The 57167-nt window shown below is 69.6% G+C and carries 47 protein-coding genes and 1 pseudogene (1 of these 48 running past the window's edge); 19 read left to right on the plus strand and 29 right to left on the minus strand.

The features are described from left to right. Positions 1 to 697, minus strand: a pseudogene (locus QHF84_RS22665) (hypothetical protein); the annotation flags it as partial. Between the two features lie 530 nt (positions 698 to 1227). Here QHF84_RS22665 and QHF84_RS22670 point away from each other — a divergent pair. Then, positions 1228 to 1848, plus strand: a complete 621-nt coding sequence (locus QHF84_RS22670; RefSeq protein ID WP_281315460.1) for a hypothetical protein — start codon at positions 1228 to 1230, stop codon at positions 1846 to 1848. A gap of 45 nt (positions 1849 to 1893) precedes the next feature. Further along, positions 1894 to 2571, plus strand: coding sequence for a VTT domain-containing protein (locus QHF84_RS22675; RefSeq protein ID WP_281315461.1), 678 nt, complete (start codon positions 1894 to 1896; stop codon positions 2569 to 2571). Position 2572: 1 nt separating this feature from the next. Here QHF84_RS22675 and QHF84_RS22680 read toward each other — a convergent pair whose 3' ends face one another. Continuing rightward, positions 2573 to 3970: a cytochrome P450 gene (locus tag QHF84_RS22680; protein WP_281315462.1), complete on the minus strand. Its 1398-nt coding sequence runs from the start codon at positions 3968 to 3970 to the stop codon at positions 2573 to 2575. A 56-nt stretch (positions 3971 to 4026) separates the two neighbouring features. On the opposite strand from QHF84_RS22680, the gene QHF84_RS22685 reads away from it, so the two are divergent. Further along, positions 4027 to 4800 carry a hypothetical protein gene (locus tag QHF84_RS22685; RefSeq protein WP_281315463.1) on the plus strand — a complete coding sequence of 258 codons (774 nt, stop codon included), beginning with the start codon at positions 4027 to 4029 and terminating at the stop codon, positions 4798 to 4800. 39 nt (positions 4801 to 4839) lie between these two features. On the opposite strand, the gene QHF84_RS22690 is transcribed toward QHF84_RS22685, so the two are convergent. Next, positions 4840 to 5697 carry an OmpA family protein gene (locus QHF84_RS22690; RefSeq protein ID WP_281315464.1) on the minus strand — a complete coding sequence of 286 codons (858 nt, stop codon included), beginning with the start codon at positions 5695 to 5697 and terminating at the stop codon, positions 4840 to 4842. 557 nt (positions 5698 to 6254) lie between these two features. Between QHF84_RS22690 and QHF84_RS22695 the strand changes: the two genes are divergently transcribed. From QHF84_RS22695 to QHF84_RS22705, 3 genes are read left to right on the plus strand one after another with little or no spacing between them, the layout of a single operon-like run. Then, complete coding sequence (locus QHF84_RS22695) at positions 6255 to 7097, plus strand: hypothetical protein (RefSeq protein WP_281315465.1); 843 nt, start codon at positions 6255 to 6257, stop codon at positions 7095 to 7097. Next, positions 7094 to 8185, plus strand: a complete 1092-nt coding sequence (locus QHF84_RS22700) for a hypothetical protein (protein ID WP_281315466.1) — start codon at positions 7094 to 7096, stop codon at positions 8183 to 8185. The genes QHF84_RS22695 and QHF84_RS22700 overlap by 4 nt, the downstream gene beginning before the upstream one ends. Positions 8186 to 8202: 17 nt before the next feature. Next, the gene (locus QHF84_RS22705; RefSeq protein WP_281315467.1) at positions 8203 to 8823 is read left to right on the plus strand and encodes a hypothetical protein; all 621 of its coding nucleotides are present in this window, start codon (positions 8203 to 8205) and stop codon (positions 8821 to 8823) included. Here QHF84_RS22705 and QHF84_RS22710 read toward each other — a convergent pair. The 12 genes from QHF84_RS22710 to QHF84_RS22765 all read right to left on the minus strand — a co-directional run bounded on the left by QHF84_RS22710 (position 8820) and on the right by QHF84_RS22765 (position 21170). Next, entirely contained in the window at positions 8820 to 9494 is a 675-nt protein-coding gene (locus QHF84_RS22710) for a hypothetical protein (protein ID WP_281315468.1), read from the minus strand. The genes QHF84_RS22705 and QHF84_RS22710 overlap by 4 nt on opposite strands. Beyond that, positions 9476 to 10396: a branched-chain amino acid transaminase gene (locus QHF84_RS22715; protein ID WP_281315469.1), complete on the minus strand. Its 921-nt coding sequence runs from the start codon at positions 10394 to 10396 to the stop codon at positions 9476 to 9478. Before QHF84_RS22715 ends, QHF84_RS22710 begins: the two co-directional genes overlap by 19 nt. Before the next feature lie 109 nt (positions 10397 to 10505). Continuing rightward, positions 10506 to 11327, minus strand: coding sequence for a Smr/MutS family protein (locus QHF84_RS22720; RefSeq protein ID WP_281315470.1), 822 nt, complete (start codon positions 11325 to 11327; stop codon positions 10506 to 10508). Continuing rightward, positions 11254 to 11580, minus strand: coding sequence for a hypothetical protein (locus tag QHF84_RS22725; protein ID WP_281315471.1), 327 nt, complete (start codon positions 11578 to 11580; stop codon positions 11254 to 11256). The genes QHF84_RS22720 and QHF84_RS22725 overlap by 74 nt, the downstream gene beginning before the upstream one ends. Before the next feature lie 54 nt (positions 11581 to 11634). Then, positions 11635 to 12729, minus strand: coding sequence for a response regulator (locus tag QHF84_RS22730; RefSeq protein WP_281315472.1), 1095 nt, complete (start codon positions 12727 to 12729; stop codon positions 11635 to 11637). Between the two features lie 30 nt (positions 12730 to 12759). After that, on the minus strand, positions 12760 to 13917 hold the full coding sequence (cheB, locus tag QHF84_RS22735) for a chemotaxis-specific protein-glutamate methyltransferase CheB (protein ID WP_281315473.1): 1158 nt from the start codon (positions 13915 to 13917) through the stop codon (positions 12760 to 12762). Then, positions 13914 to 15998, minus strand: a complete 2085-nt coding sequence (locus QHF84_RS22740; RefSeq protein WP_281315474.1) for a response regulator — start codon at positions 15996 to 15998, stop codon at positions 13914 to 13916. Before QHF84_RS22740 ends, cheB begins: the two co-directional genes overlap by 4 nt. Before the next feature lie 22 nt (positions 15999 to 16020). Continuing rightward, positions 16021 to 16557 carry a chemotaxis protein CheW gene (locus tag QHF84_RS22745; RefSeq protein WP_281315475.1) on the minus strand — a complete coding sequence of 179 codons (537 nt, stop codon included), beginning with the start codon at positions 16555 to 16557 and terminating at the stop codon, positions 16021 to 16023. 250 nt (positions 16558 to 16807) lie between these two features. Then, on the minus strand, positions 16808 to 18283 hold the full coding sequence (locus QHF84_RS22750; protein WP_281315476.1) for a CHASE3 domain-containing protein: 1476 nt from the start codon (positions 18281 to 18283) through the stop codon (positions 16808 to 16810). A gap of 18 nt (positions 18284 to 18301) precedes the next feature. Then, positions 18302 to 19804 (minus strand): CheR family methyltransferase, encoded by a 1503-nt coding sequence (locus QHF84_RS22755; RefSeq protein WP_281315477.1) that lies wholly within the window; start codon positions 19802 to 19804, stop codon positions 18302 to 18304. Next, positions 19801 to 20283 carry a CheW domain-containing protein gene (locus tag QHF84_RS22760; RefSeq protein ID WP_281315478.1) on the minus strand — a complete coding sequence of 161 codons (483 nt, stop codon included), beginning with the start codon at positions 20281 to 20283 and terminating at the stop codon, positions 19801 to 19803. Before QHF84_RS22760 ends, QHF84_RS22755 begins: the two co-directional genes overlap by 4 nt. Before the next feature lie 128 nt (positions 20284 to 20411). Continuing rightward, positions 20412 to 21170, minus strand: coding sequence for a class I SAM-dependent methyltransferase (locus tag QHF84_RS22765; protein ID WP_281315479.1), 759 nt, complete (start codon positions 21168 to 21170; stop codon positions 20412 to 20414). 131 nt (positions 21171 to 21301) lie between these two features. Here QHF84_RS22765 and QHF84_RS22770 point away from each other — a divergent pair, with 131 nt between their 5' ends. Beyond that, on the plus strand, positions 21302 to 21841 hold the full coding sequence (locus QHF84_RS22770) for a hypothetical protein (RefSeq protein ID WP_281315480.1): 540 nt from the start codon (positions 21302 to 21304) through the stop codon (positions 21839 to 21841). Here QHF84_RS22770 and ftsH read toward each other — a convergent pair. The 6 genes from ftsH to QHF84_RS22800 form a co-directional block, all read right to left on the minus strand. Next, complete coding sequence (gene ftsH / locus QHF84_RS22775) at positions 21736 to 23637, minus strand: ATP-dependent zinc metalloprotease FtsH (RefSeq protein WP_281315481.1); 1902 nt, start codon at positions 23635 to 23637, stop codon at positions 21736 to 21738. The two genes, QHF84_RS22770 and ftsH, sit on opposite strands and share 106 nt — an antisense overlap. A 108-nt stretch (positions 23638 to 23745) precedes the next feature. Next, complete coding sequence (locus QHF84_RS22780) at positions 23746 to 24060, minus strand: hypothetical protein (RefSeq protein WP_281315482.1); 315 nt, start codon at positions 24058 to 24060, stop codon at positions 23746 to 23748. A gap of 49 nt (positions 24061 to 24109) precedes the next feature. Further along, entirely contained in the window at positions 24110 to 25963 is a 1854-nt protein-coding gene (locus QHF84_RS22785; protein ID WP_281315483.1) for a VCBS repeat-containing protein, read from the minus strand. A 46-nt stretch (positions 25964 to 26009) separates the two neighbouring features. Continuing rightward, a complete protein-coding gene (locus QHF84_RS22790; RefSeq protein WP_281315484.1) occupies positions 26010 to 26552 on the minus strand; it encodes an AgmX/PglI C-terminal domain-containing protein in 543 nt (180 codons plus the stop codon). Positions 26553 to 26753: 201 nt separating this feature from the next. Then, positions 26754 to 28148, minus strand: coding sequence for a sigma 54-interacting transcriptional regulator (locus QHF84_RS22795; RefSeq protein ID WP_281315485.1), 1395 nt, complete (start codon positions 28146 to 28148; stop codon positions 26754 to 26756). A gap of 12 nt (positions 28149 to 28160) precedes the next feature. Then, positions 28161 to 30881 carry a serine/threonine protein kinase gene (locus QHF84_RS22800; protein ID WP_281315486.1) on the minus strand — a complete coding sequence of 907 codons (2721 nt, stop codon included), beginning with the start codon at positions 30879 to 30881 and terminating at the stop codon, positions 28161 to 28163. A gap of 110 nt (positions 30882 to 30991) precedes the next feature. On the opposite strand from QHF84_RS22800, the gene QHF84_RS22805 reads away from it, so the two are divergent. Together QHF84_RS22805 and QHF84_RS22810 are read left to right on the plus strand one after the other, a co-directional pair. Next, positions 30992 to 31375, plus strand: a complete 384-nt coding sequence (locus QHF84_RS22805; RefSeq protein ID WP_281315487.1) for a hypothetical protein — start codon at positions 30992 to 30994, stop codon at positions 31373 to 31375. Positions 31376 to 31408: 33 nt separating this feature from the next. Next, positions 31409 to 31807, plus strand: coding sequence for a hypothetical protein (locus QHF84_RS22810; protein WP_348652873.1), 399 nt, complete (start codon positions 31409 to 31411; stop codon positions 31805 to 31807). Positions 31808 to 31817: 10 nt separating this feature from the next. Here the strand turns inward: QHF84_RS22810 and QHF84_RS22815 are convergent, their stop codons facing one another. The 3 genes from QHF84_RS22815 to QHF84_RS22825 are packed head-to-tail and all read right to left on the minus strand — an operon-like array spanning position 31818 to position 36922. Then, positions 31818 to 32264, minus strand: coding sequence for a CoA-binding protein (locus QHF84_RS22815; RefSeq protein ID WP_281315488.1), 447 nt, complete (start codon positions 32262 to 32264; stop codon positions 31818 to 31820). Positions 32265 to 32301: 37 nt separating this feature from the next. Continuing rightward, on the minus strand, positions 32302 to 34389 hold the full coding sequence (locus QHF84_RS22820; RefSeq protein ID WP_281315489.1) for a caspase family protein: 2088 nt from the start codon (positions 34387 to 34389) through the stop codon (positions 32302 to 32304). Between the two features lie 19 nt (positions 34390 to 34408). After that, positions 34409 to 36922, minus strand: coding sequence for a serine protease (locus QHF84_RS22825; RefSeq protein WP_281315490.1), 2514 nt, complete (start codon positions 36920 to 36922; stop codon positions 34409 to 34411). Between the two features lie 243 nt (positions 36923 to 37165). Here QHF84_RS22825 and QHF84_RS22830 point away from each other — a divergent pair, with 243 nt between their 5' ends. Then, entirely contained in the window at positions 37166 to 38503 is a 1338-nt protein-coding gene (locus QHF84_RS22830) for a hypothetical protein (RefSeq protein WP_281315491.1), read from the plus strand. Positions 38504 to 38519: 16 nt separating this feature from the next. After that, complete coding sequence (locus QHF84_RS22835; protein WP_281315492.1) at positions 38520 to 39533, plus strand: hypothetical protein; 1014 nt, start codon at positions 38520 to 38522, stop codon at positions 39531 to 39533. On the opposite strand, the gene QHF84_RS22840 is transcribed toward QHF84_RS22835, so the two are convergent. Next, positions 39534 to 41054 carry a GMC family oxidoreductase gene (locus QHF84_RS22840; protein ID WP_281315493.1) on the minus strand — a complete coding sequence of 507 codons (1521 nt, stop codon included), beginning with the start codon at positions 41052 to 41054 and terminating at the stop codon, positions 39534 to 39536. 71 nt (positions 41055 to 41125) lie between these two features. Then, positions 41126 to 44161 carry a VIT domain-containing protein gene (locus QHF84_RS22845; protein WP_281315494.1) on the minus strand — a complete coding sequence of 1012 codons (3036 nt, stop codon included), beginning with the start codon at positions 44159 to 44161 and terminating at the stop codon, positions 41126 to 41128. A gap of 86 nt (positions 44162 to 44247) precedes the next feature. Between QHF84_RS22845 and QHF84_RS22850 the strand changes: the two genes are divergently transcribed. Then, positions 44248 to 45774: a leucine-rich repeat domain-containing protein gene (locus QHF84_RS22850; RefSeq protein ID WP_281315495.1), complete on the plus strand. Its 1527-nt coding sequence runs from the start codon at positions 44248 to 44250 to the stop codon at positions 45772 to 45774. Further along, positions 45771 to 47345, plus strand: a complete 1575-nt coding sequence (locus QHF84_RS22855; RefSeq protein ID WP_281315496.1) for a PAS domain S-box protein — start codon at positions 45771 to 45773, stop codon at positions 47343 to 47345. The genes QHF84_RS22850 and QHF84_RS22855 overlap by 4 nt, the downstream gene beginning before the upstream one ends. On the opposite strand, the gene QHF84_RS22860 is transcribed toward QHF84_RS22855, so the two are convergent. Next, on the minus strand, positions 47335 to 47766 hold the full coding sequence (locus QHF84_RS22860) for a thioesterase family protein (RefSeq protein ID WP_281315497.1): 432 nt from the start codon (positions 47764 to 47766) through the stop codon (positions 47335 to 47337). The genes QHF84_RS22855 and QHF84_RS22860 overlap by 11 nt on opposite strands. Before the next feature lie 18 nt (positions 47767 to 47784). Continuing rightward, on the minus strand, positions 47785 to 48111 hold the full coding sequence (locus QHF84_RS22865) for a hypothetical protein (RefSeq protein WP_281315498.1): 327 nt from the start codon (positions 48109 to 48111) through the stop codon (positions 47785 to 47787). 209 nt (positions 48112 to 48320) lie between these two features. Between QHF84_RS22865 and QHF84_RS22870 the strand changes: the two genes are divergently transcribed. Beyond that, a complete protein-coding gene (locus tag QHF84_RS22870) occupies positions 48321 to 53300 on the plus strand; it encodes an AAA family ATPase (protein ID WP_281315499.1) in 4980 nt (1659 codons plus the stop codon). Positions 53301 to 53321: 21 nt separating this feature from the next. Here QHF84_RS22870 and QHF84_RS22875 read toward each other — a convergent pair whose 3' ends face one another. After that, on the minus strand, positions 53322 to 54014 hold the full coding sequence (locus QHF84_RS22875) for a hypothetical protein (RefSeq protein WP_281315500.1): 693 nt from the start codon (positions 54012 to 54014) through the stop codon (positions 53322 to 53324). A gap of 282 nt (positions 54015 to 54296) precedes the next feature. Here QHF84_RS22875 and QHF84_RS22880 point away from each other — a divergent pair, with 282 nt between their 5' ends. The 5 genes from QHF84_RS22880 to QHF84_RS22900 all read left to right on the plus strand — a co-directional run. After that, entirely contained in the window at positions 54297 to 54746 is a 450-nt protein-coding gene (locus tag QHF84_RS22880; RefSeq protein WP_281315501.1) for a transcriptional repressor, read from the plus strand. A gap of 118 nt (positions 54747 to 54864) precedes the next feature. Next, positions 54865 to 55404 (plus strand): peroxiredoxin, encoded by a 540-nt coding sequence (locus tag QHF84_RS22885; protein WP_281315502.1) that lies wholly within the window; start codon positions 54865 to 54867, stop codon positions 55402 to 55404. Positions 55405 to 55408: 4 nt separating this feature from the next. After that, complete coding sequence (locus QHF84_RS22890; RefSeq protein ID WP_281315503.1) at positions 55409 to 55951, plus strand: carboxymuconolactone decarboxylase family protein; 543 nt, start codon at positions 55409 to 55411, stop codon at positions 55949 to 55951. A 105-nt stretch (positions 55952 to 56056) separates the two neighbouring features. Further along, positions 56057 to 56533, plus strand: a complete 477-nt coding sequence (gene dps / locus QHF84_RS22895; protein WP_281315504.1) for a DNA starvation/stationary phase protection protein Dps — start codon at positions 56057 to 56059, stop codon at positions 56531 to 56533. A gap of 141 nt (positions 56534 to 56674) precedes the next feature. Then, positions 56675 to 57167 carry the 5' portion of a hypothetical protein gene (locus tag QHF84_RS22900; RefSeq protein ID WP_281315505.1) on the plus strand. 371 nt of this gene lie beyond the right edge of the window, so the window shows 493 of its 864 coding nt (coding positions 1-493); it begins with the start codon at positions 56675 to 56677; its stop codon lies beyond the right edge, outside the window.

The raw sequence follows: 57167 nt of genomic DNA on the forward strand, positions 1-57167 counted from the left end.
CGATCCCCACCTGCCCGCCCGGCTGCGCCGGCTGCACGCCGCCCGGCTGCGCGCCGCCCGGCTGCGCCGGCTGCGCGCCGCCCGGCTGCGCGCCACCCGGCTGCGCCTTGCCGCCGCTCTGGGACGGAGCCACGGGCGGCGACGGGGCCTTCGGGGGCTCGTTCACGAGCGCGGGCGCCGCGCACATGTCGTACACGCGACCCGTCGCGGTGCGCGTGGCGAGCTGCTGGTTGCCCTTGACCGCCGTGTCGAGGCGCGCCTTGCAGAAGTCGTTCATGTTGCCCTGGAAGTTCTGGATCTCCTGGCACGAGAGCGAGAAGCTCTGCGTATAGGAGACCTGGACCTCCTTGAAGCGCGGGCACATCGTCTGCGAGACGGGCACCGACACCGCTTGGTCCTGCCGGATGATGTAATACTTGTCCGAGCTCAGCGACGCCGTGATCTGCCGCGAGTTATCCATTTCCACGCGGTCGGTCTGCTCGGCCTCCCACACGAGCTGGGTATCCTCGCAGGTCAGCCGAATCGCGTTCGGCTGGCGCTGGCTCTGGAACGCCGCGGGGTTCTGACAGGCCGACTGGAGCTGCTGCCACGAGAGCTGCTTGAGCCCCGCGTTCTGGCCAGCCCCCGTCTCCGCGAAAGCCGTGGCGCCGAGAGCGAAGGTCGAGACGAGAGCGGCGGCTGCGATGTGCTTGAGCATGGGATCCTCCTCCACTTCGTTTCGCGTTCCGAGACCGGGCGAGCGCGCCTCGGCCGGCTTCGTTCACGCACCGAGACCCAATTGCAAGGCGCTTGCCGTACCCGTTTCCGAGCGCATTTCCGCGCGAATTCGTGGTGCCGCAGCTCCGGAGGCGGATCCCGTCCGATCAGGACGGATACAGGGAGCGGGCGTCTTCCCGCACATGACCGGCACGGACCGTCACGCCCGACCGATACGGATTCGCCCGGCGTCCGTCCATGCAGGGAAGCATCGACCGTCCCTGCACACCAAACCCATTCGTCAGTAACGGAAGCCCATGGAGGCCATTTGCCGCTTCATCGAGGAAATTCGCGGCGTTTTCGCGGGCGTGGGCACCTCGTGTGCAGGCAGGAGGCGGGTCGGGACGGACGCGGCGGTGTCCTACGAGACGAGGGGCAGGCGCGCCGTCGATTCTGTCCATCTTGCCGATCCTCCGTGATCGGGTGCATGATGAGCGCTCGGGCCGTGCACGCGGGAGAGAGGTGGAGTCCATGTTCTCGATGGATGGCATTCCTTTCGCGCCGGGAACCTCGCCGTTTCGCTGCAAAGGCGTGCTTTACGTGGACACGCTCGATTTCCTCGACGAAAACGTGCGCGGCGGGCGCGCCGCGGTCCTCGATCGGGTGACGAATGCCGCGCTGCGTGAATTTCTCGGATGCGCGTTCGTGGTCGGCGGCTGGTACGACGTCTTTCCGCTGCTCGCGATGCACGGGTCGGCGTCCGTGGTGATGGCGCAGCCGTTCCTGGAGGTCATTCGAATGGTCTCGCGGGCGCGAATCCCGCGGCAGTTCACGGGGCTCTACCGGTTCCTGCTCAAGATGGCGTCGCCCGAAATGACGATGCGAAACCTGTCTCGCATCGGCGGCGCGTATTACGATTTCGTGCGCGTGGACGTGGCGGAGGTCCGGCCGAAGACGTTCGCGTCGAGCGCCTCCGGTGTCCCTTCGATCGCGGCGCCGGCATACATGGCGGCGACGGAGATCGGGGTGGTGCACGCGCTCGAGCTCGCGGGCGCGCGGCGGGTGCGGCATCGGTGGCTTTCCCAGGTGCCGGAGGGGCGCGTGCACGGGATGGACGTGGTGCGTGTGCGGCGCGAGGTGAGCTGGGAGTAGCGCAGAACGTCGACAAAAACCCGAAGGTGCGCTAGTCGGTCGGCCGTGGACCTTCTACGCGAGTTCTTCTCCAAGCTGCGCCACCTCGAGGAGCTGCTCACCTGGGGCGGCTACCCGGTGCTCATGGCCATCATCTTCGCCGAGACCGGGCTGCTCGTGGGTTTTTTCCTCCCGGGCGACTCCCTGCTCGTGACGGCGGGCGTGCTCGTCAACGCGAATCTGATCAACCCGCTCCAGCTCTCCACCTTCTCGAACCTCCTGCTCTTGAACGCGGTGCTCTGCGTCATGGCGATCGTGGGCGATACGGTGGGCTACTCGATCGGGTACAAGGCGGGCCCGAAGCTCTTCAACCGGGAGCAAAGCCTGTTTTTCCGGCGCGACTACCTGATCGCCACGCAGAAGTTCTACGAGAAGCACGGCGGCAAGACGATCGTGCTCGCCCGCTTCATGCCGTTCGCCCGCACGTTCGCGCCCGTCGTCGCCGGCATCGGCCAGATGAGTTATCGCCGCTTCATCACGTTCAACGTGTTCGGCGGCATCGGCTGGGTCGTGTCGATGACGTTCCTCGGCTACTTCCTCGGCAAGGTGCTCGGCGCGAAGGAGATCGAGAAGGTCGTTTACCTGATCATCGTGATTTCGGTTTTGCCGCCCATCGTCGGCGCGGTCCGGACGCACCTCGCCTCGAAGAAGGCGGCGGCCGCGGAGAAGGCGAAGTCGTCGTAATTCAGGCGGGGAGCGGCTCGGGGACGACACGCATGTAGATGCTGTCCTGTGGCCGCAGCGTGATTCCCGGTTCAGGCACGATGGTCTGTCCGGGAACGAGGTCGAGGCGGACGCGGCGCAGGATCGTGGCGAGCACGAGCGTCCCCTCGACCATGGCGAAGCTCGATCCGATGCACTGGCGCGCGCCGCCGCCGAACGGAAAATAAGCAAAACGAGGCATCCGCGCGAGCGCGCCGCCGGCGAAACGGTCGGGATCGAATCCTTCCGGGTTCTCCCAGTACGCGCCGTGGCGGTGCGTGACGTAGGGACTCATGAGGACGAGTGATTCCTTGGGGATTGCATATCCCCCGACGACGTCGTCCTCGGCCACGCGCCGGGTGAGCATCCACGCGGGCGGATAGAGGCGCATCGATTCCTGAAAAATACGGCCGACGAGGTCGAGGGCGCCGACGTCGGCGAAATCCGGGAGGCGGTCGCCGAGGACACGGAACACCTCGGCGCGGGCGCGGCGCCGGACGTCGGGGTGCGTGGAGAGCAGGTAAAAGGTCCAGGCGAGCGCGTTCGCCGTGGTCTCGTGCCCCGCGGCGAACATGGTCATGACCTCGTCGCGGAGCTGGCGGTCGGTCATTCCTTCGCCCGTCTCGGGGTCGCGCGCGGTCATGAGCATGGAGACGAGGTCGGTGCCGCGCTCGGGCGCCTTGCGGCGGTGCTCGATGATGCGGAAGACCTCGCGGTCGAGGACGGCGATGGCCTCCTGAAATCGCCGATTGTCGGGGGTGGGCACGCTCCGGGGGATCTTGAGGAGCCGCGTGAGGCTCTTGCGGCTGTGGTCGAGGATGAAGTCGAGGGCCGAGGCGGTCGCGGCGGCGTCGATGGGCACGTCGGTGCCGAGGAGCGTCTCGGTGACGATGCGCAGGGCGACGCGCATCATCTCGCCGGCGACGTCGACGGGCGCGTCGGGGCGGGGCCTTCGCATCCAGCCGTCGACGAGCTCGTCGGCGGCGCGGACCATGACGCCGGCGAACGCGGCGATGTGTTGCTTGTGAAAGGCCGGCTGTGCAATGCGGCGCTGCCGGCGCCAGAAGGCCCCCTCGCTCGTGAGCAAGCCGTTGCCGAGGACCGGGCGGATCGCGTCGAGGCCGGGGGTTTGTTTGGTAAAACGATCGGCCGCGTCGACGATGACGTGCTTGATGTGGTCGGGGTGGCGGAGGAGGTGGGCGACGTGCCGCGGGCCGGGGCCGAATTGAAAGCGGACGACGTCGCCGTAGGTATCGGCGGCGTCGAGGAAGATGCGGATGCGATCGCGGCGAAGCGCGGGGAGGTTGCCGAGGAACGGTATCCCCCGAGGTCCCGGCGCGAAGGGGGCGGAGGGCGAGCGCGAGGCGGAGACGGTCGTCACGGGGGCAGCCTAGCAGCGAGGCGTCGTCGCGGGGAGATCCGGTGTAAGATGTCGATATGCGAGCGCAATCGATCCTGATTTCGGTGATTTTTGCGGCCGGCCTGTCCGCGGTCGTCGCGGCCTGCAGTGACGAGGGCGATGGGACCACGGGGAGCGGGGCGTCCGGCGCGGGGACGGGTGCGTCCGGGGGCGGAGGCGGAATCGGGGGCGGGAGCGGCGGCGGCGGCGGAATCGGGGGCGGGAGCGGCGGCGGGAGCGCGAGCGGCGGCGGTAGCGCAAGCGGCGGCGGGAGCGCAAGCGGAAGCGGTAGCGGCGGCGGAGGCGGGAGCGCGAGCGGCAGCGGTGGCGGCGGTGGCGCGGGGGGCGGCAATGGCGTGGGCGCGCCATGCAACGGGGGCGTCGGCGGTTGTGATCCGGGTCTTTATTGCAATGCGCCGGGGTGCGGGGCGGGCGTTTGCGCGCCGAAGCCGCCGCCGGGGCTGCAATCACAGGACGAGGACGTCGTGTGCGGCTGCGACGGCGTCACGTACTGGAATGCTTCGATCGCCGAGGTGTTCGGGTCGAGCGTGAAATCGGCGGGGGCCTGCCCCGCGGCCGAGGCCGTGACCTGTGATCCGCAGACGCCTTGCCCCGCGGGTCGCCAATGCAATCGCAAGGTCGCGGCGGCGAACGCCTGTTCGCCCATGGCCACGGGCGTTTGCTGGGGCATGCCCATTTCGTGTTCCGTGACCGGGGCGAAGGCGAAAGGCTGCGCCGGCGGGACGTGCTTCGATCAGTGCAGCCTGATCCAGAGCCAGAATCCCTGGTACGACGACGGCGGCTGTCCCTGAGGCAGGGGGCGGGGGAACGGGGGGCGGGGAGCTTCGTGGTTACTGCGTCGTGATCGCCTTGAGGTCGAGCATCTCCTCGACGCTCGGCACCACGATGACGTCGCAGCGGCGGTTCTTCTGCCGGCCCTCGTCCGTGTCGTTCGAGGCGATCGGGTCCGTGTCGCCGAAGCCGGCCGCGCTCCACTTCGCGGTCGGCATGTTGCCGCCCTTCTCGCTCACCAAGAAGAGCAGCACCTCACGCGCGCGCATGAGCGACAGGCCCCAGTTGTCACGGAAGACGCCGCCCGCGAGGGGCTTGTTGTCCGTGTGCCCCGCGACCTGGTAGTCGCGGCCGAGCAGCGAGGCGTCGTTCTTGATGATGCCCGCGACCTTCGTGAGGATCTCCTGACCCTCTTTCTTCAGCGTCTCGCGGCCCGAGTCGAAGAGCACGTCGCCGGGGAGCGAGATGACCATGCGGTTCTTGCGGATGTTCACCGCGAGGCCGAGCTTCGTGAGCTCGTCGAGCTTCTTGCGCAGCATCTCGAAGCGCGCCTTGATCTGCTCGAGCTGCTTGGCGCGCGCCTTGTACTCGGCGAGCGCCTTCTCGCGCTCTTCGAGCGTCGAGCTCAGCGCCGACACCTTCGTCGCCGACGCCTGCAGGCTCTCGTTCAGCTTGCTGATGTCGACGCCGGCGTCCGCCAGCTTCTTCGTCAGGTCCGAGACCTTCGCCTGCTCCCCCGCGAGCTCCTCCGCGAGCTTCTTCTGCGCGGCCGCCGCGGCCTGGTCGTTCGAGTTCTTCTCGGCCAGGAGCTTGTTGTACTTGTCGAGCTGCGCCTGCCACTCTTCCTCGGAATAACCGCAGCCGCTCACAGCAAGCGCCGCGGCGAGCGTGGAGGCAGCAAGGATGCGCACGTTCATGACGTTCTCCCCGGTGCATCCCAGGGGAAAAATACGTCCCTGGGACGAGCAATTCCTGAACGGTAGCGAGGTCGTCCGTCCCGCGAAAGTCCATTCCACCGAAAGCCCCGGGCGGATCCCGCGCTCTCGGTCCTTCATGTAGGGATTCTTGCTTCGAAGGACCGGGGAACCCCCTGCCCGACGGCTCCGGTCCCCTCCCGAGTTGTGATCCTGCTCGCTTGCCGCACCCGCGAAGGACAAACCAGCGGCATCGCGACGGACAAACCAGGCTCCAGGGAGACAAACCGGGCGGACCCGAGATCCTCCGCTGGATCGCGCCGATCTCGGTCGCATACATCCCTTCCCTGACGGAGACGGGAAAACCCTCGGAGCAACGGCCTTGACTGCCCGATGGCCCGCTTATTCCCGATGCGCCAGATCGTTCGCGTTCGCCGGGACCGAGTTCGTCCCGGTCCGGTCGCGCCGCCGCGCAGGCAGGAGAAGGGCGCGGTGGCGACGCCGCGCGACTCCGGCCGCGCCGCCGCGTCGAAAAAGACCCAACCGCCGGAGGAGGTCCGATGCGATCCGTCCGTCCGAGTTTCATCGCTTCCGTGATCGTCTGCGCCTCGCTCGGGGCGACCGCGGCCCACGCCGCCCCGCTGCCCTCGCCCGCGGACACGCTCGCCGACGTGCTGCGACAAACCGCCGCCGTGATCGAAGGCGACATCGAGGACGTGAGCTTCCGTTTCGACGAGGTCGAGGGGCCGCGGACGGTCGCGACCGTGAAGAACGTGTTCGTTCACCTGGGAACCCTGGGCAAGTCGCCGCCGAGCTCGCTCGAGATCCGATCGTTCGGCGGATATCTGCCCGACGGTCGGGAGATCGTGGCGACACACGTGCCCGAGCTCGCCCAGGGCAAACGGTACTTCCTGTTCCTGCGCAACACCGAGTGGACGCTGTCGCCGATCGCGTTCGGGCACGTGTTCCGCCTGGACACCGTGGGGAAAAAGCGCGCGCTCGTGGACGCCTACGGGCGGCTCGTGGCAGGCGTGGGCGCGACGGAGATCCTCACCGGGCCACCGCTCTGGGTGCAGCCGAGCGGCGCGGTGGATGCTTCGACGCCGCCAAGGCTCTCGACGTGGATCACGGAGGCCGACGTGGATCGGGCCCTCGACGTGGTGGAGCTCGCCGAGGCGCTGCGCGTCTTCGCCCGCGCGACGGGCGCGTGGCCGCATGGATCGTTCTCACCGGCGCCGATGTCGGCCGGGCCGTGGCGTCGCGTGACGACGTGGCACGCGCCCACGCCCACGGAGAGCCCCGCGAGCACCGAGGGATTACTCGCGTGTTTCGACCCACCCGTGGGCCTGTCCGACACGTCCTCGAAGGAGCTCGCCGTGTGTGAAGACGGAGGTGCGCCGTGATGCGTGTGCATCTGTCGATCGTCGCCGCGTGTCTGGTCCTCGCGTGCCTCTTGCTCACGAGCCGCGCCGAGGCGTTCCGCTTCCTCACGTGCAACGGCAAGAACGTCCGCTGGCCGTCGTCGTTCGGGCTCGTGCAGAACCTCTGCAGCATCCCTTCGGGCTCGAGCCAGGCGAAGGCTTACGCCGCGGCGATCGGGCAGTGGCGCGGCGTCGGCGGCATGCAGGACGTCGTCTACCACTACGGATCTTGGTCCTCGAACCACTGCTGGGTGGATCTCGACGACGGCTGGAACGACGTGGCGCTCGTCGAGTCGTCGAGCATCGACGGCTCGCTCGGGACGACGGTGGTCGTGCGGAGCTGCGATCGGATCGACGAGGTGAACGTGCTGCTCGCGAACCTGTCGACGCAGAGCTTCGACAACCCCGACGAGGCGTTCGCCTCGGGCGCCTGCCCGTACAGCCCGACGCGGACGGGAAGGTCCACGTTCCTCCACGAGCTCGGTCACGCGCACGGTTTGTCGATCACGTCCCCGGGCGGTCCGGACAACCACACGCTCGACTTCACGATCATGCGGCCCTCGCCGCCCGTGCCGCTCGGCGGCGGGCCGAGCGCGATGTTCGCGCAGCCCATGCCGGACGACGCGGCCGGCGGGCGCTTCCTGTATCCGTCGACGCTCGGCGAGACGAACCTGATGGCCTCCGCGCAGCGCCTCACGAACGGAAAGATCCAGAGCACGGCCTCGTGGCAGACGATCCAGCGCTGCCGCGGCGACACGTTCTCGTTTCACTTCACCACGGCCAACACCGGGACGAAGAGCGTGGCATCGGACCAGCGCTTCTTCATGGCGACGAGCCCGACCGCGCACGCGTGGGCGGGGATCACGCTCGGGACGTGGTACGGCGCGACGGTCAACGCGGAGAAGCAGGTCCACCCGAGCGTGACGACCACGGTGCCGTGCGGCACGCCAAAGGGTTTGTACTGGCTCTACCACCAGGTCGACGCGGGCAACGCGGTCGTGGAGAGCTCGGAGAGCGACAACGTCATCCACAACCCGCTCACCATCCAGGTGCTCGACTGCGGGTGCTGAAGCCAGAGGATACGTCGATGAAGGACGAGAAAAACCTTTTCTTGCTGCGCGCGTGCGCCGCGACCGCAGCCCTGAGCGCCACCGCCTGCTCGGTGGGGGACGTGAGTGATCTGTTCGCGTTCCGGACGACGGCCGTGACCGACGACCTCACGATCAAGACGTCCGACGGGCGCATCTTCCGCGGCGATCCGGCGAGCATCGAGGTGCGCGCGCCGCTGCCGAACGGACCGCCGGCGACGGCGTCGGTGGCGCTCTCGACGGCCGATCGGCGCGGCTACGGGCTCAGCGTGGCGTTCGACATCAGCACGGACACGCTGCTCGCACAGAACTTCTCGGTGACGCTCAGCGACGGGTACGGCGGAGGGACGCTCGCGCATCTATCCCAGAGCGGCGCGCAGATCATCGGCCCGGGGACGCTCTCGTTGCGAACGTCGTCCGGCAAGATCACGGGGCGGTTCGAGACGGAGGACGAGGCGTTCGCCGCGGGGTCGATCGACGGGCGGTACGAGGTGGTTTGTCTGGTCCTGCCAGAGATGCTGGGCATGCCGCCGAACGGCGAGGCCTCGCAGGGGACGTGGATCCTCGTGGAGGACGAGGCGAAGACGAGCAAGTTCTGCCAGACGTTCGCAGGGCTCTAGGGCAAACCGTCGCGGGAGGGGCGCGCGGGCGCGAGCTCGCTCTGGAAGCGCATGCGCCGGAGCGATCCGTCGACCATGATCGCGAGGCGCTCCATGACGACGCGCTCGTTTGCGCTGCGCGTGGCGAAGACGTACGCGAAGCACCGCTTGGCCCAGCCGCCGAAGGCGAGCACGAAGCCATCGGTGGGCTCGCCGTTCGTCGGGCGTGGGCCGAGGAGGACCTCGACGAGGGTGTCGTGATCCGGAGGCACCGCGAGGCCCGAGGCCGAGACGAGGCGGCTTCCTTCCCGCGCGGGCAGGTCGCGCCAGGTGCGCGCGCGCGCCTCGCATCGCGCGCGGTTGCCGACCTCGTCCTCGCGCCACGTGCGCACGAGCAGGACCGAGTTCGTCGCGTCGTGCCGAGCCACGAGCCATCGCTCGGTCCGATCGTCGACGCGGAAGGCCGCGCCGTCGGGCAGCGGGAGCGAGAGATCGAAGCGCGCGGACGTGAACGTCGTGAAGGACGAGGCCGCGGCGATGGGGTCGGGGGCGGGCTTCGGCGCCGCGCTCCCCGCGGAGGGGAGCGGGCGCGGCGGGTTTGTCGAGGGGGAAGCGGGCGCGCTGCCGCAGCCGCAGACGAGGGCGGCGGCGAGCGCGAAGGGCGCGCGCACGATCAGACGCGCGTGAGCCACTCGGGGTGCGAGTTGTCCTCGCCGCGCACGATGCCGAAGAAGCGCTGCTGCAGCCTGCGCGTGATCGCGCCGACCCCGCCCTCGCCGATCGTGCGATCGTCGACCTCGCGGATCGGCGTGACCTCGGCGGCCGTGCCCGTGAAGAACGCCTCGTCGGCGAGGTAGAGCTGGTCGCGCGTGATCATCTCCTCCGACGCGGGGATGCCCTCCTCGCGCGCGAGCGTGAGGATCGTGTCGCGCGTGATGCCCTCGAGGATCGAGGCCGAGAGCGGCGGCGTGAGCAGCCGGCCGCGGCGCACGATGAAGATGTTCTCGCCCGAGCCTTCGCTGACGTAGCCGTTCGGATCGAGCAGGATCGCCTCGTTGTAGCCAGCGATGCGCGCCTCGCGCTTGGCGAGCGAGCTGTTCGTGTACTGCCCCATCATCTTCGCCTTGGGCAAACCCACGTTGATGTGGTGCCGAGCGAACGCGCTGATCTTCGCGCGGATGCCGCTCTCGGTCGCGCCCTTGCCGAGGTACGCGCCCCAGTGCCACCCGACGACCGTGGTGCGCACGGGGTTGTCGTGCGCGTACACGCCCATCGGCCCGTCGCCCATGTACACGAGCGGGCGGATGTAGCCCTCCTGCATGTCGTTCTGGCGAAGGAACTCCACCGTCGCGTCAGCCACCTGCTGCTTGGTGAAACGCGGCTGGATCGCGAGCAGCCTGCACGTGTCGAAGAGCCGATCGATGTGCTCCTTCAGCCGGAACACGTACGTGCCGCCATCGGTCCTGCGATAGGCGCGGATCCCTTCGAAGGCGCCGAGCCCGTAGTGCAAGGAGTGCGTCAGGATGTGCACCTTGGCGTCGTCCCAGTCGACGAACTCGCCTTCCATCCAGATCTTCTTCAGCTTGTCGACCATCACGCGCTCCTTCGGAGGTTCGTCGTTCCGAGCTTCTTTCGATGCCGCTTCCCCCGCGTTCGCCGTCCGCTGCGAGGGGGAGTGCGAGAGAGGAAGTAGCCCGATCCCGTCATCGTGCCAAGAGCGCCAGCACGACTCCCGTACCGCCCTCCTCCTCGGGTGCCGACGCGAACGCGGCCACATGGTGGGCGACCGGACCCTGGCTCAACCACGCCGCAATCTCCCCGCGCAAGACGCCGATTCCGCGCGGCGAGTGGTTCCCACGACCGTGGATCAGAGCCACGACGCGATCTCCGTCCGCGCGCCGTTTGCGCACGAACTTCTCCACCTCGCGACGCGCCTCTCCTGCGTTCATGCCGTGCAAATCGAGCCGACCATCGACCGTATACGCACCGCGTCGAAGGCGTCGCAGCTCGCGCGGATCGACGTCGAGTCTGCGGCCCTCGATGCGCTCGCCGTCATCGGTGACCTCGAAGCGGACGCCCTCGGCGACGAGGGAGTGCAGCATGTGACGCGCATCGGCATCGAGGTCCTTCGTGACGCGCTGAGCCTTGGATTTCGGCTCGATCGGCGTGGACGAGCGAGGGACGCGCGCCTTGCGATCCTCGAGCGTGCGCACGCCCGCCATGTACATCGCGAACGTCTCGGCGTCGCTCGGCAGGACCTCCGGCTCGGGCTGCTCGTTCGTCAACTGTACAGGTACACGTTGCGGCGCCTGCTTCTTCGCGCCGCCTTCCTGTTTCGTCGCGGACGCAGATTTTTCGGGCTTCGCAGCCTTGTCCGTCTTCTCGCCCTTCTCCGCTTTGCTCTTGCGTCCCTTCGACGCGAGCTTCGCGAACGGTCGGAAGAAGGGACTCTCAGCCGCCTGTTTGCTCGGCTTCTTCTGCGTCTTCTTGGTGCTCGTTCGCCCGGCCCGCGCCTTCGTCGCCATGAGAGAGAACTTCACCCGAGAGCGCCCGCAGCGCAAACCGCACCGACTGAATTCCCGTCAATTGCCCGTCCTCGAAGTGCCAGTCGGGGTCGTCGAGGTCCGGGAAATCATGGGGATTGCGGATGTCCTCCGGCGTGAGCCCCGGCAAGAGGCGCCGCGCCAGGGAGAGGACCTTCTGCCGCTGGTTCTCCTCCATCGCCTCGACGAGCGAGAGGACGCGCTCGAAGAGCTGCTTTGCATCCGGACCATGCATGGGGCGGAGCGTAGCAAAAGGCCCGAGGTGTCGAGGCGTCAACGCGGGCGACGCTCACGCCTCCGGATGATCCGCCGGAGCGATCAACGCGGCCATCTCCTGCACGCGTCGCTGCGCCTCCTCGGCGGAGTAGAACATGTGCAGCGCCTCGCGGATGCACGGCAGAGCTCGCCGGAGCCCGTCAGCGCCGAGCGCGCTCGTATCGACGCCGGCGCGGCCGCACGCCTTCGAGAGCACGCTCCGCGCGAGCAGCGGCGAGAGCCCCATCGCGGCGACGATGCACGGCAGAAGCGGGCCATCGGAGGCCGCGCCGCGCGGTCGCGAGGCGGGTGGTTTGTCGGCGCTCGCTGCGCGTGAAGGTGTCGTCGCTCCCTGCACCGCGCGACGGTTGCGGAGGAGGTTCCGGATTTTCGCGCGTACGGCGTCGAGGTTCACGCTCTTGTGGAGGAAGTCGGAAGCGCCCGCGTCCGTCGCGCGCCGCGCGAGGGCCGGATCCTCGCTCGCCGTGAGCATGACCGTCGGCGTGGACTCGCGGCCCGGCATGCGCCGCAGCCTGCGGAGCGTCTCGATGCCGTCGACGTCGGGCATCACGAGGTCGAGCACCACGCAGTCGACGGACTGCACCGCGAGGAGCTCCAGCGCCTCGGTGCCGGAGCGCGCGAGCACGACGTCGTGGCCGTCTTCGCGCAGCTTGCAGGCGAGCTCCGTGAGGAACGTGGGGCTGTCGTCGACGGCGAGGATGCGTCGCGCGGCGGCGACGGGGCCGGTGTCGTCGCCGCTCGTCCGCTCGCAGAGCGCGCGCGCGCGGCGGATGAGGTAGGTGATGTCGTAGGGTTTGCCCACGTACTCGTCGGCGCCCGTGGTCAAACCCTTCACGCGGTCGTGCACCTCGGCCTCGGTGGAGAGGACGATGACGGGGAGCTGGTCGAGGTCCTCGCTCGCGCGGATCATGCCGAGCAGCTCGATGCCGCTCCCGTCGGGGAGGATCACGTCGAGCACGGCGAGGGAGAAGGTGCGCTCGCGAAGGGCCTTCTCCGCTTCGCGCTTGGTCTCGCACGTGGTCACGGAGAAGCCCGCGGCCGAGAGCGCGCCGCGTAGATCCATCCGGACGGTGAGGCTGTCGTCGACCACGAGGACATGCGGTTTCATCGGACCCCCTTTTCCCCCAACCTTGCTTCTTTACACGTTTCCCCGAACCGGGCGACCGAGTGCGAGCAGGGTGCGCGCGAAGTCACCGATCGGGAGGATCCGGCTGGCAGCGCCGAGCCGGATGGCCTCCCGCGGCATGCCGAAGACGACCGACGTGGACTCGTCCTGCACGAGCGTCGTCGACCCGGCGCGCTTCATCGCGAGCAAGCCGAGCGCGCCGTCCTTGCCCATGCCCGTGAGCAGGCAACCGATCGCCGTCCTGCCGACCTCTTCGGCGACCGACTCGAACAGGACGTCGACCGAGGGCCTGCACGAGTGGCGCTCCGGGCCGTCGTCGAGCCAGAGCCGCCCCGCGCGCACGACGAGGTGACGCTCGGGAGGCGCCATCACGATGCGCCCCGCGCCGGGCGGAGGCAAAAGCTCGCCGTGCTTCGCCTCCGTGACGGGGAGCCGCACCACGCCGCCGAGCCACTCGGCGAACGCGCGGCCGAAGGGCTGGCCGATGTGGATCACGAGCAGCACGGGGAGCGGGAACGTCTCGGGGAGCTCTCGCAGGATCTGCACGAGCGCGCCCGGCCCGCCGGTGGAGGCGCCGATCGCGATGAGCGAGTGCGACGTGCCCGTCTCGGCGAGCGGAAGCGGCGCGGGCACGACAGGCGTGCGCGGCGGGATGCGCTCGGGCATGCGCTCGGGGATGCGTTCGGGCGTGCGTGCGCGGGGAGGAACCAGGTGCGGCGTCGGCGGAAGCGCCGGGTTCGACTTGAGCTTGGCCCGCGGGTGCGTGATCACGCGGATCTTCGCGGCGAGCTTGACCGTCTCGACGAAGCGCCGCGACCAGTCCTCGTCGGGTTCGTCGCCGGTCGGCTTCTCGATCACCTCGAGCGCGCCGGCCCGGAGCGCGTCGTAGGTTTTGATCATGTCGCCGCGGTTGAACGAGGCCGACACGATCACGATCGGCGTCGGGCAAAACGCCATGATGTGCTCGGTGACCTCGACGCCGTTGCCCTTCTTCAGGATCAAATCCAGCGTGACGACGTCGGGCCGGAGCGACTCGCAGAGAGCGATGCCGCGCGCCCCGTCCTCGGCCTCGCCGACCACCTCGCAGCCCGGATCGGCCATGAGCGTTTGGACGAGGCGGCGCCGCACGGTGAGCGAGTCTTCGATGACGAGGACGCGCGTCTTGCTCATGAAGCCGCTCCCAGAAGCTCGGCGACCTTCCGGACGAAGTGCTTCTGGTCGAACTCCCCCTTCACGATGTACGCGGAGGCTCCGGCCGCGGCTCCCTTGTCGCGATCCTTCGAGGTGGCGAGCGAGGTGACGATGATGACGGGCACGTCTCGCAGCGCGGGATCCGCGCGTGTCGTCGCCGTGAACTCGAAGCCGTCCATGCCCGGCATCTCGACATCCACGATGAACAGGCCGTACTTGCGCGCCTTCGCCTTGCGCAGGCCTTCCTCCGCGGACGCGCTGAGATCGACCTCGTAGCCGGCCGACTCGAGGATGCTCTGCTCCAGCATCCGCGTCGTGAGCGAGTCGTCGATGACCAGGATCGGCAGCCGCTTCGGCGCCTCGCGCCGCGTCGACGTCGCCGCCTCGCGGCGCGCGCCCGTCCGCGCGAGCGCAGGCGGATCGAGCACGAGCAGCGGATCGCCCTGCGCGTCGAACGCCGCGCCCGCGACGGCCGCCGGCGCCCCCGCGCCCGGCGGCAACGGCCGGAGCACGACGTCCATCGTGCCGAGCAGACGATCCACGCCGAGCGCGATCCATGCCTCGCCCGACTGCACGATCACCGCCGAGCAGGCCTCTGGCAGATCGTGCCCTTCGCTCGCGGGCGCGAGCACCGCGCCGAGCGGCGTGAACGGCACGGCCCGATCGCCGAACAGGATCCGCTCACCGCCCGGCCCTTGCAGCCGCTCCGACGCCGTCACACGCCGCGTGCCGCGCACGGCGTCGAGCGGCACGAGCGCCGTCGATCCGCCGAACATCACGGACAGCACCGGGATCGACGAGAGCGACACCGGCACCTCGATCTCGATCGTCGTGCCCTCGCCGAGCTTGCTCGAAAGCCGCACCGATCCGCGCAGCCGGTTCGCCACCTCGCGCACCACGTCGAGCCCCACGCCGCGGCCCGAGATCTCCGTCACCTCCGCGGCCGTCGTGAGCCCCGAGCGGAAGACCAAGGCGAGCGTCGCTTCCTCGTCGAGCTCCTCCTCGCCCTTGGCGAGGCCACGACGCACGGCCGCTTGCCGCACGGCCGCGACGTCGATCCCGCGCCCGTCGTCGCTGCAGCGGAACGCGACCATCCTGCCGCGCCGCTCGATGTCGAGGTGGATGCGGCCGACCTCGGGTTTGCCCCAGCCGATCCGCTCCTCGAACGACTCGATGCCGTGATCCACCGCGTTGCGGATCACGTGCAGGAGCGCGTCGCGCACGGCCGAGAGCACGTGCCCTTCGAGCCGCACCTCGCCGCCTCGCGCCGAAAAGCTCACGTTCTTGCCGAGCGCCTCGGCCGTGTCCCGCGTCGTGAGCTCCAGCGTGCCGAGGATCGCGCCCACCGGCAGGAGCCGCAGCGTCGCCGCGCGTGATTGCACCTCGCCGAGCTCGCGCTCGATCCGCCCGAGCGCCGCGCCGATGTCTCGCTCGGCGTGCACGAGGCTCTGCGTGATCTCGGCGATCTGCGCCCCGAGCCGCGAGCCGCGGCCGCGATCGCCGACGGCTTGCCCGAGCTCGAGCTCCTCGCGCAAGAGGACCGCGAGCCGGAGCGCGTGCTGCAGCGCGCCGAAGCCACCGTTCAGCGGGCCGATCTGGATGGACGCCTCCGACAAACCTTCGAGCAGCGCGTCCATGTCCGCGATGTCGACGCGCACCGTCTCCAGCCGATCATCGACCGGCGGTGATGCGGGCTTGCTCTCGCGCGTGCCCTTGCCCTTGTCCTCCGAGGCGGGCGCGGGCGCGATCGTGGCCCCGAGCTTCGTGGTCTCCTCGCGGATCCGTTCGAGGATCCGGAGGAGATCGCTCACGTAATCGCTGGTGATGGCGTCCTCGCCGTCGCGGAACGGGGCGAGCGCGTCCTCGATGGTATGCGCCATCTCGCCGATACGCGTCTGCCGGACCACGCGCGCCGCGCCTTTCAGCGTGTGCGCGAGCCGCATGCAGCGGGCGAGGATCGCCATATCGCTCGGGTTTCTCTCCAGCGCGAGCAGGTCCCGCGTGAGCCCTTCGACGATCTCGTTTGCTTCGTCGCGGAAATAATCCTCGAGCTCGTTCATGGGCGATTCTCCCGGGGCTCGCTCACGACGCGCCCTCGCGGCGCTCTCCTGCCCGCTGCAATGCCCGCGCGACCAGCGATTCGAGGACGAGCACCCCGCGCGCTTGCCCGGCGACCGTCACGATCTCGCGGATGTGCGCGTCGCCCTCCTGCGCCGAATCGACGGGCACGAGATCCGCGGGGCTCACTTCGAGGCAGGCCTCGATCGACGCGACGCCGATGGCGATGGGCTCGTCGCCGCCCGCGATGAGCAGCCAGCGCGGCTTTTCGTTCCACGTCGGCAGGCCGAGGAGCGACCCGAGCGCGTGCACGGAAAAAAGCCGGCCGCGGATGCCCGTGATCCCGAGCAGCCCCGGCGGGCCCTCGGGCAGGGGCACGACCTTGCGGCACTCGTGGACGCCGTCAATGTCGGACAGCCGGATCGCGTAGCCCTGTCCGCCCGCCTGAATGGCGAGGACGAGCTCACCGGATCGGTCAGCGTCGCGGGGCGGGGCGGCGAACGAGGCGTCGAATGCGCGTCGCAGCTCCGCGACGTGTCGCTCCGCTGCAATGGCGGGCACGGGAAGCGGCGCCCCATCGCCCGATGTGTCCCGTTCCTGCGACCGAACATTCATCGTGCCCCCTCGCCCCTGAAAAAAGACTCATGAAGATACCACGAGCCTCGCGCCCCATACAATCCCTCGCCCCCGCACAATCCTGCTCGTTTTGTGCTTTTTTCGTGCGCCCTCGCCCCCGTGGCCCGTCTTGCCGATTGCAATGACCGCGTTCGGTGGGCGAGGGGCCCATGCCGCCGGGACGATCGGCCGGGGTTCACGCGGCCTGCTCCTCGCGTCGGATGAGACGCACGAGGTCCCCGGACAACCCGGAGAGCTGCGAGGCGGTGTTCAATGTCTGTGACGAACCGGCCTCGCTTTCGCGCGCCGTCTGGGCGACGTCCGCAATGGCGGAGGCCACCTGCTCCATCGCGCTCGTCTGTTGTTTCGTGCTGAGCTCGATTTCGCGCGACGCCTCGGCGGTCGAAGCCACGTACTCGACGATTCGCCGGAAGCTCTGCGCCACCTCGCCGAACCGACGTGTCCCCGCCTCCACGGCCTTCGCGCCGTCTTCGGTGGCCATCACCGTCGTGTTCGCCGCGGCCCGGATCTCCTCGATGAGCCGGCGGATCTCCTTCGCCGAGCCGCCCACGCGATCGGCGAGCTTGCGGATCTCGCCCGCCACGACGCCGAAACGCCGCCCCGTCTCGCCCGCGCTGACCGCCTCGATCGTCGCGTTGATCGCCAGGATGTTCGTCTGTTCGCTGAGCTCCGAGACGATGTCGAGGATCCCGCCGATTTCCTGGGATTTCCGCCCGAGATCGAGCATGTGCGCCACGATCTGATCGACCTGCCGCCGCACGGTCTCGATTGCGTCCTGCGCGCCCTCCACGGTGTGGTTGCCGCCCTTGGCGGCCAGCGCCGTCTCGCTCGCGACCTGCGTGACCCGCTGCGCGCTCTCCGAGATTTGACGCGACGTCGTCACGAGCTCGCGCACCGTCGTGCTCACCTCGGTCGCCGCGGAGACCTGGCCCTTTGCGCCCTTGACCTGCTGGGTCGCGGCCGCTTCGAGCTCCGCCGCCGCGCTCCGGATGTGCTGCACGGCCGCGCCGATCCGCGCCCCGAGGCCGCGGGTCACGAACACCGCGACCATCGCCACGATCACCACGGCCGCGAGCGTGCCGAAGATCAGGATCTGGCTCAGCCACGCGGCCGCTTGCTTCGCGTCGGTGTTGCGCTCGGTGAGGAGCTTGTGCTCGTGGGTCTTCATTTCGGTCACGATCCGCCGGATCTGCTCCATCACCTTCGGGCCGTTGCCCTCGATCACGATCTTCACCGCCGCGTCGAACCCGCGGCTCCTCCGCGCCTCGATCGTCTCGTCGATCTCGCGCATGCGCTCCTCCACGAGCGGCCGGAGCTGTTTGACGCGTTCTCTCTGATCCGCGTCCTCGCCGAAGAGATCTTCGAGCTGCCGGAGCTCGCTCCCGACGCCTCTTTTACCCGTGTGATAGGGCTGCAAGAAATCCTCGCGGCCCGTGATCACGAATCCACGTTTGCCCGTTTCGGTCTCGTCGAGCGCCGCGAGGAAGCTCGACAAACCGGTCAATTCCTCGTGCGCTTGCGTGACCGCTTCGCTGGTCGCGAGCAGCCGCTGCGTGCTCCGGTACGAAAAAGCGCCGAGCGCGATCAGAATGAGGAGCGGAAGCAAGAACCCCGCTGCGATTTGCTGCCCGACCGTCCATGACTTGCTCATGAAGCCCGCCTCCCTCTTTCATCCCACGGGCGTCGGATCTCGTCTCGGGACACCCAGCGCGCCGAGCTGGGCCTTGCACAGCTCGAGTAACACTTCCCGCCGAAACCCCCCGCCGAACATCACGATCCGCGCGCGCTCCTCGCGCTGGAGCAATTCGAGCGCCTTTTCGAGCTCCGCGCGCGCCTCTGCGCCCCGTCCCTCGCGCCGGAGCACCATGCCGAGCCGCAAATGCGGCAGCGAGAAGCGCGGATCGCGCCGCTTCGCCTCGCGGTAATGCCACGCTGCCCGCTCGATGTCGCGCTCGTTCTCGCGGAGCAGCCCGAGCAGGTAATGCGCCCCCGTCTCGCATTGCCCCCGCGCGAGCAAGGCGCCGAGCGTGCGCTCCGCGTCCCGCAATCGCCCTTTTTCGCCGTAAATGGCTGCGCGGCAAAGCTCGAGCTCCGGCGGCGCGCCCGCGCCGGCCGACGCCACCACGAGCAGCGCGTCGTCGTATCGCTCCGCTTCGAGTAGATCGAGCACACGCGCGAGCGCGGAGGGCGCCTCCGCCGCGCGCGCCTGGCTCGCGTTCGCCGCGCCCTCGGCCTCCCGCGTCTCCGCGATCCGGGCGATCCGCTCGGTCGAGCGCTGGATTTCCTCCGCCCACGCGAAGGCCCCTTCGCCCGGCGTGGGCAAGGGCGCGCGCATCGGGGGCTCGGGCGGCGGAGGCGGCGGCAAGAGCGCGGGCGTCGTCGTGGCCGTGGCTGCGCTCGGGCTCTTCAATCGATAAAAAAAAGCGTCATGCTCGTGCACGAGCTCGAAATCGTCGGAGATGCCGCGGAGCGATTCGCTGTGGCCGAGGAAAAGATAGCCGCCCGGCAGAAGCGCCCGGACAAACCCAGCGAGCACCCGCCGGAGCGCGCGCTCCGAGAAATAAATGAGAACATTGCGGCAAAAAATGACGTCGTACGTGGCCTCCGGCACGCGCGCGAGCACGTCGAGCAGGTTGCCCTCCTCGAACGTCACGCGGCTCCGGATGCGCGGATCGAGCACGAACGTCTCGCCGTCTTTCTTGAAAAACTGTTCGCGGATCTCCCGCGAGGCCCCGCGCACGGCCCAGGACGAATAACGCGCCCGCCGCGCCTTCTCGATCGCGGCCCCGTTCAAATCGAGCCCCGTGATCGACAGGAGCGGCGAATGCTCCGGCGCGGTCACCTCGGCCGCGATCGCCAGCGTATACGGCTCCTCGCCGGACGAGCAGCCGGCCGAGAGGATACGCAGCTTCCGTCCTCGCGGCCCCACGAGCGCGCGCTCGGGGAGCACCCGCCGCACGAGCGCGTCGATTTGCATGGGCTCGCGAAAGAAATAGGTCTCGCCGACCGTCACCGCCTCGACCAGGCGTTCGAGCGGAATGGGCCCGCCGCTCTTGATCGGCTTTTCGTCGAGGAGCATCTCGATGCGGTCGCGCTGGAAGTTCGACGGCGCGAGGCCGAAGCGGGCCTCGATGAGGTCCTCGATGCCCTTGGCGTCACGTGGGCCGCTCATCGTGCGTCGGCGGCGGAAAGGGAAGCGGCGCCCGGGAGCGAGGCGAATGCATCCGCCGGGAGCAGGCGCGCGGCATCCAGCACCGCGAGCGCCTGCCCATCGAGCGAGCCGAGCCGCTCGACCTCCGCGGGCAATGCCGCGCCGAGCAGCGGCGGCAGCGCTTCCAGGCGCTTCTCGTCGAGCTCCTCGACGCCGAGCACATCCTCCACGAGCAGCCCGAGCCGCCGCTCCCCCGCTCGCACCAGCACGAGCCGCCGCGCTTCCGTTTGCTCGCTCCCGCCCAGAACGGCCGATAGCGATACGACCGGGACGACCTCGCCGCGGACCACGGAGAGGCCCACGACGAAGCGCGGCGCGTTCGTGACGGGGTCGATCGAAAGCGGCCGCATCGTCTCGACGACCGACGACGCGGGCAACGCGCACATCCAGGAGCGCGCCCGGACGAGCAAAAAGGTGCGTCGACCCGTGGGTTCTTCCATGGCTATCGTTCTCCATCGCACGCGCAGACAGCCCTTGTAAAGTGGTCATTCCGCGCTCCCCCCGTCAAAGCACCGACGATCCCCGGTCGAACCGCGAATGGCTGGTAGAGTGTCGGCGTGATGCCGTTTCACCGCAGAGCTTCGCGCCGCACCTTCCACACGTGCTCGGCCGGGTACTTTCGTGCCCATTCGAGCGGCGCATATCCCTCGTAGGTCGTCTTCGCGTCCTCGGGCGGCCGGATCTCGACGAGATCCTCGACCACGAACCCCGAGCGACGGAACAGCCGGATCCACTCGCCGTAGGAGAGCTGGAACGTGGTCGCGCCGTCCGCGTCCTCCCACGGCTTCATGCCGAAGTAATCGTTCACGAGCGCGGGTACCACCAGATCCGTGGCCTTGTCGACGACGAGGTAGAGCAGCGGCGTCGCCATGTTGAAGATGAACATCCCGCCCGGACGCAAGAGCCGCGCGGCCTCCGGCACGGCCTTGTGCGGGTTGGCGAACGTCATCGCCCCGTGATCGCAGAACACGAGATCGAAGCTCGCGTCGGGCAGCGGCACCGCCTCGGCGCTGCCTTGCACGAGCGTCACGGAAACACCTTCACGCTCGACGAGCGCGCGCGCGTGGCGGAGCTGCTCGGCCGAGAAATCGAGCGCCGTCATGCGCGCCCCGCGGCGCGCGAGCGCCACCGACCACTGCGCGCCGCCGCAGCCGAATTCGAGTACGTCCTTGCCCGCGACGTCGCCGAGGATGCGGAGGTCGCGCTCCGGGATGCCCCACACCCCCCAGGTCGGCTCCACGATGCCGAGCTGCTCGGCGTGCTGCGTCTGGTATTCGCTGGCGATTCGGTTCCAGTACTCCTGGTTCTTCGCGACATGATCAGGCATCGACATTGCAAGCCCCTTCAACGTGCTTTCGTTGCGTAACGATATCACGCCCTTTAACCGCAATCGAAACGCAAATCATGCGCGTAGCACGCAATCCGCGCGCCTTCCGTAGCGTGAGCTTTCCGCGATTCATGCGAAGCGCGTGGATCGGGTCGTGGGTTTTACCGATGGATCCGGCCGGGCACGCGAGGTGCACCGCGGGGACGTTCATGGAGCCCATGGAATCGGCGCGAGAAGCAGAGGCCCCGCAGAGCTCGTCGTCCCGAAAGGACCTCGTGCTCGCGAGCCTCTTCACGGCGGTCGGCCTCGCGGCCGTGATCATCGGCCGCGGCGGGCTCGGGGTCATGATCGCCGGCTCCATCGGCTCCGTCGGGGCGAGCGTCGTCGCCGTCGGCCTCGCGGCCGTCGATCCGCGCCTGTCCTACCGCGACAAGGCGCAGGTCGGCATCTGCATCGTGCTGATGATGCTGTTCGTCGGCTTCCTCATCGGCGATTCGGCCTTCATCCTCGCGGGATACCCGCTCCTCGCCCTCGGCGTGGTGGGGCTCGTTCCGGCCCTCCGACGTCAAGCCGCGCCCGACGCCTCGCGCGCAGCCGCCTCGTCCGCGATGCGCGCGAGCTCGGCCCCCGTCAAGGTCTCGCGGGCGACGAGCGCCTCCGCCGCGGCCTGAAGCCCCGCGCGCCGGGCTTCGAGCAAGGCCCTCGCCCGACTGAAGAGCTCGGCGAGCCGGTCGCGCACTTCCTCGTCGATCTCGCGCGCGGTCTCGTCGCTGCAGAGCCGCTCCTCCTGCATCACGCCGAGCAGCGGTGAGCCCACGTTCCGCGTGAGCGCGGAGAGCCCGAGCCGCCGGCTCATCCCGAAGCGCGTGATCATCTCCCGCACGAGCGCGGTCGCTCGCCCGAGGTCGTCGTGCGCGCCCGTCGACGGCGAGCCCTGGCAGAGCTCCTCGGCCGCGCGGCCGCCGAGCAGCACCATCACGCGTGTTTCGAGTTCGCTCTCCGTGAGCACGTGCCGCTCGTCGCGCGGGACCTGGATGGTCACGCCGAGCGAGACCGCGCGCGCCACGATCGACACGCGCTCGACGGGATCGGCCTCGGGCAAGGCGAGCGCGACGAGTGCGTGTCCCGCCTCGTGGACCGCGACGCGGCGCCGCTCGCTCGGCGTCATCATGAGGCCGTGGCGAACCAGGCCGAGCTGAACGCGATCGAGCGCGTCCTCGAAATCGGCCTGCGTGATCTCCGTGCCGCTCCGTCGCGCCGCGGCGAGCGCGGCCTCGTTCACGATGTTCGCGAGATCCGCGCCGGCCATGCCCGGCGTTCGCCGCGCGACCGCGCCGAGGTCCACGTCGCTCCCGAGCGGCAGGCGGCGCGCGTGCACGGCGAGGATCGCCTCGCGCCCGGCGAGATCGGGCCGATCGACGATCACCTGCCGATCGAAGCGACCGGGCCTGAGCAGCGCGGGATCGAGCACCTCGGGCCGGTTCGTCGCGGCCATCAGGATCACGGTCGCGCGGGGATCGAAGCCGTCGAGCTCGGCGAGGAGCTGCTGCAGCGTCTGCTCGCGCTCGTCGTGCGTCGCGAGGGCGCCGAGCCCGCCGCGGCTGCGGCCGACGGCGTCGATCTCGTCGATGAACACGATGCAGGGCGCGCTTTTCCGGGCCTCGGTGAAGAGGTCGCGGACGCGCGCGGCGCCGAGGCCGACGAACATCTCCACGAACTCGCTCGCGTTCAGGGAAAAGAACGGCACCTCGGCCTCGCCGGCGACGGCCCGGGCGAGCAGAGTTTTTCCGGTCCCCGGTGGCCCGACGAGCAGGATCCCGCGTGGGATCCGCCCGCCGAGCGCCCGGTAGCGCGCCGGGTGCTTGAGGAAGTCGACGACCTCCATGAGCTCGGCCTTGGCCTCTTCCACGCCGGCGACGTCGGAGAAGCGGACCGGATCACGCGCCGCGCGGTCGTAGAGCCTGGTTTTGGCGCGCGTGAGCCCGAGCGGCCCGCCCACGCCGCCGCCGGCCCCGCGCCGGAAGGCCGCGAAAAACAGGAGATTGATGACGACGAGCGGGACGATCCACCAGAGCGCCATGATCCAGAACGGCGTGCGCGAGGGCCGCGCGTCGATGGCGACGCCCTTCGTGAGCAGCGCGTCGATGAGCGGCTCGCGCTCCATGCCCGGGATGCGGCCGGTGCGCACCTCCTCGCCCTGCGCGGGAGTCGTCGGCAGGAAGGTCGGTGGTTTTTTCGTGGTCTCGGTGGGGGGCGGGGTTTCGGCCTTCAGCCGGAGGACGACGTCATCGGCCGTGATCGAGGCGGACTCGACGCGCTCTTCCTGGACGAGCCGCACGGCCTCGTCGTAGGGCACGGTGCGCGCGCCCGTGGGCCCGAAGACGCCCGAAAACGCGAGCGCCGCGAAGATCAGGAACGCATAGAAAAGCCAGCTCCATGCGCGTGGTTTCGGATTGACCTCGGGCATTCCAAGGGGGGCATGGAGACGACGGAGCGCCCCAGCAACCCGCTTGCGCCCACGCTTTCCGTGGACGGGGAGCGGCCAGGGCCATCCGGGCAAGCGGACGGGCGCGCGTCACTTCCTGCAGTTGTCCCAGCGCTCCTTTTCGTTCTTGCAGCTCGTCGACCAATCCGAGCCGCCGCAGCGCCCGGTGTCGTACTCGCAGGCCTGGAGCTCGTCCCAGTAATCGAGGCAGCCGCGGCGGTCGGCTTCGATTTCTTCGTTGTCGATGTGTCGATAGCAGTCGTCGAGCTGCCCGGGGCTGCAGCCCTCGCAATCACACTTGAGCTCGCAGACGGCCTCGGCGTCGGTGCTGCACGCGGGCAGGGCGGCGGCGAGGAAGCCGAGGAGGAAGAGCGGGCGGATCGAGGAAAGGAGCAAGTTCTTCATGGTCCGAGCGTACCAGAAGACCGCCCCGCGCGCGACCCGCCGCTCGATTTCAACGTTTCCGGCGTGAAGGAACGCGGTGGTCACGGAAGATTCCACGCCGGAGGAGCCAGCCGAAGACGAGCGCGGCGAGGCCGAGCGCGCCGGCATCGGGTCCGCGGGATCCAGGGATCCGGCAGCCGCAGCCCCCCTCGTCGTCGACGATGAGGTCGGGTTTGTCGGGGCCGCCCGTGCCGCCCGCGCCGCCCATTCCACCATTCCCGCCGCCGCTTCCGCCCGCGCCTCCGCTTCCGCCCGCGCCGCCGCTGCCGCCCGCGCCTCCGCTGCCGCCCGCGCCTCCGCTGCCGCTCCCGCTTCCGGTCATGAAGCTTTGCGACGCGCTGCAGGCCTTGTTCCCTCGCCGATCCTCGGCGCACGCGCGATACACGACCGTCGCATCCGCCGGCGCCACGAACGTCGCCCGGAACAGATCACCCCCGATGAATTGCGCGAGCGCCACGCCCCCCGCGGCCTCCAGCTCGACGAACGCTTTCGCGAGCCTCGGCCCCGTGTCCGTCGTCGAACCGTCGCTCACCGCGAAACGCACGACCCGCTCGCCGCCCGGCATCCCGCTCGGCAGCGCCTCCACGGCGCGGATCACCGGCGGCAGCGTGTCGGTCGGCTGCGGCGACACCCCGAAATACAGCCGATTGAGGAAATTTCCGGCCTCGCCCTGCGCCGTGATCGCGTCGAGGATCCCGTCGCCGTTCACGTCGCCGAGATCGAGCCCGAGCGTGGCGTCGTTCACCGTGGGGAACATGCCGGCGACGTGGTTGAAATGGCCCGTGCCGTCGTTCACGAGGACCCGCTCGTTGCCGGAGAGCGACGCGATCACCGCGTCGAAATCGCCGTCCCCGTCGATGTCCGCGCATTGCACCTCGTTGTCGTCGGCGCCGATGTTTCCCACGACCCGCGCCGCCGTCTCGTCCGAGAAGACGCCCTTTCCGTCGTTCACGAGGAGCTGCTCGTGCAGGTTCGTCGCGCCGTTGTCGAGCCACAGATCGAGGTCGCCGTCGCCGTCGATGTCACACGCATCCGGGCCGTACACGTACGGGCCAGGCTGATCCGGCAGGTCCCCGTTCGCGTCGACGAACGTGCCCGTGCCGTCGTTGCGGAACAGGAGTGATTCCCCCTTGCGGCTCGCGAGCAGCAAGTCGAGATCGAAATCGCCGTCCACGTCGACGAGATCCGCGTCGATCGGCCCGGTGCCGATCGCCTGCGTATTCTGCGGCACGGCCTCGGCCTTTTCCTGGAAAAACCCGGCGCCGTCGTTGAGATAGATCCGCGCCGTGCCGGCCGAGTCGGGCGGGTCCGATCCCCAATCCGTCGAGACGAGGTCGAGATCCCCGTCGCCGTCGAGATCGCCGAACCGCGCGCCCGCCGAGCGCGACGACGCGCCGATGCGCGCGGCGCCCTCATTCGTGAACACGGGCGGGGTCTGGCCGTTGTTCAGGAAGAGCGCATCGGGCTGCATGCCGTACGAGTCCGGCACATAGAGATCCATGTCCCCGTCGCCGTCCACGTCGACGGCCGCGATTTGCCGCACGCGCCCGGAAAAACCCCCGAACGAAGTCGCGCCGACCTCCGTGAATTTACCCGTGCCGTCATTGAGGTACGCCGCGAGCGGCGCGGTCGTGGAAGGCGTGTAATACCCGCCGCCGTTCGCGAACACGGCGTCGAGGTCGCCGTCGCCGTCGAGATCGACGAGGAGCACGTAATGGGAATAGCAACCCTCGTTCGAGCCGGCGCAGGGCTGCGGGGAGCCGAGGTTTTCCGTCTTTTCGACGAAAATCGGCGCGGCGGCCGCGGCGACGGGGAAGCTCGTGAGGGTAAGGAGTGCGAGGCAAGCTGAAAGTCGAGGGCGCATGCCGCGCAGGGTAGCGGCATGCGCCCCGATGTCGAGCGCTCGGGCATCAGGCGCCGGAGGGCGCGCTTTTCGCGAGATCCGCCGGGTCGAGCTCGATCGGATAGATCACCTCGAGCGTGCCCTTCGTCGCGGCCGGCAGCGTCATCGCGCCGAGCTCCTTCGCGAGGCAGCTCCCGAGCGCCGCGTCGCCGATCGAGCCGCCGCTCACGCGCGACGAGCTCACCGAGCCGTCCTTCTCCACGTGCATCCGGACGATCACTTTGCCGCCGAGGCCCGGCTCCTTCTTCAGCGCCTCCGCATAACAGGCCCGGAGCGCGGGGATCTTCGCGTTCGCCTGGCGCATGACCTCCTCCGGAGCGACGCGCCCATCCGGCGTCACCGCCTCCGCCGCGGGCGCGGCCTCGCCCGAGATGAGGCGGAGGTCTTTCATTTCATACCCGTAATCGCCCTTCTTGGCATTGCCCGACTCGGAAGCACCCTCCGCCGTCGTTTCCTCGGGCAAACCTGCATCCGCCGCGCAGCCGCCGATGAACATCGCCGAGAAGAGACCAATCGCGAGCGAGAGAACCGAGTGCTTGAGCGTCGTCATGGGAACCTCCATTCGATTTCAGCCGGGGTTGTCGTTGGCTTCGTCGAGGAGCCATTGCAGCGGGCGTGCCATGTCCAAAAAGGCCCCGCGGTGCGGGGATTCGTGACCTGGCTCTCTGAAACAGGCCTGTTTCAGGCTGCCGCGTGGCGGTTGCACCGGTTGCACCCCCCTGTTGCACCGGTTGCACCCCGTTGCACCCCCCTACTTTTTGAACGCTTCCGGCTCGATCCCGTACCGCTTCATCCAGCGCTGCACCTGCATCCGCGCCTTGCCCATCACGCGCGCCACGGCCGAGACGTTGCCCTTGTGCTCGCGGAAGAGCCGCACGAGCTCCTCGCGCAAAGGCTCGCCTTCGTGGTCCTTCGTCGCCGCGGGCGCCTCCGCGGGCGCCTCGCCGCGCGCCCAGGGCGGCAGGTGGTCGAGCGTGACCTCGCCCCCGCCCGCGAGCGCGAGCGCCGCGCCGAGCACCTTCTCCAGCTCGCGCGCGTTGCCCGGGAACGCATGCTCGAACATCGCGCGCGCCGCCGACGGATGCAGCCGCACGTGGGACGCCTCGGCCCCCGCGTGACGCTCGATCAACGAGGCCGCGACGAGCCAGAGGTCCTCGCGACGCTCCCGCAGCGGCAAAAGCTCGATGCGATGGCCCGCGAGCCGATGGAAGAGGTCGGCGCGGAACGTGCCCGCTTCCACCATACGTTCGAGGCCGCGGTTCGTGGCCGAGACGAACCGCACGTCGACCTTCACCGGCGCGGTCGCCCCGATCGGCCGCACCTCGCGCTCTTCGAGCACGCGGAGCAGCGCCGCCTGCGCGGGCGGCCGGAGCTCGCCGATCTCGTCGAGGAACAACGTGCCGCGATCGGCCGCGCGCACGAGCCCTGGCCGATCCTCCTTCGCATCCGAGAACGCGCCGCGCCGATGGCCGAAGAGCTCCGCCTCCACGAGCGACTCCGGCAGCGCGCCGCAGTTCACCGCGACGTACGCCCCGGGCCTCCCCGAGAGCGCGTGGATCGCGCGCGCCGTCACCTCCTTGCCCGTGCCCGTCTCGCCCGTCACGAGGATCGGGAGCGTCGCCCGCGCGATCACCGCGAGCGTCTCGTACGCGCGGCCGAGCGAGGGCAAGAGCGTCGCGAGGCCGGGCGCCTTCGCCTTGTCCCAGGCGACCTCGACGACGGGCGGATCCTCGGGCGCCACTTCGAGCCCCTCGCGGAACACGAAAAACGTGCGACCGAGCTCGATCAGATCTCCATCCGCGAGCGCCGCGCGCGTGACGGGCTCGCCGTTCACGCGTGTCCCGTTCTTCGAGCCGCTGTCCTCGATCGTGAAGCGGCCGAGGACCTTTCCGATGCGCGCGTGGTTCGTGGACATCCAGGCGTCGTCCACGCGCACGGTGAGCTTTCGTGATGTTACGTGTTCGAACGATCGCGCCGACCCACGACCGAGGGCGACCTCGTCGAGCCCTGCGAGCGAGAGGCGCGCGGCGGGGGCGAACGGGCGGTGGCTCTCGAGGCAGAGAAGCAGGAGCGGCGCGCGGAGGGGCGCGCGATCGCCGCCCGCGCCTCTCGTCGGCGAGAGCGTCTTCGTGTCGCTGCTCGTCATGCGAGGGACGTTTTACTTCATGCTGCGAACGAAGTCGCGCAGGCCCGGATCCGCCCCGGCCCAGGCCTTGTCCACGGCGGCGTCGAGCGCGCGCGCCTCGTCGGTCTTGCCCGCCGCGCGGAGCATCTCCGCGAGCCGGATGCGCGCCGCGATCGCGTCGAACGGCGCGCGCCACGGCAGCACGAGGCAGTCCCGGTACGCTTCCTCGGCTTCTTTTTTCGAGCCACGCGCCTCCAGGGCGAGGGCCGCTTCGAAGGAGCCAGGCTCGCCCTTCGCTCGCGTTTCTCCCTTCTCGCGCCCGAGCAAGCGGCGGATCCGCGTCTCGTCCTTGGCGAGCGCGTCCGCTCGTTGTTCGCGCCCGAGGGCCTTCTGGCGGCCGATTTCGAGCTGCCACGCCGCGAGGGCGTCGTCCACGCGTCCTGAGAGGAGCATCGCGCCGATGCGCAACGCGGCGCCTTGGTGGTTCGCCTCGGGATCGGGCTCGCCGAGCAGCTCCTCCGTGATCGCGATCGCCGCCCGCCCGTCGAGCGAGGCGAACGCGACGTACGCTCGATCCCGGTCGATGTCCGCGCGTGTCGCCGTCTCCACGCCGAGCGCGCGACGGATCTCGACCGCCTCGCGCGCCTCCTCGATCCGGCCTGCCTCGAGCAGCCGCTCGACCCACTGGCCCCGCATCTCCGGCAGCGTCGCGCCCATCCAGCCGAGGAAACGGGCAAACCGCGGGTCGTCGTCGTCCACGGCGGGGAACGCACAGCGCAGGATCGGCAGCGCCATCGTGGGCCAGCGCTTCGCGAGCCAGTCGGCCATCGGCAGCGTCTGATCCGTCACGATGCAGCCGCACGACGTGTAGAGCGCCGCGAAATCCGCGGCCTCCGCGAGCTCGCCGTACGACTGGATCAGGAGCGCCACGCCGCGATCCAGCTCCGGCTGCGGCGTGGGAGGAACGTACGTCCTCAAAATACCTTCGATCAAGTTCGCGCGTCCTGGTTGCAGCGCTCCGAGGCGACCGAGCGCGGCTTCTTTCGCAGCCAGGGTCCGCGCCGGATCTCCCTTGCTCCGCAGATCACACGCGAAGAGCGCTTGCGCCACGGCCGAGGTCGGGTGCGATTTGACGAACGCCTCCGTCTCGACGCCATCCCGCGCCGCGAAGCCGAAGGCGCGCCGTCGTACGACGCGTTCGATCTGAAACGCGCTCTCCGCGTCCGATACGCCCCACCAAACGAGGTGCTCCTTCGACGGCGCCGGCCGGGTGAGCGCCGGCAGGAGCGCCTGGATCGCGGCGTTCGTCGCGGCGATCGGCGTCTCGCCTTTGCCTTCGGCCTTCTTGCCGGCGATGGCGAGCGTGACCTTCGTGTTGCCCTCGCCGAGCTCCGCGTTCACGTCGAGCCGCGCGGCGGGTTCGTTCTTCCAAACCACCCCGAGCTCGGTCGCGAGGCGCGCGCAGGCCCCTTTGCCGAGCGCGTCGCCGAGCGCGGCCGTCGCGCCCGGCCCGGTGATCGTCGCGGCCGAGCACTCGACCGCTTCGACGATCGCGCGCGGCGCGGGCGGCGGCGGAGGCGTGGGGGCCTCGGTGTTGCGCCGAAGCGCGAGCCAGACGCCTGCCACCATCGCCGCGATGATGAGGGCCACCTCGATCGTCCGCCCGAGAGAGAGCCCCTTCCGCGTCGGCTTGTTCGAAGGCGCCTGCGAGATCGCCGCGACTTCCGGCTTCGTGGCGGGCTTTTCGTTTGGCCGAGCGATCTTCTCTTCACCCCCGAGCGATAGCGTCCGCGTTCGCGGCTCAGCGGGCGCGACCTCGGGCACCGTCTCCGCGTCCGGCGACGCCACGCGTGCGGGCGGCTCCGGGGCCGTCTGCATCGCGCTCTCCGCCTTCACGTCGAGCGCACGTGCGAGCGCCTCGGCGGCCGCGCCCGCGCTCGGGAAACGATCCTCCGCCTCCTTCGCCGTCGCCTGCACGAACCACGCGTCGAACCCGGCGGGCAGCGAGACGCCGGCCTTCTGCGCGCGGACGGACGCAGGCTCCTTCGGCCCGTCGAGCGTCGTCAGCGCGAACGAGAGCGTGCTCTCCGAGGCCTGCGCCTCGTCGGCCCAGTACTCGCGCCCGACGAGCAGCGAATACGCCACCATGCCGAGCGCATACACGTCCGTCGCGGGACCGACCTTGCCGTTCCGGAATTGCTCGGGCGCCATGAAGAACGGCGTCCCCACGGCCGCGGTCGTGCCCGCCGTCTCGGCCACGCGCTTCACCACGCCGAGATCGAGCAGCTTGATGCGCGGCGCCTCGCCCGCGCGCTCCGCGACGAACAGATTCGACGGCTTGAGGTCCCGATGCACGATCGACGCGGCGTGTAGCGCGTCGAGCCCACGCGCCGCCTGCGTGATCCACGTCGCGACCTCCTCCGGCGAGAGCCGCCCGAGCCGCGCCTTCCTGCGCCCGAGATCCTCGCCGCGGAGCAGCTCCATCACGAGGAACGGGCTCTCGGTCGCTTCATCGACGCCGGCGTCGAGCACCTCGACCACGTGCGCGCTCTCGACGAGCGCCGCGGCGCGCGCTTCGAGCCGGAACCTCTCTCGCAGCGCCGCGCTTTCGGCGACGTGCGGCAGCATCACCTTGAGCGCCGAGGGCCGCTCGGTCTCGAGGTGCCGCGCCTCGTAGACCTCGCCCATGCCGCCTGCCGCGATTCGACGTACGATCCGGTAACGTCCGGCGAAGACGGTGTTCTCGGGGAGCATCGCGACTCGACGATGCCGGATTCTGCACGGTCTCTCGGAGGTCAGGAATCTTTTTGATATACTCGCCGAATCTTTCGGCAGCGGCCTCGGGCCGCGGAGAGGCGTTAGCGATGGTTACCTTGGATGATGGGAAGCGATGGTGCGTCGCCCTCGGCATCACGCTCGGCGCATTCGCTTGCTCTTCGGGCGGCGGTGAGAGCACGGGCGGCGAAGGCGGCACGGCCGGCGCGGGCGGCGTGGCGGGCCCGGGATCGGGCGGCAATGCGGGGACGACGACGGTCGCCTCGTCCTCGTCGAGCGTGGGCGCGGTGGCGAGCTCTTCGGCGAGCGTCGGCTCCGGGGGCGCGATGTCGTTCGTATGCGACCCGCCCGCCGAGCCGGGCAGCCTCTACGAGCATTCGGCCGAGTCCTACGACGTGAACGACATCGAGCCGGTATCGCTCTGCAAGTACCGCGGCGAGGTCCTGCTCATCGTCAACACCGCCGCCGCTTGAGGCTACACACCGCAATATGCGGGCCTCCAGGTCTTGGAGGAGAAGTTCAGCGGTCAACCTTTCCACGTGCTCGGCTTCTTGAGCAACGATTTCGGCAATCAAGGAGGTTCGGAGGAGCAGATCGGCGGGTGCATCGACAGCTATCATTTGAGCTTCAAGCAATTCGCCATCGATCACGTGAAGGATCCGGACGGCGCCGGGCCCGAGGTGCCGCAGCCCGTCTGGCAATGGATCCTCGCGCAGCAAAACCCCGGCCCCGCGCCCACGATCGAGCCCTTGTGGAACTTCCACAAGTACCTCATCTCGAAGGACGGCAAGCTCGTGGCGCAGTGGACGTCGTCGACCTACCCCGGCGACGATCCCCAGAACCCGAACGATGGCTTCGACACGAACCCCATCGTCCAGGCCATCCAGGCCGAGCTCGCCAAATAGCAAATTCGTCTCAGCGCGCGTGCCGGTGCTCGACCATCAAGCAACGGTCCTGCACGACCTCGATGCCCGCGGCGGCGAGGCGCTCGGCGGCTTCGTCGTTGCGAATGCCCGACTGGAACCAGACGACCCTCGGGCGTTTCGCGAGGATGTCGTCGAGGTGCGGCGGGATGTCGCTCGGGCGCCGGAAGACGTCGAGGATGTCGATCTCGCCGGGCACGTCGGCGAGGCGCCGATACACGGGCTGGCCGAGGATCCGCGTGGCGTCGGGGTAATAGACGGGGACCGGGACGATCTCGACGCCCGCGCCCTGGAGATACGCGGGCACGTAATATGCGGGCTGGCCCGCTTGCTCTTCGGTCTTGATGCCGAGCACGGCGACCCGCTTGGCATTACGGGCGATCTCCGCGATGCGCCGGCTGTCCGTGACGATGCGACCCTTCGGTTCGGCTGTGGCCATGCGGCGGAGCCTAACCACGGGTCCTCGGGCATGCACGTCAGGGCTTGGGGACGAACAGGAATTGGCCGCTCTTCGGCAAGTTCGCGTCGAAGCGGAAGAGGGTCGGCGTCTGCTTGGCCTCTTTCTTGTCCTCGACCGAGCGGGGCACGCGCTCCTTGACGAACTTCGCGAGCTCCTCGTCCGTCACCACGTGATCCTGGTTCGCATCGGCCGTCGCCGTCCCCGCGGCCGAGACGGCGAGCCCTTCCAGGATGAAAGCCGTCATCGCCGAATGCCCGCCCCAGGCCCACGCCCGCTCGTCCGGGTCGTCTTCCCAGGCTCGCTGGCCCTTGCTGCCCGCCGTCAAGACGACCTCGGCGCGCTCTTTCCACAACGAGCCGAGGTGCGTCTCGAGCTCGTCGTCGCCTTTTGCGCCCACGGCCCAGCCGCTGTAGCAGCAATCGAGCAGGAGCATCACGTGCTTCGAGGGCACGCCTTTGCGGATGTCGCTCACGAGGTCCTGCATGTCCCAGCCTTTGTGCGAGCTCGGCAGGTTCGCGAGTTTGCCGAAGAACTCCGCCGGCTGGAGCACGCCGTAATCCTGGCGCGCGCCTTTGATGTAGCCGCCGTGGCCCGAGTAATAAAAGAGGAACGAGCTGTCCTCCTTGTCGCCGAACCGCGCGCGGAATTTTTCGACGGCGAGCTTGAGGCCCTCGGCCGTGGGGACGCCGTCCGCCTTGTCGCCCGGCGCGGGCTGGTCCACGAGGTAAATGATGTTTTCGCGCTTGTAGCCGTATTTCGTGATGAGGAGGTCGCGCATCGCCCGCGCGTCGCGGCAGGGCGAATGCAGCGCGTGTTCGCCCTCGTAGCCGCACACGCCCGCGACGAGCGCGTACGGCTCGATCGAGCGAGGGCCGTCGTTTTTCGCGATCAGGCTGATCACCTCCGCCGCGGGCAGCGGATCTCCCTTGCTGCCCCGCGGACGGCCCTCCTTCGCGGGGACGTTCGCCTCGGTCGTGCCGTCGTCCGAAGCCGCCGCCGGCCGCGCGTCCGCGACCGCCGCGGGTTTGTCCTGGGTATGCAGGAACCAACCAAGCCCGATCGCCCCCGCGAGCGCGGCGGCCGCGAGCGCGCCCGCCGCGACGATGCGCCCACGCCCGCTGCCCTTTCGAATGGGCCGGAGCCGCAGTTCCTTTTCGAGGCATTCGACGACCTCCTCGAACGAGAGCGCCGTCCCCTCGCGTGGCGCCGCGGCGAGCGTGCCGCCGTGATCCTTGCCGTCGTACCACGTCGCCGCCTCTTTCCCTTGCGCCGCGCGCGCCCGGCTCTCCCGCTCGCCGAGCGCCTTCGCCAGGAGCCCGACCTTCGCGCGGCTCGCGGGATCGGCGCTCAAGACGATCATCTTCCTGTCCTGCTCGACGAGCAGGAGCGGATATCCACGCCCGCCCGGCGCGCGGACGTCCGTCCTGGCCCATAACTTGAATTGCGTCGCGATCGGCCGCTGAATGCAGAGCAGCGGCAGCGTCCGCGCGACGCCGCCGCTCATCGAGCCGGGCAATTCGGCGAGGAAGCCCAAGCTCCGCCCGAGGTCCTCGTCGTAGAGTTTGTGGTCCTGCGCGAGCAACGCGACGAACCGTTCGAGGCGCGCCTCGCCCGCGACGAGGTCGTCGTCGTAGAGCCGCGCGCCAGCCGCGAGCTTTTTCCCGACGATCGCGCAAAACGCGAGCGCGTCATCGAGAAATGCCTCCCGCCGCGGAGGATCTTCGAGCAAATGGTGCTGCGCGAGCGCGAGGTAGACGGCCTGCACCGCATGCTCGGGCTCGACGCGGTCCGGCCAGAGCCCTTGACGCACGTCGCCCGCATACCGGCACATCGACTCCCACGCGGCCGGAATCGCCTCGCCGCGCCGCTTGCACGTGAGCAGATACAGCGCCCACGCTTCATCGAGATGCGGAAACGAGCGAATCGCAATCGTGGCGCCTTCGAGCGCGGCCCCCTCGATCGCAAAGGGGGCCTCGCCGCGAAAGACGAGGAGCGAGAGCGAATCGTGCCCCGCCGCGGCTTTTCGATCGAGCCATAACGTCGTGCCCTCGGGGCGAACGCCGTCCGCGGCCCATACGAGCGAGAGTCCTGCAAGGGGGCTCATGGACATGCTCCTCGAAAGGTCACTGTTCGAGCGATCGGGCCTGGAACAGCTCGCCGGCGACCTTCTTGAACTGCGCCTGGGTGGGCTTCTTCGTGAAGACCGAAAAACGGACCATCTTGCCGCCCGCGAGCGAGGGATCCATCGTCACCGCGCCATTCGCGTCGAGGCGATACGCGCGCTCGGCCAAACCCGTCGAGGGCGCCGACGTGAACAGGACGAGGTCGAAGCGGCCGTCCTGGTCCGTGTCGTAATAGGTCCACTCGGCGCCGTCGCGGTGCAGGAACGCGAACTCGGGCTTGAACTTGCCGCCCGTGATCACCTCCTCGGCCGAGAGTTTGCCCGGGGCGGGGCTGTCCTTGTTCACGTCGACGACGAGCGAGGTCGACGTCATGCCCGCCGAGACGATGACCGCCTTGTCCCAGCCCGTCTTCGGGCCAAACGCCGTGCTCCACCGCGAGGTGTCGCCGAAGCTGAAATAAATGCCGCCGTGTCGCAGCGGATCCGGGAACGAGTCGAGCCCGTCGTCCGCGATCGCCGAGGTCGCCGAGGGAATGGCGCGCGTCGCCACGCGGCCGAGGCGCGCCGCGAGCGTGCCATTCTCCAGGAGCCGCGGGCGCAGCATCTTGCGGCCCACGTGCTCGGGCGCGGGCTCCTTCCGGCCATCCGCGCCGAGCCGATACGCTTCGAGCGCGACGCCCGTGCCGACGCGGCTCGTGTACGTGAGGAAATCGAATTTGCCGTCGTCGTTTCGATCGTAATAGACCCAGAGCCGCGGGCCCTGCGCGATCATCGTGGCCTCGGCGTCGACGGCCTGCTTTTCGAGCAGCGCCTGCGCCGCGTCGTTCTTGTGCACCTCGCCGAGCGTGCCCTGATCGACGTCGAACACGAAACCATGGCTGTAGACCGAGCGCGTGACGAGCGTGTCCGTGCGGCCGTCGCCGTCCATGTCCTCGATCGCGACCTCGCGGCCGCCGCCGAGCAGCGGGCTCGGGAGGTTTTCCGCGAGCTCGCCGCCACGCGACTCGACCATCGACGCGCCGAGCGTGATCGCCCCGAGCCGCGCGAGCGCATTGCGCTCCGCGCTCTGCACCACGAGATCCGGCTGGATCATGGGCCCGCCCGAGCCGAGGGCGTCGTCCTTGCCGAGCTTGCCGTTCTTGCCGATGCGGTAGCCGTGGGTCACGCGGCCCGAGCCGCGTTCGTCGTGAAGAACCACGTCGTAACGGCCGTCGTCGTCGGTGTCGTACCAGGCGAAGCTACCGTCACGGGTGGCCAGGAAGATGACCTCCGCGTCGAACCCGCGCTTGCCGTAGAGCGCGCCGACGTCGGGTTTGCTCGCGCCCTCGCCGATCGTGCTCTGGTCGAGATCGTAAAACCGCGCCATGGCCGCGCGGCCCTCGGTGCGCAGGACGTCGTAGCGGCCGTCGAGATCCGCGTCTTCGATCGTCGCCTCCTCGCCGCCGTCGAACCACGGGTCGGGCAGGACGTCCGCAGGCTGAACCGGGATCTCCGAGAGGAACGAGCGGATCTCGGAGACGTGCACGTGGAAGGTCGCGCGGTTCTCGCTGTTGCCGTAGCCGAAGCTGTTCAGGCCGACGAGCTCGTTTCCACGATTGACGAGCGGGCCGCCGCTGTCGCCCGGCCAGTTCGGGCAGGTGGATTGCACGACCATGAGAGGTTTGTCGTGCTCTAACACCTTCTTCAGGCCCTCGAACATCTCCTGCTTGCGCTTGGGACAGGCGTCGTCGCCCGCGGATTCGCTGCCACTGCACTCGAGCGAGACGAGCTGCGAGAGGTGCGTGGCGAGCTTGCCGACGGCCGCGACCTCGCCGTCCTTGATGGCCCAGACGAGGCCCGAGCCGGCGTGGCCGAGGCTCGCGACGGGCTCGCCGGGGGCTGGATCCTTGCCGGCCGGGCGGATGAAGGGCAGGTCCTTGTGGTTGCCTTCGAGCTTGATGATGGCGAGGTCGCGCATCGGATCGGCCTTGTGCACCCAGGCCGTGATCGGTTTGTTCGTGCGCTCCATGGCGCCCGATTTGTCGAGCTTGCCGAGCTCGACCGATACCTTGATGCGGAAGTCCTCGCGCTCGCCGCTGTCGATGACGTGGTTGTTCGTGAGGATCCAGCCCGTGGGGCCGACGATCACGCCGGTGCCGAGGCCCGTGGGCGTCCGGATGATCACGGTGGCCGGCGCGACGGCGCGGTAATTCTCCCGCACATCCCCTTTGCCGCCCTCGGGCAAGGACGCGAGGGCGCTCTTCGTGCTGGCCGCGTCGGGGCTCGGCAGAAGCTCGGCGCGGCGCAGGAGGTCGAGCATGCTGCGACTCGGCACACGCGCGGTGCTCGGTGCCTGGGCCTTCGAGGCCTCGGGGTTTGCCCTCTTCGCGGCCGGCGCCGGGTCTGTCTTCGCGCTTCCGGGATCGGGCGGAGGCGCGGGCGGCGCGCCGCCGCAGCCTGCGACGAGGGGCCCGAGGATCGCCGCTGCGACGTACCCCGAGGACCCGCCCAACCTGCCGAACCATCGCTTGCCCATGTTCTCCTCCGAGCGCGCTACCGCTCCTTGCACCCATACCAAATTCGGGGCGGTTCAGAAACCCCCGGCTGCGAACGGCACTTCGCGCGGTCTGGGTGGACGACGAAGGCCGCGGGATCTTCATGGCGGTGTTGCAGGACGCCGGTGATCGGCGGCCGGCGCGGGTCGTTGTCGCGAGGCGCGTGGCTTCGAGCCTTGCATCCAGAGGCGTGCTGCCCGATGCTTGGAGCTCGGAGGAATAACATGCGCACGAAACGAACCATCTTCCTTTGCGCGTTCGCTGCTTTCTCTCTCGGCGGCGCGGCGCTCGGCGTGGGCTGCTCCGGCGACAACTCGTCCGCCTCGGGTTCGGCCAACACGGGGGGCAACTCGTCCGGCACGTCGCAGGGGGGCGGCGGCAATGGGCAGGGCGGGAGCGGAAATGGCGGCGAGGGCGGCGACATCACGTTCTTCGATGCCGGGCCCGGCGACGGCGGGCTCACCGAGGACAGCGCCTGCGTGAGCCAGAGCTCGGAGGCCACGCTCGTCAAAAAGCCGGTCGACATCATCATCGTGATCGACAACTCCGGCAGCATGAGCGAGGAGATCATCGGGGTTCAGAACAACATCAACCAGAACTTCGCCCAGATCATCGAAAACAGCGGCCTCGATTACCGCGTGATCATGATCTCGACGCACGGCAGCGCGTCGAACGGACAGTCGGTGTGCATCGAGGCGCCGCTCTCCGGCATCCCCGCGGGCGGCTGCATGCCGCCGCCGGCGAAACCGGTGAACAATCCCGGCAAGTTCTACCATTACAGCACCGAGATCGGCAGCCACAACTCGCTCTGCAAGATCCTCCAGACGTTCAACGTGGCGGACCCGAACGGCGGCGCCCCGACGGGCTGGCAGGAATGGCTGCGGCCCGATTCGTTCAAGACCTTCATCGAGCTGACGGACGACGGCGTGGGCGCGTGCACGGTCGGCAACGTGTCATTCGACGACAACGACAACGTCAACGACGGCACCACGTCCGCGGCCAAGTTCGATACGGCCCTGCTCGCGCTGTCGCCGGATAATTTCGGCACGGCCGAGGCGCGCAATTATCGCTTCTACAGCATCGTGGCGATGAAATACAACGACCCGGCCACGAAGCCCTGGGAGCCGTCCGATCCGGTCACGACCGGCACGTGCCCGACCGCGTCGGGCCCCGGGACCGGCTATCAGGCGCTCAGCAACCTCACGGGCGGCCTCAAGTTCCCGCTCTGCGACACGACCTCGTACGACGTCGTGTTCAAGGCCATCGCGGACGGCGTCGTCGCCGGCGCGCAGGTCGCCTGCGAGTTCGGGATTCCCGATCCGCCCGAGGGCACGACCGTCGATCTGAACAGCGTGGTCGTCGATTACAAGCCGGGCGACATGTCCCCGAACAAACAATTCAAGCAGGTCGCGGACGCCGCGGCGTGCGCGGCGGAGTCGTTCTACATCGACAAGAACGCGAACCAGATCATCCTCTGCCCGGATACCTGCGGGGTGGTGAAGAACGACGCCGCGGCCAAGATCGCAGTGCTCTTCGCGTGCGATCCGGGCGGCGCCAACTGAGCGGATGAAAAGGAACATGCTCCATCGAAAGACGATCCTCTTGGCTTCGGTCGTCGCCGGGTTTGTCCTGGCGTGTGGACCCGAGGACAATCAAAACAATACGGGCGGCGCAGGCGGCACGGGCGGCGCGGGCGGCGCCGGCGGCTCCGGCGGGACGATCGACCCGGCCGGGCCGAAGGACCCGGACGCCGCGCTGAAGGCGGCGATCTTCATCGGGAGCTGCCTGCCGGACGACGGCATTCGGCGGTACCTGGATCGGTTCTACACGCGGCCAGGCGGACAGTCGGACGCTCCCGACCTCGGGCAGTTCACGAAATGCTTCGAGGACAAGGCGAACGGCTGCCAGGCCGTCGAGGAGTGCCTCGGGGCGAAGGCGGACCTCTCGGGCCCCTGCATGACCCAGTGCATGGGCAACGTGATCGTGGGTTGCGACGATCAGCTCAAATTCTACCAGGATTGCAGCAAGCTCGGGCTCGTCTGCTCCGAGACCGAGCGCGATTGCGTCGATCCAGACGCGCCGGAGGCTCCGACCTGCGATTCGGCCACGTTCGTGGACGTCTGCAAGGAGGGAGCCCCCACCATTTGCGTCGACAAGGAGGCCAGCGGCCCGGTCTGCGCCGATTTCGGGCTCGCCTGCAAGGAAGCGCCGTTCGGCGGCGTGGCCTGCCTCGGGACGGGCGCGACGTGCCAGGCGACCGTGGTGAGCCCCCTCGACATACGCTACGACGAGGCCATTGCCTGCGAAGGCGCGGCCGCCCTGCGCGTCTGCGTGAACGGGGGCGAGCACCAGGTCGAGTGCAATACGCTCGGGACGGGTTTTTCTTGTCAAACCATCGGCGCGTCGAGCTTCTGCGGGCTCTCGAACGCGTGCAGCCCGACGAACGACGTGACGTGCGACGGAGACTCGGTCGTGGTCTGCAATGCGGGCCGGATCGACAAGATCGACTGCAAGTCGCTCGGATTCACGGGCTGCAACCCGAGCTACGGCGTCTGCAGCCCGAGCATCTACGACATGGCCCCGTCGCCCTGATCAGAGCCCCCCGTCCCGTAGCCACTCCCCGAATCGCTCGCCAATCATCAATGCCGTGACGTTCGTGTTCGTACTGACGATCGTCGGCATGATGCTCGCGTCCGCCACGATGAGGCCCGAGACGCCGCGCACGCGGCCGCGTCCGTCGACGGCCGCCTCGGGATCCCCCTCCGGCCCCATGGGGACGGTGCCGGAGGGGTGATACCCGGAGCCGGAGCTCCATTCGATCCAGCGCGAGATTTCGGCTCGATTGCGGAGGACGCGGTCGTTCGGCCAGAAAGGGACGACGAGGTCGCGCAGGGGTTTCGTGCGCGCGACCTGGCCGGCGAGCTCCATGGCCTCGACGGACGCGGCGCGGTCGTCGGGGTGGAGAATGGTGTCGAGCTCGATGAGCGGTTTGGCCGAAGGATCGGCGCTCGTCCAGGTGATGCGGCCGTGGCCGCGGGGTTTGCCGACGCAGCAAGAGATGCCGACGAGCGGCATGTAATTGCCGGGCCAGGCGAAAAACGAGAACGGCTGGAGCTGCATGTCGCTCGGGAAGGGGCTGCCCTCGGAGGTGTAACGCAGCACCGTTTGAATGAGTGGATGCTGGATGCTGGCGAATCCATAGTCCCGCGGGACGAAGATCGCGAGGGAGCCCGGGTGATCGAGGAGGCGCGCGCCCACGGCCGGAAGGTCGGAGACGACGTCCACGCCGAGCCGTTCGAGCAAGTGGCGCGGGCCGATCCCCGAACGAATGAGGATCCCCGGCGTGGCGATCGCCCCGGCCGAGAGGATGACCCGGTTCGTCGCGAGGACTTCGATGGTGCCGTCGGTCTCGACCTCGAGGCCCGTGACCTTGCCATTGTGGAAGAGGACGCGGCGGACGCTGGTTCGCGGTCGGATATGAAGGTTTTCCCGGCGGCGGACGGCGTCGCTGAGATAACAACGCGCGGCGCTCATGCGGACGCCGCCGATTTTGTTCATGGGCTGGGGGCCGACGCCGAACGGGTCGGGGTCGTTTTGATCGGGGCAGGCCGGAAAGCCGAGGGCGCGGCAGGCTTCCATGAACGCGACCTGGAAGGGCGTGAGCTCCTCGGGCGGGTGGCGCCGGATCGGAATGGGGCCGCCGCGGCCGTGCCAGCGATTCTGGACGTCCTGATCGTCTTCGAGGCGCTTGAGCGCGGGCAGGCACGCGTCGAAGCTCCACTCGGGCAGGCCGAGCGCGGCCCATTCGTCGTAATCGTAGGGCTGGCCGCGGAGCGCGATGCAGGTGTTCACCGCGGAGGAGCCGCCGACGACCTTGCCGCGCGGGTACATGAACGGCTTGTGCCCGGGCATGGGCAGATAGGAAAAACCCCAGTCGTGGTCGGTCATCGAGTTGCGGGTGCCGTCCACGAGATCCGAGGGGAGCGTCTTCTCCGGGGGATAGTCGGGCCCGGCCTCGACGAGCAGCACCTCGCGATCCGCGCGTTCGGTCGCGCGGGCCGCGATCACCGCGCCGGACGAGCCGGCGCCCACCACGATGGTCTCCGCTTGCATGGGCCCGAGCGTACCATTTTTCGGCGGCGGTTCACGTCGCCCCGGACGTTCGGGTTCCATGGCAAACCGTTTTACAGGAAGACCCGCTTCACCTCGGCCGCGAGGGGCCGACTCGCCCAGTCCGAAGGCAAGTGCCCGAGGGCTGCGTGGATCTTGCCGGCGGCGCCCTTTCGATCGGCGAGCGAGATGCCCGCGAGGGCCGCGGCGATCGGGGCCGGGAGGCCTTCGGGCGCAGGATCGCCGTGGGGCATCGTGAGGAGCGCGAGGGCGAAGAGGGCGAGAGGTTTGTCCTCGGCGGACAATGCAGCGAGCTTGCCGCGCAGGGTGACCGTGGTGCGGCGGAGCTCGGCGCGGAAGAGGCCTTCGCGGGCGGTGTGGCCGCGGCCGACGAGGGCCGCGACGGCGGCGAGCGTGGCGCCGAGGTCGCCGTCGAAGAGGCCATCGGCCTTTTGATGAAGGAGGAGCGCGCGGAGGCCGCCGTCGTCGTCCGAGAGGCGCACGGCCGCGGGCGGCGCGGCGGGGACCCTTTCGGCGGCCGGGGCAGGGGCCCGCTGCGGCGAGGGGGGCGCGATGACCTGGGCCATGCGGGTGCGCTCGTCGAAATCATTTCCGCCGTCGAGCGGGGGCAATTTGCTGGCTTTTGGAGGAGGCGCGGGGGCCATGGGCGCGGACGGCACGCGCATGGCAGGGGGTGGCGGGCCAAACCCGCCGGGCGGCGCGCCCATGGCGGGCGGCGGCGGCGGACCAAAGGCCTGAGGCGCCCCGGGCGGCGGGCCTCCAGGCGGCGGACCACCGGGCGCCGCGGAGCCCGGCATCGGCGCCGACAAACGCAAGGAATAGGCTACGGGTTTGGCAGGCGGCGGCCCGAATCCGCCCTTGGTCGCCGGAGCGTTGCCGATGGAAGCAGTGCCTTGCGCGATGTTGTTCGGCATGGGCAGGGCGACCGGGACCTTTCCTTCGATCGTCACGTTGCGATCCTCCGGATTCACGCCGACGAGCGCGACCTTGCGGTTCACCAGGCCAAACGTGGTGCCGAGGCCTTCGAGCGTGTCGTCGTCGTCCGGATCGAATCGATACGTGAGCCGCTTGTTGCGGAGCAGCGCCCAGAGCGTGGCCGCGCCCTCGGCGCGCGCATCCGCGGGCAGGGCGAGCTCCAGGGCGACGCGCTCCTCCTCGCCGTCCGCGCGTTGGCCGAGGAGCACGAGGCGATCACCCGGCTCGATCTTGCCGCGGAATGCGAAAAGAACCGGCTCGGCGGCGAAGAGGTCGATGGGGGTCGGGGGTTCGAGCATTTTCGGGCTCTTGCGTTCGCCGTCGCGCTCGACGAGCACCCGAATGCCCGTCCAGAGCGGCGCGGTGATCGCATTCTTGAGCCGCACGAGCGCGCGTTCGAGGTCCTCGTTCGTCGCGACGGGCATGTACGTGCCGCCGCCGAGCTGCGCGAGCTCGGCGAGCATCGAATGCTGGACGGAGTCGCCGATGCCGAGCACGTGCAGGCGCGTGTCGATGAGTTTGTCCTTCGCGGTCTTGAGCACGTTCGCCGCGTTCGCGACGTCGCCGTCGGTCATGAAGACGACGATCTGCAGCCGGTACGTCTGATCGGGCGGCGTGGGGTTCGTCGAGGCAACCGCGACGTCGGTGCCGAGCCGCGCCGAGAGCGCCGCGCGGATGGCCATGGAAGCCTGGGTGCCGCCGCGCGCCGTGATGCGACCGATGAAATCGTCGGCGGCTTGCAGGTGCTCGTCGTCGAAGGGGACGGGCGAGACCGCGAGCGCTTCGAGTTTGTCGTCGAACGCGATCACGTTGAAGCGATCCTCGGGCCCGAGCGAGCGCAAGGCGCCGCGTACGGCGCGGATGGCCGATTGCATGGGCGCGCCGCCCATCGAGCCGGAGCGATCGACGAGGAAGGTGACCGAGCGCGGAATGACGGGGCCCTCGTCCGCGAACGCCGGCGGGACGATGCCGACCACGGTCGACGGGCCATTCCGATCGGGGCCGTCGGTCGCGTCGTGGCGGATCCACACGGCGGGCTTTGCGCCGCGCGGCCGATCGAGGATCTCGATCTGCAAATCGCGGTCGAGCGGGGCGTCGTGCACCTCGATCGTCCGCGCGCGCGGGCCGGCCTGCGAGATGCGCGTGGAGTGTGAGGTGCAGCGAAGGTCGCCGGGTTTGGCCGGGTCATCCTCGATCCGGACCTCGACGCTGGCCCGCGCCGCGAGCGTCGTCGGCCGGGGACGATCGAGCGCCGCGATCTCGGTCTCCGTGAGGTTCGCCGTTTCTTCGACGTACCGCGGCATGTACGTGAGCGGGACGATGAGGCGGTGGCCGTCGGCGATCGGCAAGAGCATCTGATCGACGGTGAGCGTGACCTCGACGTCCTCGCCGGGCTCGATCGGCGCGATTCGCAATCGCGCGAGGTCCTCGCCCTCGGATTCGCCGATCGCGGCCGATTGCCCGGCCTCCACGGCGCGCTCGTACTCGGCGCGCGCTCGCCCCCGCACCCGGATTTTCCCCTCGATCGTGCGGCTGCCGAGCTTGACGACGAGCTCGCGCAGCGCGGCCATGGGCGGGAGCGGAAAGACGAGGTCGCCCTCCAGCGTGCGGCCGAGATCGTTGTGGAAGGTGACGACGAGGCGGGCCCGCGAGAGGAGGCCATCGACGTGGACGTGGGCGCGGACGCCTCGCACGGAGAGGTAATCGCCCTCTTTCGCGTCGGAGATCCGCACGCCGCTATCGTTCGGGGCGGGCTTTTTCGGCAGCTTTCGTCGTTTTTGCGGCTTGCCCCAGGGCACGCTGCGGGGCTCGGACCATACGCCGGGAGGGGCCTCGATGCGCATGTACGTTCCGTCGATCTCGATCACGTCGCCGGGCGCGAGGTCGAGCGGGCCCGGGATCTGTTCCCCATTGACGAACGTGCCATTCGACGAGCCGAGATCCTCGATGCGGATCCGGCCGCCGTCGCATTCGATCCGGGCATGCCGTCGCGAGGTGCCGCCCGACCCGATGAGGACGTCGCATGGCTGCCCTCGGCCGAGCAGGATGCTCGGCTTGTCGAACGTGTCACGCGTCTCTTTCCCCCTCGTCCCCTCGACGACCACCGTGAACATGCCCGCCTCCTCACAGACGCATTTCAGGATCGGTCCCCGGCGTCAAGGGTTGACGCGCAGAGCTTTGGCTTCCTAGCATGCCCGCAATGCTGGCCGAACGCCTCGGGACCGCTGAAAAAACGGGCAAGCTCGATCTGCGTGGCCTCGTGCTCGGCCAGGTCCCGCCCGCGATCCGCGCGCTCCGGAACCTCGTCGAGCTCGATCTCGGGAGCAATGCCCTCGCCGAGGTGCCCGCGTGGCTCGGCGATCTCACGTCGCTCGAGGTGCTCCGGCTCGAACGAAACGCCCTCGACGACCTGCCCCGCAAGCTCGGGCGGCTCGACAAGCTGCGCGTCCTCGATCTGAGCCACAACAAGCTGAAGGACGTGCCCTCGTTCGTCGCGGATCTGCCGGCGCTCGCGTCGCTCGACCTCGGCCAGAACCGCATCGAGTCCGTGCCGCGGTGGCTCGCGGACCGGAAGGCGCTCCGGGCGCTCGGGCTCGGAAAGAACCCGCTCGACGCGTTCCCCGAGCCAGTGCTCGCGCTCTCCGATCTCACGGAGCTCGGTCTCTCGGGGCTCGGATTCGAGGCGCTGCCGGGGGATCTCGGCGCGCTCTCGGCGCTGAAGAAGCTCGACCTCGGGGAGAACCGGCTCTCGGGGCTGCCCGCGTCGATCGGCACGCTCGGCGAGCTCGCGGCGCTCGTGCTGCGCGGAAATCGGCTCACGGAGCTGCCGCCGATGCTGCCGGCCCTCCGGCTGCGCGCGCTCGACGTGTCGGGCAACCGCATCGGCGTGCTGCCGCTCGCAGGGCACAAGTGGGACGAGATGGAGGCGCTGGAGCTCGGCGACAACCCGCTCGTCGTGCTGCCCGAGGAGGTCGCGGCGTTCGGCTCGCTCCGGCGGCTCGACCTGCGAAACACGTGGCTCGAGAGCCTGCCCGATACGTTCGCGCGCCTCACGGGGCTCGGGACGCTGCTGCTCGCCGGTTCGCCCGTGGGCCTGCGCGACGGAAAACCCCCGGACGTGATCTTCGCGCTTTCGGCGCTCGAAGAGCTCGATCTGTCGCTCGCCGGGATCACGGTGCTGCCCGAGGCGATCGGCTGGCTCTCGCGCCTCAAATTCTTGTGGCTCCAAGGAAATCCGCTCGCGAGCATCCCGGCGGCGCTGCGATCGATGCAGCACCTCGAAGAGCTCGACCTCACGGACACGCCGTTCGGCCGGACCGACGAGGTCGAGGCGCTCTCGCTCGCGCTGCCCAAAACACGCGTGGTGTGCGTCGACTGGGCGGCGACATACCGTTCGATGTTGGAGGATATCTACATCCTACGGGACGATACGGGGCTCGACGATGTCGAGATCGCAAAGTGGGTGGTCGCACGCGAGCGCGGGGCGCGTTTGCCGGCGGAGGGGCGGCTGCGCCCGGTGGACGAGGAGGTGCTCGTGCGGCTGCACGCGCTCGTGTTCGTGCAAGCGCCGCGGCGGCGCGTGACGACGCGGGCCGCCGTGGGCGTGCTGATCGACCTCGTGGCGAGGGATCAGCTCGGCTGGCACGAGGTGCTGGAGCAACTGCTCGACGGCGCGCAGGCGAGCGGCGGGACGAAGAGCCGCCGCAGCGGAGACGTGGGGCGATGAGGGACGACGCGACGCGGATCGCGGAGCTCGAAGCGGAGGTCCGGGTGCTACGCGCGCGCGTCGCGGAGCTCGAAGCCCGGGCCGTGGAAAAAATCTCGGCCGCCGGGGAGGAGAGCTTCGACGAGGCGTTCATCGGCTGGAGCGCCGAGGGAATCGTGTACCAGTGGAGCGACGAGGCGACGCGGCTCTTCGGGTATTCGCGCGAGGAGGCCCTCGGGCGCTCGCTGCATTCGCTCGTCGCGCCGCCCTGGGTGAGCGAGGAGCAGAGCCAGGCCGCGCTCGCCATGACGCTCGGGGGCAAGCTGCAGCGGACGGGGCTCATCCCGATCCGGACGAAGAGCGGCACCTCGCTGCTCGGCCGCTGGGTGCACGAGCTCGGGCGCGACGCGGAGGGGCGGGCGGTGACGATCATGTCCCGCGTGCTCGTGCCGCGCGCCTCGACGCTGGTATCGCTCGGGCAGGCGACGATCGGCTGGAACCTCGATGGGGCGGTGACGCGCTGGAGCGAGGAGACGGCGCGGCTGCTCGGATGGTCGCGGGAGGAGGCGTTCGGGCAGTTGGTCACGGATCTCGTGAGCCTGGACCGGCGGACGCCGGAGCAGCTCAAGCAATGGGCGCACGCGGTGGCGACGGGGTCGATGCAGACGATGCGGGCGCAGCACCGGAGGCGCGACGGGCGGCCGATCGAGCTCCGATGGTCGCACACGGTGCTGCGCGACGCGGAGGGGCGGCCGACGGAGATCCTGTCGGAGATCGAGGACGTGACCAACCAGCAGGCGACGGAGCGCGCGCTGCGCGATAGCCAAAGGCTCCTGCTCGCGGTGCTCGACAACACGCCGAGCTACGTGTTCGTCAAGGACATGCAGGGGCGGTTCTTGATCGTCAATCGGCAGGTCGAGTCGTACCTCGGCAAATCACGCGCGGAAATCGCGGGGCTCACCGATTACGATATTTTTCCGCGCGACGTGGCCGAGTTTTTCCACCGGCAGGACGAGGAGGCGCTCCGGACGGGCCGCGCCATGCAGTACGAGCAGACCTTGCCCTCGCCGGACGGGCCGCTCTCGTACCTGGCGCTGAAGTTCCCCGTGCTCGACGCGCAGGCAAACCCCATGGCGGTCGCCGTGATCTGCACGGACATCACGGAGCGCAGGCGCGCCGAGGAGGAGCAAGCCCTGCTGCGCGAGCAGGTGATCGAGGCGCAAAAAGCCGCGCTGCGGGAGCTCTCGACGCCGCTGATGCCGCTCGCCGAGGGGGTCGTGGCGTTGCCGCTCGTGGGGGCGATCGATGCCGAGCGGGCCGAGGAGATCATGGATACGCTGCTCGACGGCGTGAGCCGGTACGGGGCGCATACGGCGATCGTCGACGTGACGGGGGTGCGGAACATGGACAGCCACGTCGCGAGCGCGCTCGTGCGGGCGACACGCGCGGCCGAGCTGCTCGGGGCGCGCGTGGTGATCACGGGGATCCGCGGCGAGGTGGCGCAGACGCTCGTGCACCTCGGCGAGGGGCTCGGTGGCATCACCACGCGCTCGACGTTGCGGGCCGGGATCGCCTGGGCGCTCAGGCGTTGAGGTCGGCGCGGTAAGGCTCGAGCGTGGCGCGGAAGGCGTCGGTCCAGGGCACGGGCCGGTGCGTCGCGGGATCGACGCGCACGACGGTGCGGGTGCCGCGGGCGAAGTCCTCGTCCTGGTCGGTGGGGAGCACGCGGAAGCCGAAGGTGAGGCTCGAACGACCGAGTTTTTCGACCCAGACCCGGACGCGCACGTCGCAGACGCCGACCACGGGCCGGAGATATTCGATGTTGTTCGCGCGGACGAAGTGGAACTGGTCGGGGTTCTTCTGGGCGTCGAGGACGCCGCCCCAGCCGAGGTGCTTCCAGAACGAGCCGATCGTGCGCTCGAAGAGGAGGAGATACCGGGCGTTGTGCAGGATCTGGAAGGCGTCGAGGTCGTCGAAGTAGACGCCCATGAGCGTCTCGTGAAAGCGGGCCATGGTGGCGGAGAATAGCAGCTAACGCGGAGTGTCGAGCGTGCGCAAGGCCCACGCCCGCGTGGATGCGGCGCGCAGGGCGGCGACGCGGACGCCGAGCACGGCGCAGCCCGGGAGATACACGGTCGAGACGCGCGCGCCGAGCGGGACGAGGACGATCGAGACGACACACACGGCGATGCCGATCCAAGCGAGGGCGACGCCGAGCACGCGCAGGCGTTCGCGAGGGACGGCGGGCACGAGCGCGACGATCACGAGGTAGGCCGCGAGGAAAAACGAGCGGTGCGCGAGCGCCGAGCCGAGGAGCGCCACGAGGAGCCCAGCCGACACGAGGATCGGGAGCGGCACTTCGGAAGGCGGCGTACGCGGAGGAGCAGGGGCCATAGCGGCAAACGCGGCGAGGTTCGGCGCGGTACGATACCCGGGCGCATCGTGCCGGCACGCCAAGAAATTGTCTCCGCAATGCAATCCGGAATGCGTGTGTCGCGGGTCACAAATATGGTCGTTCCGGACCAACGTCGGTGCGAGCGCGGTTGACGCGAGGCGCGAGGGGACGGATGGCTGAGCCGATGCGGTTCTGGCTGGAGGGGCACACGCTCACGGAGGTCGTCCTCGAGGGGGAGGTGACGACGCTTTATCGAGGGTACCGGGACGTCGATGGGGCGCCGGTCCTCGTGGAGGCGCTGAACGAGGATTACCCGGCCGCGCGGGACGTGGCGCGGATCCGGCACGAATTCTTGGTGATGCGGGGGCTCGCGCTTCCATGCGTGCCCGAGGCGCTCGGGCTTTCGCCCTGCCGCAACGGCGTGGCGCTCGTGCTTTCGGATGCGGGGAAAAGGCCGCTCATCGAGCGGATGCGCGTCGGGCGGCAGATTGTGGGCTCGGTGCTCCGGCTCGGGGCCTCGATCGCGCGCGCGCTCGACCGCGTGCACCTCGTGGGGCTCGTGCACAAGGACATCTGCCCCGCGAATATCCTGGTCGACGACGGGACGCTGGAGGTGGAGCTCGTCGGATTCGGCCACGCCTCGCGGCTGCCCCGGGAAGATGCGCGCATCGCGGCATCCTCGGCGATCGAAGGGACGCTCGCGTACATGGCGCCCGAGCAAACGGGCCGGATGAACCGGGTCGTGGACCATCGCGCCGATCTTTATGCGCTCGGCGTGACGCTGTACGAGCTCGCGACCGGCGCGCTGCCCTTCGTGATGGAAGATCCGCTCGAGCTCGCGCACGCCCACATCGCGCGCGCGCCCGTGCCGCCGCACGTGCTCGTGCCGGAGCTGCCACGCGTGCTGTCGGACATCATCGTCAAGCTGCTCGCGAAATCGGCCGACGACCGCTACCAGCGCGCGCGGGGGCTCGAAGCGGACCTCGTGGCGTGCGCGTCCGCGTGGGAGGAGCACGGCCAGATCGAGCCGTTCCCGCTCGGCAAGCACGACCTCGGCGCGGAGCTCGTGCTGCCGCAAAGGCTCTACGGCCGGGAGCGGGAGCGGCAGCAGATGGCGCAGGCCTTCGAGCGGGCCGCGTCGGGGCGGCTCGGGTTGATCATGCTGTCGGGGCCGGCCGGCGTGGGCAAGTCGACGCTCGTGCGCGAGCTCGAGAGCGTGGCGGCCCTGCACGGGGGGATTTTCGCCGAGGGCAGGGCCGACGCGGTCGGGAGCCGCGCGCCGTGTGGGCTGCTCTCGTCGGCGCTGCGGGACCTCGTGCGGCGGATCCTCGGCGGGCCTCCCGAGGACGCGCGGGCGTTTTTGCGGGAGCTCGCGCGGACGGTCGACGCAGGCTCGGCGGCGCTGTTCGCGCTCGTCCCGGAGCTCGAAGGGGCGCTCGGCGAGCGGGAAGCGCAGCCGCCGATGTCGGCAGCCGCGTCGAGCGGGAAGCTCGCGGTGCTCGTGCGCGCGCTGCTCGACGCGGCGAGCCGGCAAGGCCCGCTTGTGCTTTTCCTCGACGACATCGGCGCGGCCGACACGGACTCGATCTCCGTGGTGCGGGTCGTCTGCGCGGATCCGTCGGCGAAACGGCTTTGCATCGTGCTGTCGCGGCGAGAGAGCGCGCCGTCCGACGAGGTGCGGCTCCTCGACCTGCGCGAGCTGCGCCAGGCGGGCGTCTGCGTGACCGAGATCGCGCTCGGGCCGCTCGTGTCCTCGGACGTGCGCGCGCTGCTCGGCGACGCGCTCGGGGCGCCCGAGGATCGCGTCGCCGATCTCGCGGACGTGCTCGCGGCGGCGACGCATGGAAGCCCCTTCCTTTTGCGTGAGGCCCTGCGCGCGCTCCACGCCGAAGGGTTCGTGCGGTTCGACGCGGGCGCGGGCGCCTTCCGCTGGGACGTGGAGCTCGTGCGCAACCACCTCGGCGCCGAGGGCGCGCGTGATCTCGTCAGCGAGCGGGTCGCGGCGCTGCCGGCGCGTTCGCAGCGGATCCTGGAGCTCGCCGCCTGCCTCGGCCCGAGCTTCGATCTCGACACGCTCGCATGTGTGGCCGAGCGGGAGCCAGCCGCCGTGGCAGAGGACCTCTGGCCCGCGCTCGAAGCTGGCCTCGTCCTTCCGCTCTCGTCCGATTACCGCTTCGCGCACGCCTCCGCGGCGGCACCGCCTTCGCCGGGGGAGGCGTGGGAGGTGCCGTACGCGTTCTCCCACGAGCGCGTGCACGAGGCCGTCTACGCGCGGATCCCCCCATCGCGGCGGCAGGACGAGCACCTCCGGCTCGGCGAGATCCTGGCCTCGCGCGGGGAGCACGGCGATCGCGACATGCTGGCCGCGGTCCGCCAGCAAAACCGGGGGCTCGCGTCGATGCGCGACCCTGGAAAGCGGCACGCCCTCGCCGAGCGGGATCTGCTCGCGGGCCGGAGGCTCCAGGCGATCGGCGCGCTCTCCGAGGCGATCGCCTGCTTCGAAGCGGGGCTCCTCGCCCTCGCCGGGGACACGCCCCACGCGCTCTGGTTCGATCTCACCCGCGAGCTCTGCGCCTGCCTCGTCACGCGCGAGCCGAGCGGCGCGGCCGAGGCGCTCGTCGCGGCGCTCGCGAAAGGGGCGCGGTCGAAGCTCGAACGGATCGAGGCGCAGCGGCTGGAGGTCGCGCGGCAAGCCGCCGCCGGCCACCCGATCGAGGCGCTCCGCGTGGGCGCGCGGGACCTCGGCGAGCTCGCGTTCGTCGTGCCGGACAGCGAGGCCGAGCGGCGCGCGGCGCTCGTCCGGGAGGCGCAGGCGATCGAGGCCGAGCTTGCCGGCCGCGCGCCCGCATCGCTCCTGTCCTTGCCCGTCGCGCGGAGCCCGGAGGCCGTGGCCACGATGGCGCTCCTGCTCGAATTGCTCGCGCCTGCGGGCGCCGTGAGCCGCTCGGCCACGGGGCTCGTCGCAGCCGCGCTGGTGCGCGCGTCCATCGCGCACGGCAACACCGAGGCGTCGGCCGTCGGCTATGCGGCATACGGCGCCGCGTTGTTTGTCGTTCCCGCGCTCTCCGAGGCCGGCCAGGCGTTCGGCGACCTCGCCCTCGCGCTCGCGGAGGACCTCGGCGAGGGGCCGCTCGCGTGCCGCGTCCACCTCGCCGCCGGCTCGATCCTGCATGCGCGAAGGCCTCGGCGCCTCGCGCTCTTCCATTTTCACCGCGCCGTGGGCCAGGCCGTTGCCGTGGGCGACTTGCCCACGGCTTGCCGCGCGGCCGCGGAGGTTCTCGCCGCGCGCTTCGAGCTCGGCGACGACCTCGCCCGCGCCTGCGATGAAGCCGAGCGTAGCCTTGCCCTCGCGCACCGCGCCCCGGGCGCCGAGGCCGCGGCGGATCCGGCCGCGCGTATCACGTTGCAGGCCGTGCGCAGCCTGCTCGGGCGGACCCGCGCCCCCGCGAGCCTCGACGGCGACGACTTCGACGAGGCCACGTTCTTCACGGCCGACGAGACCCCGGGCGGCGCGCGGGCGCGTTTCTACGGCCGCGCGCGCCGGGCCGAGCTTTTCCTGCTGCACGAGGACGCGGCGAGCGCGGCGCGCGAGGCGCTCGCGGCGGCCGAGGGCCTCGGCGACGTCGAGGGCGAGTTCCTCGCGACGGACCTGCCCGTCTGGCTCGCGCTCGCGCTCCTCCTCGACGGCGCCGCGCTCCCCTCGGCGCGCGCGTCACGCCTCGCGCGGGTGGACGTGATCCTCGAAGGCCTCGCGGCCCTCGCCGCGCGTTGCCCCGAAAACTATGAGCGCAAATGGCTCCTCGTCTCGGCCGAGCGCGCGCGCGCCGCGGGGGACGAGGCCACGGCGCTCTCGCTCTACGAAAAGGCGATCCGCGCCGCCGCCGAGAGTGGCGTGTCGCGGGACGAGGCGCTCGCCAACGAGCTCGCCGCGCGTTTCCACCTCGAACGCCGCCGCGACACCGTCGCGCGGGCCTACATGGGCGAGGCCTACCAGGCCTACCTTCGCTGGGGCGCGATCACCAAGGTCGACATGCTCCGCGAGCGGTATGGCTTCCTCCTGCCGCGCCGCAGCGTCGGGCCCTCGGCCGCGCCTTTGCCGGGGCTCTCGGGCGAGTTCGACCTCGGCGCCGTCATGCGCGCGACCCGGGCCATCGCCGAGGAGATCGTGCTCGACGTCCTCCTCGATCGCGTGATGCGCGTCATCGTGGAGACCGCGGGCGCCCAGCGCGCCGTCCTCCTGCTCGATCGCGGCTCGGGCCTGCACGTCGAGGCGGCCATGACGATCGATCCCGACCGCGTCCTCGTCGGCATCGACGCGGCGCGCGCGGCCGGCGAAGAGCTCCCTCGCGCGCTCGTCGACGAGGTCGCGGCGACCCGCGCGCCCGTCGTGCTCGGCGGCTCGCGCGGATTCGATCGGTTCTCCAAGGATCCGTACCTCGTCGAGCGACGGCCGCGCTCGCTCCTCTGCCTCGCCATGGCCCACCGCGGCCGCCTCTCGGGCGTGCTCTACCTGGAGAACCGCGCGGCGGCCGACGTCTTCAACGAAGCGCGCATCGCGGTCGCCTCCTTCCTCTCCTCGCAGGCCGCGATCGCCGTGGAGAACGCGCTGCTCGTGGCGAGCATCCAGCGCATGCACGAGGCGCAGCGGCTCGCGAACGAGCGCCTCGAACACGAGGTCCGCGCGCGCACCGCGGAGCTCGAACGCGAGCTCGTCGAGCGCGAGCGCGCCGAGCGCGAGAAAGAGGCGCTCCACGACGCGATGCTCGAGGCGCAGGAAGCGCGATTGCGCGAGCTCTCGGCGCCCATCCTCCCCATCGCGGACGGGATCGTCGTGATGCCCCTCATCGGCGTGCTCGACGAGCGCCGCGCCGACGAGATCCTCGCGGCGGCGCTCGCGGGCGTCTCGTCGAGCGGCGCGCGTGTCTTGATCCTCGACATCACGGGGGTGCGGGGGGCTTCGGCGAGTGTCGCGTCCGCGCTCGTCGCTGCGGCCTCGGCCGTGGGCCTGCTCGGGGCCGAGGTCGTCATCTCCGGCATCCGCGCCGCGGTGGCGCGTACGCTCGTCGACCTCGGCCATCCGATGCAGGGCATCGCCACCCGGGCGACCTTGAAGGGCGCGGTCGCCTGGGCGCTCGCGCGCGCCCAGCGGTAGGGTTGTCTCGACAGACCTGGATCAGCGGAAGCTGCGCATGCCGACCAGCATGCGCCCGCTCACGGCCGACGCCGCGATCAGGATGCCGCCGCCGAGACCGAGGAGCGCCACCAGGAGCAGCGTGTACGGCTGGATCCCGAGCAGCGCGAGGATGCCGAGGATCGCGGCGCCGATACCCACGAGCGCCTGCACGCCGGCTGCGCCTTGCACTGCGTCACGCGCCATGCGCACGCGCCGGTCGTAGGGGAACGCCTCGCCGAGCTGGTTCACCGCGCTCGTCGCGCCCGTCGACAGCAAGAGGCCGCCGCCGAAGGCCACGACGGACACGGCCGACAGCGTCAGCGGCGCGATGTTCAGCAGGACGAGCACGCCCATCACGATGCCGGCGGCGCCGACGAGGAACTCCACGCCCACGCCTCCGCCGAACTCCACCTCGTCGACACGCTGCCCGCTCACGCGCGAGGCGAATTGCGAGTACCGCGAGGCCAGCGCGCCGCCTGCGAACAGGAGCGCGGCGCCGACCGCGATGATGGCGATGGCGGTCATCGTTTGCCGGGCGATCCCTGCCAGACCGAGGATCGCGAGCACCACGGCGGCTATGCCGCCGAGGGCTTCCACGAGCGAGCCGGCCGTCACGATCTGCATCGAACGCTCGCGCTCTTGCCGGTCGAACTCGGGCGGCCGGGTGCCCGTCGTATTGCCGAGATTCTCCATGGTTGTTACCCCCGCCTTTGGTGGGCCGAGCCCGGGCGCTGCGCGAGAGGGCGCAGCGGAGAGCGGGATCGGCCAGGCTCGCGTTCGTGCTCGCATGTGGCGTGCCGAAGGGGTTCGTCCGGACGGGCGGGCGTGCGCTCGTCCACGCTCGCCGCCCTCCGCGCACGCTCGGGTTGCCTGCGCGCGTGATCCCTTCTCATGCGGCCGCCCCGAACCGTGGCTTTGCGAGAAATTCGTTCGCCGTTCTTGACAGGGTCTCGGTTTAGACTCAGTCTAACCCACGTGAGGCCGACGAAGCCGACCAAGCCGACGACGGCGAGCAGCGTGCTTTCCGAGGCGGAGCTCCTCGAACGGCACGGCGTTCTGCCCTCGGCGCAGCGCCTGGCCATCGCGCAGTACGTCCTGCGCACCGACGAGCACCCGTCGGCCGACCAGGTCTTTGCGAAGGTCAAGCGGGCGCTGCCGATGGTGTCGCGGGCGACGGTCTACAACACCTTGAACCTCTTCGTGGACAAGGGCCTTCTGCGGGCGCACGTCCTCGCGGAGGGCAAGGTGGTGTTCGATCCGAACCTCGCGCCGCACCATCATTTCATCGACGAGGAGACGGGCGCCATTCACGACGTCCCGTGGAGCGCGCTCGCCGTGTCGAACGTGGACGCGCTCGAGGGCTTCGACGTGCACGAATACCAGGTCGTCTTGCGCGGCAAGCTCAAGAAAGCCCGCTCCACCTGACGCGCCCGCGCGTCCGAGGCGTGGCCGCTTTTTTGCGCCGAGCGTTTAGACGAGGTCCAGAGCTGGACACAGTACAAAACGGATTCTGAAGTCGAGAGAGACATTCCAGGAGGAAGACATGCTGACGGTTTCCCAGAAGATCCCCGCGTTCAACCTGAAGGGCGTCGTGAGCCTCGAGCAGGGCAAGGAGTTCCACGACATCAAGAGCGAGAACTTCCAGGGCAAGTGGCTCGTGATGTTCTTCTGGCCGATGGACTTCACGTTCGTCTGCCCGACCGAGATCGCGGGCTTCGGCAAGCGTTATCGCGACTTCAAGGATCGCGATTGCGAGGTCCTCGGCGTCAGCACCGACACGGAATACGTGCACCTCGCCTGGCGCAAGCAGCACCCGGACCTGCGCGACCTGCCGTTCCCGATGGTCGCCGACACGAAGCGCGAGCTCTCGCAGTCCCTCGGCGTCTTGCACCCCGACGCGGGCGTGGCGCTCCGGGCGACGTTCATCGTCGACCCGAACGGCATCATCCGGCATGTCGGCGTGAACGACCTCTCCGTCGGCCGCAGCGTCGACGAGGTGCTCCGTGTCCTCGACGCGCTCCAGACCGACGAGCTTTGCCCCTGCAACTGGGTGAAGGGCCAGCCGACGCTGGAGGCGTCTTGAAGCCATGAGCGCGTTCGAGGCCATCCGCGCGAAGCTGCCCGACGCCGCGCGGGACACGAAGCTGAACCTGCAGAGCGTGCTCGAGGGTGATTCCTCGCTCAGCCGGGCGCAGCGGCTCGGGATCGCCATCGCGGCGGCGGCGAACGCGCGGAGCTTGCCGCTCCGCGAGGCGCTCGTCGAGCAGGCGCGCGCGGAGCTCGAGAACGCAGACGCCGTGATCGACGACGCCTACGCGGCGGCGACCTTGATGGCGATGAACAACGTGTATTACCGGTTCCGGTACCAGATCGGAAAGGAGACGTATTCGCAGCGATCGCCGAAGCTCCGCATGAACCGCATCGCCCAGCCGAAGACGTCGAAGGCCGATTTCGAGCTCATGAGCCTCGCCGTGAGCGCCATGAACGGCTGCGAGGCGTGCGTGAAGTCGCACGAGCAAGCCGTCCTCGCCGGCGGGCTCGGCGAGGATCACGTGCACGACGCGGTGCGAATCGCCGCGACGATCCAGGCGGCGACGGTCGCGCTGGAGATCACCGGCGGGGCGGTTTAACCTCCCAAACCCTCGGACACGGCGCCTCGCCGCGTTTCCCCCCTGGCGCGGCGAGGCGCCGTGCTCTCCGAGGACAAACCCTCCCTCGTTTCGATAGGAGCTTTCATGTACCCGAGCCCGAGCCATCTGCCCGAATCCTCCCGCGTGGCCATCGTCAAGACCCTGAACGAGCGCCTCGCCGACGGCCTCGATTTGCACAGCCAGATCAAGGTCGCGCACTGGAACATCAAGGGCCCGCATTTCGCCGCGCTGCATCCGCTCTTCGAGACGTTCGCGACCGAGCTCGCGGCGTTCAACGACGAGATCGCCGAGCGCGCCGTCACGCTCGGGGGCCTCGCTGCCGGCACGACGCGTCACGTCGCGGCCTCCTCGCGGGTGCCCGAGTACCCGCAGGAGACCACGCGCGGCCTCGACCACGTCCGCCTCCTCGCCGAGCGCTTCGGCGTTTACATCCAGGGCCTGCACGCCTCGCGCGCCATCTCCGACGAGCACCGCGACGCCGACACGTCCGACCTGCTCACGAACATCATCACGACGTTCGACAAACACGCCTGGTTCCTGCTCGCGAGCCTGGAAGGCTGAGCACAAAAGGAAACCGGGCTCCGTCCTCCCTCCGTCGAAATCGCCCTCGAATCGCCCTGTCCCGAACATAGGACATATTCTGTCCTTGCGCAGCGCGCGAATGCGTTGACGCGAAGCGTCTCCCATTCGATGCTTCCACGCATGAGCCCGTCGGGAAGGAAGACGCTCGTTGTCCTGATCAGCCTGGTTGCGCCTGCGATCGCGGGCTGCGGCATGGCATCGACGATCGAGACGAACACGCGCGCCATCCAGGAAACCACGAAAACCATGAGCGATACCGCCGGCGTTCTCGAGCGGTCGAATTCGAACATGGAGCGAATGGCTGGAGAGCTCGACGCGCTCGGCCCGCCCATGGAGCGGCTCTCGGGGCTCGAAACGCCGATGAAAGAGCTCGCGTCCCTCGGCTCGGTGATGGATCGGCTCGGCGCCGGCATGGCGCGCCTCGAAGCGCAGATGAGCACCATGGAGAAGGGCCTCGCGCGCCTGGAAAAACCCATGGAGGACGTGGCTCTGCTGCGTGAGCCGATGAAAGAGGTCGCGGCGCTCGACGAGGTGATGGGCGAGGTCGCGCGGCTCGACGAGCCGATGGGCAAGGTCGCGGCGCTGCGCGGGCCGATGGAGGATGTGGCGACCC

Source organism: Polyangium sp. y55x31 (assembly GCF_029946505.1).
Classification (GTDB): domain Bacteria; phylum Myxococcota_A; class Polyangia; order Polyangiales; family Polyangiaceae; genus Polyangium.

Coding starts and splice junctions, on each gene's coding strand:
- QHF84_RS22785 (WP_281315483.1), bottom strand. CDS start 25,963: ATGCGCCCTCGACTTTCAGCTTGCCTCGCACTCCTTACCCTCACGAGC.
- QHF84_RS22670 (WP_281315460.1), top strand. CDS start 1,228: ATGTTCTCGATGGATGGCATTCCTTTCGCGCCGGGAACCTCGCCGTTT.
- QHF84_RS22845 (WP_281315494.1), bottom strand. CDS start 44,161: ATGTTCACGGTGGTCGTCGAGGGGACGAGGGGGAAAGAGACGCGTGAC.
- QHF84_RS22760 (WP_281315478.1), bottom strand. CDS start 20,283: ATGGAAGAACCCACGGGTCGACGCACCTTTTTGCTCGTCCGGGCGCGC.
- dps (WP_281315504.1), top strand. CDS start 56,057: ATGTACCCGAGCCCGAGCCATCTGCCCGAATCCTCCCGCGTGGCCATC.
- QHF84_RS22740 (WP_281315474.1), bottom strand. CDS start 15,998: ATGAACGAGCTCGAGGATTATTTCCGCGACGAAGCAAACGAGATCGTC.
- QHF84_RS22800 (WP_281315486.1), bottom strand. CDS start 30,881: ATGCTCCCCGAGAACACCGTCTTCGCCGGACGTTACCGGATCGTACGT.
- QHF84_RS22885 (WP_281315502.1), top strand. CDS start 54,865: ATGCTGACGGTTTCCCAGAAGATCCCCGCGTTCAACCTGAAGGGCGTC.
- QHF84_RS22730 (WP_281315472.1), bottom strand. CDS start 12,729: ATGAAACCGCATGTCCTCGTGGTCGACGACAGCCTCACCGTCCGGATG.
- QHF84_RS22720 (WP_281315470.1), bottom strand. CDS start 11,327: ATGGCGACGAAGGCGCGGGCCGGGCGAACGAGCACCAAGAAGACGCAG.
- QHF84_RS22870 (WP_281315499.1), top strand. CDS start 48,321: ATGGCTGAGCCGATGCGGTTCTGGCTGGAGGGGCACACGCTCACGGAG.
- QHF84_RS22770 (WP_281315480.1), top strand. CDS start 21,302: ATGCGAAGCGCGTGGATCGGGTCGTGGGTTTTACCGATGGATCCGGCC.
- QHF84_RS22850 (WP_281315495.1), top strand. CDS start 44,248: ATGCTGGCCGAACGCCTCGGGACCGCTGAAAAAACGGGCAAGCTCGAT.
- QHF84_RS22830 (WP_281315491.1), top strand. CDS start 37,166: ATGCGCACGAAACGAACCATCTTCCTTTGCGCGTTCGCTGCTTTCTCT.
- QHF84_RS22750 (WP_281315476.1), bottom strand. CDS start 18,283: ATGAGCAAGTCATGGACGGTCGGGCAGCAAATCGCAGCGGGGTTCTTG.
- QHF84_RS22860 (WP_281315497.1), bottom strand. CDS start 47,766: ATGGCCCGCTTTCACGAGACGCTCATGGGCGTCTACTTCGACGACCTC.
- QHF84_RS22840 (WP_281315493.1), bottom strand. CDS start 41,054: ATGCAAGCGGAGACCATCGTGGTGGGCGCCGGCTCGTCCGGCGCGGTG.
- QHF84_RS22690 (WP_281315464.1), bottom strand. CDS start 5,697: ATGAACGTGCGCATCCTTGCTGCCTCCACGCTCGCCGCGGCGCTTGCT.
- QHF84_RS22820 (WP_281315489.1), bottom strand. CDS start 34,389: ATGAGCCCCCTTGCAGGACTCTCGCTCGTATGGGCCGCGGACGGCGTT.
- QHF84_RS22765 (WP_281315479.1), bottom strand. CDS start 21,170: ATGCCTGATCATGTCGCGAAGAACCAGGAGTACTGGAACCGAATCGCC.
- QHF84_RS22715 (WP_281315469.1), bottom strand. CDS start 10,396: ATGGTCGACAAGCTGAAGAAGATCTGGATGGAAGGCGAGTTCGTCGAC.
- cheB (WP_281315473.1), bottom strand. CDS start 13,917: ATGAGCAAGACGCGCGTCCTCGTCATCGAAGACTCGCTCACCGTGCGG.
- QHF84_RS22805 (WP_281315487.1), top strand. CDS start 30,992: ATGGTTACCTTGGATGATGGGAAGCGATGGTGCGTCGCCCTCGGCATC.
- QHF84_RS22835 (WP_281315492.1), top strand. CDS start 38,520: ATGCTCCATCGAAAGACGATCCTCTTGGCTTCGGTCGTCGCCGGGTTT.
- QHF84_RS22780 (WP_281315482.1), bottom strand. CDS start 24,060: ATGAAGAACTTGCTCCTTTCCTCGATCCGCCCGCTCTTCCTCCTCGGC.
- QHF84_RS22795 (WP_281315485.1), bottom strand. CDS start 28,148: ATGACGAGCAGCGACACGAAGACGCTCTCGCCGACGAGAGGCGCGGGC.
- QHF84_RS22825 (WP_281315490.1), bottom strand. CDS start 36,922: ATGGGCAAGCGATGGTTCGGCAGGTTGGGCGGGTCCTCGGGGTACGTC.
- QHF84_RS22875 (WP_281315500.1), bottom strand. CDS start 54,014: ATGGAGAATCTCGGCAATACGACGGGCACCCGGCCGCCCGAGTTCGAC.
- QHF84_RS22855 (WP_281315496.1), top strand. CDS start 45,771: ATGAGGGACGACGCGACGCGGATCGCGGAGCTCGAAGCGGAGGTCCGG.
- QHF84_RS22790 (WP_281315484.1), bottom strand. CDS start 26,552: ATGACGACGCTCAAGCACTCGGTTCTCTCGCTCGCGATTGGTCTCTTC.
- QHF84_RS22705 (WP_281315467.1), top strand. CDS start 8,203: ATGAAGGACGAGAAAAACCTTTTCTTGCTGCGCGCGTGCGCCGCGACC.
- QHF84_RS22890 (WP_281315503.1), top strand. CDS start 55,409: ATGAGCGCGTTCGAGGCCATCCGCGCGAAGCTGCCCGACGCCGCGCGG.
- QHF84_RS22755 (WP_281315477.1), bottom strand. CDS start 19,804: ATGAGCGGCCCACGTGACGCCAAGGGCATCGAGGACCTCATCGAGGCC.
- QHF84_RS22725 (WP_281315471.1), bottom strand. CDS start 11,580: ATGCATGGTCCGGATGCAAAGCAGCTCTTCGAGCGCGTCCTCTCGCTC.
- QHF84_RS22815 (WP_281315488.1), bottom strand. CDS start 32,264: ATGGCCACAGCCGAACCGAAGGGTCGCATCGTCACGGACAGCCGGCGC.
- QHF84_RS22695 (WP_281315465.1), top strand. CDS start 6,255: ATGCGATCCGTCCGTCCGAGTTTCATCGCTTCCGTGATCGTCTGCGCC.
- QHF84_RS22685 (WP_281315463.1), top strand. CDS start 4,027: ATGCGAGCGCAATCGATCCTGATTTCGGTGATTTTTGCGGCCGGCCTG.
- ftsH (WP_281315481.1), bottom strand. CDS start 23,637: ATGCCCGAGGTCAATCCGAAACCACGCGCATGGAGCTGGCTTTTCTAT.